We start from the raw sequence: 57,387 nt of genomic DNA, 5'->3' as shown, positions 1-57,387 counted from the left end.
CAGGAACAAAATTTTATTAAAGATAAAATAGATGCAACTAAAGAATTGATGCTGATTGCTACGATAGATGGTAATCATATAGGCAATTGTTCACTGATGACTATTGCACCATATAAGCGGTATGCACACAGGTGTGATGTGGCAATAGCATTGTATCAAGAATATTGTGGATGTGGCATAGGAAAAATCATGTTGCAAACAGTGTTAAAGGTTGCAAAGAATGTCGGATATGAACAGGCTGAACTTGAAGTTATTTCAGATAATTATAAAGCAATTTCTCTTTATAAAGAACTGGGGTTTGAGAAGTGTGGACATTTTCCGAATAACATGAAATATGCGGATGGTAAATATGCGGATGCGGACTGGATGATGAAGAAATTATAGTGAAAACGGTTTGCAGTTGAACGAGTACATGCAAGGAGATTGTTGAATCCTGAATTAGTAGAAATGGTCTATCTTGAACCGTAACGCAAATCGCTTTTCAATAAATAAAAAGGAGTTGATAAGTATGTTTGAGTGTACCGATGAAGAGATAATCGATGCAATAAAAGAGAGTGAATATGATTTAGGCCATGAAGCTGGGAAGGTAGAAGGAATAAAAGAAGGAATCGAAGAAGGTCATGAAATCGGTTTAAAAGAAGGAATCGAAGAAGGGCAGCTAATGACATTAGTAAAACTTGTTCAGACTGGAATAATAACAGAAGAGCAGGCCGCTAATAATCTATCAATTTCAAAGGAAGAATTTGAAAAGATTCTTAATGAAAAAATAGCTAGAAATATAAGTGAATAGTAGAATTGATATTGAAACAGGGTGGAGCTAAGCGTGTGCTTAGCTCCATTGCTTTACAATTATAAAAAGCAAGCCTTTTCTTTTATAATTTTATTCTTTCTTTATAATAATTTTTTGAAATATGTTATATAATAGATTTAGTCCAATTAAAATTCATTCAATCAATTAGGGAGGCTTTTATGGCAAGAAAGAATTTTGGCGCAAAGCCACTTACACTTCCACAGCCTGTGTGGATTATTGCAACTTATGATGAAAATGGAGTCCCAAACGCAATGAATGCTGCGTGGGGCGGAATCAGTGAATCTAATGAGATTACACTTTGCCTTTCAGTAGGACATAAGACTTGCAAGAACTTTGAAAAGACAGGCGCTTTCACAATCAGCATGGCTGATGCAGCTCACGTTGCCGGCTGTGATTACGTAGGTATTTCTTCAGGAAATAAGACTGAAGATAAATTTTCAAAAGCAGGCTTTACAGCTACAAAGAGTGAATTAGTAAATGCTCCAATTATCAATGAACTTGCAGTGTGCCTTGAATGCAAGCTCAAGAGCTTCGACCACGACAGTTGCATCCTCAAGGGTGAAATTGTAAATGTAAGCGTTGACGAAGCAGCACTTACAGAGGGCAAGGTCGATATCGCAAAGGTAGCACCAATCGCATTTGATCCATTTAACAATGCATATCACGTGTTAGGAGAAAAGGTGGGAGATGCCTGGGGTTCAGGTAAGGAATTACTTTAGAAACTAAATAAACAATACATACTTTTCCGGCGCTAGACTTACGAGCGAGTCTTGACTAAAAATGTCGTGTCTACATGATAAAATCAAGAGAAATTATCGTGTCTACACGACATTTTTTATGGAAATGATGTGCTTTTTCATATCTTTTATGCGATAACATCAACATTTTAGAAAGCTAAAATGTCCATACATCAACATTTTGGAAGGTTTAAGCTTAATTCATAAGCAAAAACTTATAAACTGGAATAACCTCTATCGTCTTATTCCCCTCGGTTATAGTGCCCTCTTCATCGTGAGTCACAATTATAAGTCGCGATACATTTTCAGATTTATCCATAAAATCAAAAAGGTTCTTAGTTTCTCGTTCGTAAGCAGATTCTAGGTTATAGCAAACCTGCACCCCGCACTGTTTTTGAGGAAGGTAAAAATCCACGTCAATGCCAGTTTTACTTGATTTAAAGTAATAGACATCCTCCCCGTAGAGGCGCTTTAAATGGCAAGCGACCACATTTTCAAGAAGGGCGGAAGCCTTGTCTACCAGGAAGAGATTGAGCAGGCCATTATCATAGAAGTAAAATCTTGGAGTGCTCTCCTTCTCTGAAAACTTATTCACATAATTTCTTGTTCTAAACAGTAAAAATGCGCTCTCTGCGTAACTTGTGTACTCAATCATGGAATCTGTCGAGGTCTTTACGCCAGTTGCCTTAATGTTGCCGGCAAGCTTGTTAAAGCTGATTTCGTGCATGACAGTTTCTGCAATTTTCTTAACCATAAGGCGGAGGGCAGTTTGATTCTTGATATTTTCACGTTCGGAAATGTCCCCAAGAAGCACCTTTTCGTAAACGCTCTTGATATATTCTCTTTTATCTAGCAAATGTTGTGCTTCTGCAAAGCCTCCGAAATTGATATAGTTACTAGTCGCATTCTTAATCTTGGCAAGTTTAGAACTAGTTAAAAGTGCCTTGTTAGAGTGGTCGATTTCTAAATAGTCAAGGACCTCAGCTAGGGAAAAAGGCATAATCATCTTAGATAAATAGCGGCCTCCAAGGACTTTTTCCATCTCAGAACTTAGCATCTTGGCGTTGCTGCCAGTAATGTAGACATGCTTTTTCTGGTCGGCCATTCGTCTTGCAAAATGTTCCCAGCCATCAACAATTTGTATCTCGTCAAAGAAGTAGTAGATTTCCTTGCCTTCGGCCAGTTCATAGGCTACTTCCACAATGTCGTTAAAATCTTCCTTTTGAAAACCGAACAATCTATCATCCTCGAAATTGACATAAATAATCTGAGACCAGTCAACACCTGATTTAACAAGATCCTTTGCAATCTTATAAAGTAAGGTAGACTTTCCAGCACGACGAAGTCCCACCAAAATATAATTCATATTTTTTTCGAAACGGTAGTTTCTGTCTATAATAGTGCTTTCTTCAATGACTTCTAGTTGCTCTAGAATCACTTGTTTAAGTATATTTTTATTCATATAACATCACCTCTTATATATTATTTTATCGTCTCTACACGACAAAATCAAGTAAAATTATCGTCTCTACACGACAAAATCAAGTAAAATTATCGTCTCTACACGATAAAAATAAAGAAAATTATCGTGCACACACGATGAAAATTTCTGCAATACTTTTTTAAAATCCAGTTTCTATTCTACCCTTTCTATGATATAATTTTAAATGTCCGCGACAGAAATACATTTGTCCGCAATATTTTTTAAAACATAACCAAAAGCTTTATGGCGGCTTTAGGAATGTAGGAAGGAAGAGAAGATGAGTGACATGAATATTGTTTGTTTAGACCTTGAGGGTGTACTTGTTCCTGAGATTTGGATCGCATTTGCAAAGGAAACAAATATCCCTGAACTAGAGAGAACAACAAGAGACGAACCAGATTATGATAAGCTAATGAAGTATAGAATTGGCATCTTAAAGGAGCATGGCCTTGGCCTTAAGGAAATTCAGGAAACAATCGCTAAGATTGATCCACTTCCAGGTGCTAAGAAGTTCCTCGATGACCTTAGAGAAATTACACAGGTTATTATTATTAGCGATACATTCACACAATTTGCAAAGCCACTTATGGAGAAGCTTGGCTTACCTACAATTTTCTGTAATACACTTGAAGTGGCAGAAAATGGTGAAATCACAGGCTTTAAGATGCGTTGCGAACAGTCAAAGCTCTCAACAGTTAAGGCGCTTCAGTCTGTTGGCTTTGAAACTATCGCTTCAGGAGATAGCCACAACGATTTAGGCATGATTAAGGCATCTAAGGCTGGTTTTCTTTTTAGATCTACAGATGCAATCAAGGCTGAATACCCAGAACTTCAGGCTTTCGAGGAGTATGATGATTTATTCAATGCTATTAAAAAAGCATTATAATAATTGTATTTCTTATAATTTTTAGTATAATAAAGATACAGCCACGGTACCATACAGCTCGTACCGTGGATTTTTTATTTCGGGAGGCTTTTATGAGTAAGGTAGGCATTATAGGTCTTGGTCATATGGGTAAAAGATATGCTAAGATGATTACTTCTAATCAGGTTGATAGCTTGGAATTGGTGTGCGTCTGTACAAGAAGTGAGATGTCAGAGAGTTGGCTTGATGAGAATTGCGGCGGTATTGTAAGTAGTGGTAAGGTTAAGATTTTTAAATCTGAGGATGAGATGTATGAGCAGTTTGGGGATGAATTTGACAGCATTATTATTACAACTCCTCACAGGTTACATCCAGATACTGCAATTAAAGGCATTCGAAAGGGAAAAAACGTGCTTTGCGAAAAGCCTGCGGGAATTGATGTTATAAGTGCTAGACAAATGTACTCAGAGAGTAAATTTGCTGGAGTTGTTTATGAACTTATTTTTCATCAAAGAAGCTATGAGAGATTTAGAAAATTAAAGGAATTTATAGACTCTGGAAAAATTGGAAAAATCAAGTGCGTAAGACAAGTTGATACTGGTTTTTATAGAACGAGATATTATCATTCGTCAGGTCAGTGGCGTAGTAGTTGGCATGGAGAAGGTGGCGGAGCCCTTATTAATCAGGGACAGCATCTTCTTGATATGTGGCAATGGCTTTTTGGTATGCCAAAAGAGATGATGGCTACTGTTTCCTTAGGAAAATATAATGATTTTATAGTAGATGATGAGGCAATGCTTCAGTTTAGCTATGAAAATGGGATGACAGGTTCATTTTTTATATCTACAGGTGAGGTTCATAAGGAAAGATATATGGAAATTAGCGGGACTAAGGGCCATATAAGAGTAGAAGATGGGAAAATTGGTCTTTACACATATTCAAGAGACCAAGAAGAGTACTCTAAGATGGCAAAATGTCAGTCAACCCAGGAAATATCTGAAGAATATACAGAATTCTTATTTGATGAAGAGGGTGGAGATGCCCCATACGTTGAAATTTTGGAGAATTTTGGAAGGGCTTGTAATGGAGAGGATGTAGAGACACTAACTAATGGTTCTGATGGAATTAAGACCTTAGAATTAACTTGTGGCGCCTATCTTTCTGCATATAAGGGAAAGAAAATTGAACTTCCAGTAAATGGCGAAGAATATAGAGATTTCCTAGATGAAATGAAACATATTGAGTCGGAAATGTAAATAAATTACTATACTAACTCTAAAAAATTTACACAAACTCTATTCAAAACTTTTTATTTATGTTATACTTAATTAAAGAGATTTTTGTAAAATTTAAGAATAGGGGGAGGTACATTTATGAAGGGTAATGTATTAGTTGGCCAATCAGGTGGCCCAACAGCCGTAATTAATTCTAGTCTTGCAGGTGTTTTTAAGACTGCCATGGATAGAGGCTTCAACAAAGTATATGGCATGCGCTATGGTATTCAAGGTTTCCTTGATGAGCAGTACGTTGATTTGTCTAAATACGTAAAGAACGAACTAGACTTAGAATTATTAAAGAGAACACCATCAGCATTCCTTGGAACTTGTCGTTATAAGTTACCAGCCATTCACGAAGATAAAGAAGTTTATGAAAAAATTTTTCATTTACTAGATAAAATGGACATTGAAGTTTTAATCTATATCGGCGGTAACGACTCAATGGATACAATTCAGAAGCTATCTGATTACGCAATCCTTACAGGAGCTAAGCAAAGATTCATTGGTTGTCCAAAGACAATTGATAATGATCTTGCACTTACAGATCACACTCCAGGTTACGGCAGTGCTGCTAAGTACATTGGCACATCTACAAAGGAAGTAATTCGCGACTGTCTTGGTTTCTCTTATAAGAAGAAAAATGTAACAGTTATTGAAGTTATGGGACGAAACGCAGGTTGGCTTACAGGTGCAACAGCACTTTCAAAGGCTGAAGATTGCGACGGCCCAGACTTGATTTACTTACCAGAGATTCCATTTGATATTGAAAAGTTTTCTAAGAAGGTAGAAACACTTTTGAAGAAAAAGGACATCGTAGTAGCGGCAGTATCAGAAGGTATCAAGAATAAAGAAGGAAAATATATTTGTGAGTTCTCAGCAGGCTCTTCAACTAAAGATGCATTTGGCCATATCCAAATGACAGGAACAGCTGCTTATCTTGCAAATTATATTCATGAAAAATTAGGCTGCAAGACACGTTCTGTAGAATTTTCTACATTACAGCGTTCAGCTTCACATCTTGCAAGCCGAATCGACATCAACGAAGCTTTCATGGTTGGTGGTGCAGCAATTAAGGCTGCAGATGAAGGTTTATCAGGAATGATGGTAGTTATTGATAGATTATCAGACGATCCATACCAGTCCACAACTGGTGTTTATGATGTTCATAGAATCGCCAACGGCGAAAAGGTTGTACCACGTGAGTGGATCAACAAGGATGGAGACTACGTTACAGATGAATTTGTAAGTTATCTAAAACCATTGATTCAGGGTGATTATACACCTATGATGGTAGATGGTCTTCCAAGACATTTAACAATGAATACTAAGGGCTACAAGGATCTATACAAGGTATTCAATGAATAAGCTAACTATCTATCTTTCTTAATTAATGAGGCGGTGGGAAATTTTCCTACTGCCTCATTTTTTTGTTAATTTGTGTTTGTATGGATTTTATGCAAAAATCGCCGAACTGACATCCCGATTTTATGTAAAAATCAGCAAAAGCATACTCCGATTTTGTTTTTATAAGCATAATGAAAAACTATTTGATTTTTGTTTCGTCAGATAAAATGTATCATCTATCTGACGAAACAAAAAAATAATATATAATTCTGCGACCTCAGATTCAATCGCAATCTTATTCTCTAGTACATTCACCATTACTAGCAATTACTTCTTTATACCAATCAAAAGACTTCTTAGGGAATCTAGCTAATTCGCCATTTCCCTCATCGTCCTTATCAACGTAGATAAAGCCGTAACGCTTGCTCATTTCACCAGTTGAAGCTGAAACTAAATCGATACAACCCCAAGGAGTGTAACCAAGAAGTTCAACGCCATCAATTTCTACAGCCTTCATAAGTTCCTGAATATGAGCCTTAAGGTATGCAATTCTGTAATCATCATTTACAGTTGCAAGACCAGCCTTAAGAGCTTCTTTGTATTCGTCAGTGCCAGGAGTAAGCTCCTTGCCAGTTTCCTTATTAATAACAGTATCCTTAGCACCAAGTCCATTTTCGACAATAAACATTGGTTTCTGGTATCTATCATAAATGCTATTAAGAGTGATACGAAGACCTACTGGGTCAATCTGCCAACCCCATTCAGAAGCCTTAAGATGTGGATTTTTTAGAGTTGCAAATACATTTCCAGCAGTCTTATCCTGCATTTCAGGATTAGTACTTGTAAGACGAGATGAATAGTAGCTAAAGGAAATGTAATCAACAGTATTCTCTCTTAAAAGCTTATCATCTTCAACTGTCATATCAAGGTTAATGCCCTCACGCTCAAAGAACTTAAGAGCGTAGCTTGGATAGTAACCACGAGACTGAACGTCGATGAAGAAATAATTTTCTCTATCCTTTAGAATTGAATCCATAACATCATCGGGATCACAGCTATATGGATAGTAATTTCCGGCAGCAAGCATACAACCAATCATGAAATCAGGGTTAATGCTATGTGCAAGCTTTGTAGCTGCAGCGGAAGCAACAAGCTCGTAATGAGCAGCTTGATACTTCAATAGAGTTTCATTTTCACCTTCTTTAAAGCAAATTCCGGCGCCCATAAATGGAAGGTGAAGAATCATGTTAATTTCATTAAAAGTAATCCAATATTTAACTTTATTCTTAAATCTAGTAAAAATAGCTTCGCAGTAAGCTAAGTATCTATCAATCATCTGACGACTCTTCCAGCCACCAAATTTTTCAATTAAACCAAGTGGTGCATCAAAATGGCAGATTGTAACTACAGGTTCAATTCCATTTTTAAGCATCTCATCAATAATTTCATCATAGAATTTAAGGCCTTCTTCGCAAGGAGTACTCTCGTCTCCATTAGGGAAAATTCTAGACCATGACATTGAAAAACGGTAGCACTTAAAGCCCATCTTAGCGAAAAGTCTAATATCTTCAAGGTAATGATCATACATTTCAATGGCCTCTCTGCCAGGGTAAAAACTATCAGCAGGTAAATCTTTATAAGATAATTTACCCATTGCAACTGGGAATCTGTTCTTGCCAGCAGGAACCACATCAACTAAAGCAAGGCCGCGGCCTCTTTTGTTATAACCACCTTCGCACTGATTTGCAGCTGTTGCGCCACCCCATAAAAAATCCTTTTGTAACATAAAAAACCTCCAAAATTCATTATTTATTTGTGATAACACCATATGTATTTAATTTAGCACATAAATATTAACATAATGTGAATTTTCGATAATATTTTAACATAAATGTCAAGACTCGCTCGCGAGTCTTGCGCGCCGGATTCGGGTCTGCTTCAGCAGACAAATTCCTGTCCGAATCCGTGCGCATCCTCGCGGAGCGTTTATCTCAGTCGGAGCTTGTACCCCGACTGAGTTAAATATATGTGTATCTTTGCCCATAGTCTCGGCACTAGGAATTCTTGCATTTATTTAATAATATTAGTATAATGTAGTTAGTAATATGTTTTTGTGAAAATGTATATAGTGCTCAAACTAATTTTATATAAAGGGGATAAATATGAATAATAATTGGTTTAAAAAGATGGCTTTTTATCAGATATGGATTCGTTCTTTTGCAGATGGCAACGGGGATGGAATCGGAGATTTGTATGGGGTTTATGACAAGCTAGAATATATCAAGTCTTTAGGAATTGATGGAATTTGGTTTTCGCCAATTTATCCATCGCCAAATGCAGATTATGGCTATGATGTTTCAGACTATAAGGACATTCATCCAGACTACGGGGATTTAGAGCAGTTTAAAAAAGTCTTAAATAAGGCTCATGAACTAGGCATGAAGGTCATAATGGATTTAGTAATTAATCACACATCTGATGAACATTTTTGGTTTAAGGAAAGTTGCAAGGGTGGGGATGACAACCCTTATAAGGATTATTATATTTGGCGTGATGGAAAAATTGATAAAAATGGACATAAAAAACTTCCTAATAATTGGAATTCGCTTTTTGAAGGCAAAGCATGGGAATATAACGAAGAAAGAGGACAGTACTATTTACATTTTTTTGCTAAGAAACAACCTGATTTAAATATGGATAACCCAAGGGTTCGTGAGGAAATCAAAGATATTATGCGCTTTTGGCTTGATTTAGGAGTTGATGGATTTAGAGAAGATTCCATTGCCTTTATATCTAAAGTGGAGGGACTTCCTAATGGATACCCTGAACTTCCAATGATTAATGGTCTTCGTTACACTCAGCATGGCCCACATATTCATGAGTATATGAAGGAATTTAGAGAAGTCTGCGAGGATTACGATTGCTTCCAGATGGGTGAGATGCCAATGACAGGCCCAGATAAGGCAATGCCTTATTTAACTGGGGATACGAAATCTTTAGATATGGTAATTACCTTTGATTACATGAATGCCGATAATTTCCTCTCGGATTTTATTAGGCGACCATTTAGCGTGATTAAATATAAGAAAGCATTCTCAAAGTGGCAGTACGCCATGAATGGCAAATCTTGGAATTGTGTGTATATTGAGAATCACGATCATCCAAGGGTTGTTAGTAGATATGGTAGTGAGAAGATGTGGAGGGAGAGTGCTACAAGTTTGGCAGCTAGTTACATTTTCCTTCAAGGATGCCCTTTTATTTACCAAGGACAGGAAATTGGTATGACTAACCTCCGCTTAAATTCTATCGATAAGTATGAGGATATTTCCTCTAAAAATGCATACATGACCTTTCATACTAAGAAGTCCAAATCCCAGCGTCTTTACTATATTGGCGAGGGTTCAAGGGATTCAGCTAGAACACCAATGCAGTGGTCTGATGAAAAATATGCTGGCTTCTCTACGGTGAAACCTTGGTTTTACTTAAATCCTAACTATAAGAAGGTAAATGTGAAAGCCCAGGAAGAGGATGAAAAGAGCATTTTAAATTTTTATAGAAAAGCCCTTAAATTAAGGAAAGATAACGACGCACTCATATGGGGTGACTATAAGGAATATTTTCCTAAGGATAAAAATGTATATACTTATGAAAGAACATTATCTTCAGAAAAGTTTTTAATAATCTGTAATTTAAAAGGGAAATATAGAAGCTATAAAATGCCAGAAGAATATGTAGGCCTAAAGGGCGAACTTAAACTTAGTAATTATGAGGATGGACATAGACTAGATATTCTAAGGCCTTACGAATGTAGAGTTTATAGGTATGAGTAATAAATTAACAGAGATGAAAATTGCATGTAAAACAATTTTCATCTCTTTATTTTAGTCTATATTTATTAATAATAATGAATCTTCTTCAATATTCTCAAAATCTTCGTTCATATAATTAACATTGGTCCATTTAAAGGAAATTGATTGGCAATTATCTGAAATCTCAATCTTAAAAATTTTTAGGTCAGATGAGGGACCTTCTGGGACAACCCCTTTAATGTAACATTCTTCTATGTCAGTATTTATGGCTTTATAGTCATTAGAGTCAGAGATTATCCAAGTGTTAATTGCGTACATGGTAGGTAAAACAACAGTAAGAGTGTTATTTTTAAGGCTTTCGCGGGAAATGTTAACTTCGTATTTTTTTTGATCAAAATAAGTTAAAGAGGTATCACCAATAGTGTAGACTGTTTTATTAATTATAAGACAGTTTGCTTTTGGATAGCCTTTTTCATCTCTTGGGATTATTGAGCTATATTTAACCGAAGTAGAACAAGCAGTTATACTTAATATAATTGTTATTATAGATAGCTTTAGAAGTATCTTGTGTAAATCCATGATTTTGAATGCCCTCCTAGCTCATATGAAAAATTACCATTATCATTTAATGAAACGCTACTGTGTCTACCACCATTTGGTTCTAGTAAAATAAGTATTTTATTAGAACTATTCCAATATTCATAACCGATTAATCCAACAGAATGATTTGTCAAACCTAAATGCATGGGTTTGTTATTATTAATATTGTTTTTTATTTGTGTAAAACTTATAGTTTCTGTTTGATTAGGATAAAGATTCCAATGGTTATATGCTTTTTCAATTACTGTCCATGTTCCTCTATTATTCCAATTATCGCCATAAACATATTTGGCAACATCTATGCATGATAAATTTGTATTTTTATAATAATTAATTAGAGCTGCACATGTAGCTGCCCAACAAGTGTCACCAACTTGACTTACCCCTTTAACATTAATGGTTTTATATGATGATGGACGATCTATACCTGTTAAATTGTAAAGTTGAGGTTGATAAGTAACATTTAATTTATTAAGCAGATCGTTATAATTAAGCAATGTAGTATTATTATAGTCGAACGATGAGTTTTTAACAGTGTTTATATCTAAAAAATTGATATTATCAAACATACTGTAAATTTTAATAAATTGTGTTTCATTATAAGCATATAAGTTAATACCATCTGAAATAAATGCATAATTTCCGCTGTAATTTGAAACGAATTGATTTAATTCCTTAGAAAAAGAAATAGACATTGATGCTGAAAAGGAAGTATCATAATTTATTTCCAATATAGCTTCAATCTTTTTATCTATATTAGAAATAATTGGATAACAAGCATTATAATTATCGTTGGTAACGTTGAAAACTGTAAATGGATGTCCAAGATAATAATTTGAAATAGAATGTTTTAAATCTCCAGTTTTTATTAATACATTTAAATGTTGTAAATAAACTTCTTTTGCATAATCGTCATAATCAGACGATATAGATAAGCTACTTACGTTCAAATTATTACAGGTTTCAGCTTTTGTTGTACGAGAATTAAAAAATACAATAATAATAACTAATAATGATAAAAAAGTAAAAAATTTATTTTTTTTCACAATATTCCCCCTTTTTTAAATTAAAATATATTATAATATATTTTAACATATATAATATCAGATGTAAATAAATTAAACGAAAAGTATAATATTTTTCAAATCTAAGGCCTTACGAATGTAGAGTTTATAAGTATAAGTAAATGTGCTATAATCATGGGGCAAAAACATTTATTTATATAAAGGCAGGAGAATATATGTCAGAAGTTATTGAGAAATTTTTAAGATATGTTAGTGTTCACACTACATCAGATGATGAAAGCCAGACAAGCCCTAGTACAGCTAGACAGTTTGATCTTGCTAGAATGTTACAAAAGGAAATGCTTGAGATGGGTATAGAGGATGCTTATCTTGATGAGAAGTATTGCTATGTTTATGGTCACATCCCAGCTAATGATCCAGAGAATACTAAGACTCTTGGTTTTATCTCACACATGGATACAGCACCAGATGCTAGTGGTAAGGATGTTAAGCCAAGAACAATTGAAAACTATGATGGAAGCGAAATCATTTTAAATAAGGAAAAGGACATTAAGATGAGTCCTGTTGATTTCCCAGAATTACTTGATTACAAGGGAAAGTCACTTATAGTTACAGATGGTACAACACTACTTGGTTCTGATGATAAGTCAGGTATTGCAGAAATCATGACAATGGCTAGCGAAATCATCAATCATCCAGAAAGAAAGCATGGTAGAATTGCTATTGCCTTTACACCAGATGAAGAAATCGGTGTTGGTACAGCACACTTTGACTTAGAAAGATTCGGTGCAGATTATGCATATACAGTTGATGGTGGTGCTCTTGGAGAAATCGAGTTTGAAAACTTCAACGCTGCAGCTGCAGTAATTAAGGTGGCTGGTAGAAATGTTCATCCAGGTGAAGCTAAGAATAAGATGGTTAACGCAGCTTCAATTGCTATGGAATTTGAGCATATGTTACCTCAGAATGAAAAGCCTGAATACACAGAAGGTTACGAAGGTTTCATTCATCTTATTAGCATGGAAGGTAACACAAGCGAAGCTAAGTTACAGTATATTGTAAGAGATCATGATAGAGCTAAGTTTGAAGCTAAGAAGGAATTACTTAAGTCAGTTGCAAGCTTCTTAAATCAGAAGTATGGTGAAGGTAGAGTAACAGCTGATATTTCAGATACATACTACAACATGAGAGAAAAGGTTGAGCCAGATTACATGTTCTTAGTAAATGGTGCAGTTGAAGCTTTCAAGAAGTTAGATGTAGTGCCTAAGGTAGTTCCAATTCGTGGTGGTACAGATGGTGCAGCACTTTCATATAAGGGCTTACCTTGTCCAAACCTTTGTGCAGGTGGACATAACTTCCATGGTATTTATGAATATGTATGCGTAGAATCTATGGAAAAGATTGCAGAGATGCTTACTTTACTTGCTTGTTGTAATTTTGCTAAATAAGAGACTCTTTTATAATAAATTTGTAAGATAGTAGAAATATAGAAACCGGATTTAGATTTGAAAATCTAAATTCGGTTTTTGTTTAAGTCACTTTCAGCTATAAATCATAGCTTTTATAATGGAATTTTGTTACAATGTCTATTAAAAAAGAATAAATGCTCTTTTATCTTTAAAATAATATGGTATGATATCATAATATATAAGGAGTGATATAATGGCAAAAGAAGCAAAGACAAACGCTATGCGTTTTTTGGAAAAAAATAAAATTGCATATACAGAAGAGACCTATGATGCTAAGGAATTTACAGATGGTGTACATTCAGCCGAAATCCTAGGTCATGACCCAGATAGAAGTTTTAAGACTTTAGTTGCTGTTGGAAAGTCAGGAGAACACTATGTCTATGTAATTCCTGTAGCTCTTGAAGTGGATTTTAAGAAGGCCGCTAAAGCTGTGGGTGAGAAGAATGTAGAATTAATTCATGTAAAGGATTTAACCAAACTTACAGGTTATATTAGAGGTGGCTGTAGCCCACTTGGTATGAAGAAAAATTTTAAAACTGTAATTCATAGTAGTTGCTTAGATTATGACAAAATCTATATTAGCGGGGGTCGAGTAGGCTTAACTCTTGAACTTGCCCCAAAAGATCTAATAAAAGTAACTAATGCTGATGTAGTTGATATTGTTATGTAATAAAAAAGACGGTTTTATGCCGTCTTTCTTTTATTTAAGATGATTTTAGGATATAATAAGAGAAATAAGAAACTATAACAGTGACTAAAGAAAGGTATATACAAATGACATATTTTGCTTGGTTTTTTCTAGATAAGGAAAAAGATATTATTGTAAATCTATATAAAGATTTAGATAGAATGTATTATTGTTTAAAAACACCAAATCATGCATCAGGAAATTTAATTCGAAATATAGCTAAGATTTGTGACTTAGAACTTACTAAAGATGAGAATGATATGCTTGTAATTAAGGGAGAAGTTCCTTGTTTTATAGACGGTAACAATAAAGAAAACTATATTTTTAAATTTCAGGACACTGAAATAGCAAGAATTTTCCCAGATGGAAGAGTCGAAGTAAAAGCCACAATTCCAGCTATAGCTAAGACTTTAATGAGTCAGTCAAAGGAGGCCCTACTTCCACTAGATAAGACACTTTTTGAGACTTTTATTCGTAAGGATTTAAAATTTCGAGCAGACCTTCATACTCATATGAACGGCAATTTAACAGGCGATGTGCTAATTGCCTTAGGTATTGCTCATCAGATTAGATACCCACTTTATTATGTGAAAAAATTGGACCTTAAATTGACTCAGAGTCAGTGGGATAAGTTAGAAGAGCAGAGAGAAAAAGTTGCAAGACAGTTTGTAACATCAGAACTTAAGGGCAAGTATCTTGATCGTAAAATCAACGATAACACCTTTATTAATTTTGCTGATTTAATTCTAAATAACTTGGATAATGCTGAAGAAAATATTGTCAAAATCAGAGGTTCTCTTGCAGTTATTAAGGATGGACAAGCTGTATTTACTAACTTAGAGAAGGTATACATTTATCGATATGTATTCTGTAAGGGTGTTGAAAGCGAAGAGAAGATAAGTTTAGCTAAGAAGGATATGATACCGGATTTAGATGTAAGAGCAGCACTTTCACAGATGATTCGTGATAGAGAAAATCCAGCTTATTGCCACAACACAATTTTCCAGGATAAGTTACTTTGGATTGCAAGAAGCTACAAAAGACAGGGAATTGTTTATGCAGAAATCAGTGATACAACTTTAGTTAAGAAATACGAGTCATTAGAAATGTTACGTCAGGTACATGAGGTTATGCCAAGTATCTATCAGGAAACAGGCGTAATGATTAGATTCCTTGCAGCTATGAGACGAATTCCACTTACAATTATTAAGGATGCCATAACACCTGATAATTACCTTGAGCAAAACTTAGAGGTTTTAAAGGCAACAGCTCTAGACCCATATGTGGCAGGTTGTGATTTTGTTGGTGAAGAGATCAATGATATTATTACTTTAAAGCCAGCATTTAAGGAATTAGTTAAGATTGCCGCTTCTGATCCAAGCTTTGTAATTAGAGTTCATGCTGGAGAGAATGATAGTCAGAAGGATAACATTGCACATTCAATTGAGTGTGTTAAGGATTCCCTTGAACCAGGCCAGAAGATGCCAAAGATGCGCCTTGGACATGGACTCTACACTTATAGTCTTACAAGTAAGAAGGGTAAGGATACACTAAAGCAGTTAATTGATAATAACGTAGTGCTAGAATTCCAGATTTCAAGTAATGTAAGACTTAATAATTTAAATACACTAGAAAAACATCCTCTAAAGCAGTATTTAAAGCATGGTATTGCCTGCGTTCAGGGAACTGATGGTGCAGCGCTTTACGGTACAGATGCTATTGAAGAAGAATTGTCTTTAAAGAAAATGCTTGGGCTAACCGATAAGGAAGTGCAGCTTATGAAGGATGCCGAAACGAAGATTATTGAAGAAAGTCAGCAGGCTTATTCTGATAAGAAGGCAGCCTTTGAAAGACTTGTTAAGAACAAGGATTTTGAGGAAGTTTTACTTGATAAGATGCAGACAGTTAAGATTAAATCTAATAAGTCAAAGCGTGAGCTTAAGTATGATTCTAATAAGGAGTTAAAGGAACAGATTCAAGAAATCACATGGGATAGATTCCCAATTGTCTTAGTTGGTGGAAGCTTTAATACAGAAAACAGAGCTACTAAGCTTAGTGCCAATGCTACAAAGCAGATTGACGAAATGCTAGAATACTTAAATCCAGAGGAAGTTTGCTTTGTGATAGGTCACAAGATTTCAGGTTATGAAAAGTATCTTCTAGAACATAATGAAAAGAATTTTAGAATTTATTCTTTCGTACCTGCAGTCCTTACAAAACATGAAGCTGAAAAAATCAAGAAGGCTGGTGTTAAGGTAAGGGTATCTACAGAAGCACAGGCAATGGGTATTTATAAGAGTTTCAACTATGAAATCTTTGAACGTCGTCCATCTATGGTAATTGCTTTTGATGGTAATAGTGCTGCAGCTAACCTTATTCAAGAAGCTAAAAATGGTAAGGGTAAATCAGCAATTTTAGTATGGGCTAATTCTAAAGCTTTAATGCAAAAAGCTAAGTCACTACATGGTTATGCATATTCTTTTGATGCTAAGAATAGAATTGTGGACTTAATGACAAGCCTAAAAAAGAAGTATTCTAAGGAATAGTAGAATAAATTCTAAGGAATAATAGAATAAATAGAAATTAGGAGATCAGATTTACATTACAAAAGAAGCTGTGGTATAAAAACCACAGCTTCTTATTACAATCCGTTATCAATTTTTATATAGCTGCCTCGTGTCGTAGTATCTTTAGTTACTATGACTTTTTTCTTAATTGCATCCTTTAGTTCAGCTCTATGACTTATGATTCCCACAAGTTTTCTATCAGAAGATAGTTCCTTTAGAAGTTCCATAGCATCTTTAAGGGAAGCCTCATCAAGAGTACCAAAGCCCTCATCAATAAACAGGGTATCAAGTTCAATTCCACCGGCTGACATACTAATACTATCTGATAAACCAATAGCAAGGCTAAGAGAAGCCTTAAAGCTTTCACCACCAGATAGGTTTCCAACAGGACGTTCTTTACCTGTAAGGTTGTCGTGCATATTAAGCTTTAAAAATTCTTTGTTGCCATCGGTATGTCTTCTAAATTCAAACTGCCTATTACTTAAAGTGTAGAGTCGTTTATTAGCAGCAAGTAAAATTTGTTCAAAGCCCTCTAGCTGAACGAAGGTTTCAAATGATAGTTTATCAGATCCAGGGATTTGACCGCTAAGTAGGTTATCAAGTCTTGTATATCTGCTTGCTTTAATGCTTAGTTCTTCGGACTCTTTATAGGTCTTATTAATAATAGCTTTTGTCTCGTTGTTATTAGTAATTTCGTTATTGGCAATTGTTATATCATGTCTGATTTTTTCAATTAAAGCTTTAGATTCATCAACTGCATTTTTAAGTTCTGTTATATCAACTTTTACTTTTCCTTCACACTGTTTTTTAGTAGTCTCTAATAAAGTGCTATTTGTGTTAACTTCAGTGTTATATTTATTTATTTCTTCGTTTAGATGATTAAGTGACTTTGCATCAATTAAATGAGTATGGTAGTCTAATTCATCTGCAAATCCTTGTGAGCGTAGAGCTTCATTAAAGTCTGTCTTAGTTACTTCTAAGTTAGCTTTATTAGTCTTTACTATCTTAGCTGCATTATCAAGGCTAGTCTTAGCCTTAGTAAGGTTATCCTTAGCAATATCAAATTCGTTCTTAGCTTTTTTGTAGTTTGCATCTAATTCTTTACAGTTATTAGTTAACTCCATACGCTTAAGTCTAGCTTCTGAAAGGTTAGCAAATTCAAGCTTAGGAATTGAATTTAATTGACCTTCTAAGTTACTAATCTTAGTTTTGGCTTCTTCTAGTTTAGTTGATAAGGATTCCTTAGATTCATTGTGTCTATTAAGTTCATCCTGATAGTTACTTAGCTCATCCTTTAATGTATTGTATTTATTATTAATATCCGTAAGCTTAGATATAGCAGCTTTGTAGACTTCCATATAATCAGCTACAGTACGTTGTGCTTTATTAAGCTTAATATCAAATTCTAATTCAGTAGAAAAATCCTCAATTTCAAGTATAGCTAGAGCTTGTTCTAAATTATTGCTTAATAAATCTGTATTGTCATTATTATAATAAGGCTTAATTGTTGCCATATTAATATCCGTAAAGTTCTTAGCTATTCGTGTGTAATTAAGGACAATGTTATTACAAATAGAAGATAATTCCTGCTCTTTAGCGGCTATCTTAGCTTTATAATTATTAATTTTATCTAGGAGTTGATTATTGTCATTGTTTAATTTATCAAGCTCCTCTTCACTAACTACAGCTACATTAATTGTGGCAATCTTTGGATGGTTAGTAGAACCACATACAGGGCAACATTCATTATCCTTTAAATCCTTAGCAAGAATTCCAGCTAAGTTAAGCTTATAATTGTATAGCTTATCTGCGTAGTCCTTACAATGCTTATCATATTCCTCAAGTTTGCCGGCAAGGACCTTATTAGAACCTTCTATAGTGTTTCTTAGTCCGAATACTTTATCTATATCTTTATGTATTAAATCGTCGATTTCCCCTTTGCACATAGCTAACTTTTCAAAGTCTGTTGTGGCTTCTTTAAGAGTTAAACCAATTTGTTCATTGGCAGTAATAAATTCACTACGAGTCTTAATTTCTTCTTCAAGTTTAAGTCTTTTTTTATCAAAGCCATCAAGTTCTTGACTAATCTTACTGGCAAGTGCTTTTTCACTGTTTAAGGCTTGATTTATATTATTAACGTCTTCATAATAATGTTCCTTTTCAAGTAAAGAGTTAATCCTTAAATTTAAATTGTTGATTTGCTCTTCACTGTCCTTTAATTTAATAACTGCTTCATTCTTATTGTTATAATTAATAGTAGCTGCATTAAGATTGTCACTAGCTAATGTGTAATCCTTGCTTGCTTCATCACATAATTTCTTGGCTTCTAGATATTTATCCTCTGCTGGCTTAACGTAGATTAAAGCCTTATGACCTATGTTATATTGCTCTTTTTTATGATTAATAGAATCAGTCATAGCTTTTAATTCTATGTCTTTTTTATTCAATTCGTCTAATTTATCAAGGAGAGCATTATTTTCACCAGCTGTTATATAACTTGCATTAATCTGGTTATATTCTTTAGTTAGTGAATCTAATTCGATTTCCTTCTTGCTTGCAAATTCTTTATTAGAAGCATTAATCTTATCTATAAAATCAAGAAGATATAGGGCATCTACACCATTAGTATTAGCTTTAAGTTCGTCCTTTATTGCATCTAGGCTATTAGATAGCTCTTCATTAAAGTTAGCTTTAACGCTTTCAAAATAGCTAACAATCTGCTTATTAGCGTCAGCTATTTTGGAGTTGGCATTATCTTTACGTTCCTTCATCTTTTGTCGCATTATTTCATATTTCTTAGTTTGAAAAATAGTCTGCATAATTGCCTTACGAGAATTAGAATCAGCATTAAGTAATTTATAGAATTCCCCCTGAGCAATCATTACAGTTTGTCTAAATTGTTCAAAAGAAAGATGAAGTATTTCATCAACTATATAGTTATTGGTTTCCTTTAATCTTTCCATGGTATTATGGTCTTTTGGATCACCAATTGTAAGTATTATTGATTCCTTTGCAGGTATTAGACCAGAACCTCTCTTATTAGCACGTTTCTGTTCTGGTTCACGATGAATATTATAGATCGTACCATTGTGGGAGAAGGTAAAATCTACATAGGAGATTATCTGTGGGTCTGCAAGTTCATTACGGAAGGCCTTTTTGTCCTTATCTTTAAGGCTTCCTTCTCCATAAAGAGCAAAGGTAATAGCATCAAAAATTGTGGATTTACCAGCACCAGTATCACCGCAAATAAGGTATAATCCCTTGTCTCCCAAGTCTTTACTATAATCTATGTTTGTCTCATTGATATATGGGCCAAAGGCACACATTGTAAGTTTAATTGGTTTCATTGATTATTCCGGCCTCCTTTGCAACTTCTTTAAGACATAGTAAATCTTCTTCACTTATTTCATCACCCATTATTTGTTTGTAAAAATCGGATATAAGTTCCGTAAAGGATTTGTTAGTTGAAATGTCTGTAATCTTTGCGTTAGCTAGAGCTTTAGTCTTACTGTTCTCTATAGTTAAGCCCATTAGATTAGGATAGATACTCTTTAATTTGTCATAAGCGTTAGTATCTTCCTCTTCATCTGTAATTGTGGCAAAAATATAGTCATTTAAAGGTCCATTTTGTCCAAATTCTAAAGATCTGTCATTAGGATCGAGATTCCTTGCAGCCTCTATTAATTTCCTTAATTCTCCCTTAATTTTTCTCATTTTTCTAAGGGGTCTTAAAGTCACAAAATCAATATTTACCTGATTCTTATTGTTAATTTCTACAATCGGTACACTCTTGTCCCTAGTTGTTTCACTAGCTGAGTAGGCAAGGGGAGAACCGCTATAACGAATGGACTCACGACCTACTTGTTGAGGAATATGGATGTGTCCAAGGGCAACATAGTCAAAACTATCAAAAAGGTCGGCACCAATCTTCTCAACAGTACCCACATCCTTAGTGGCATCTTCAGAATCAGCTAAGACTGGATCATGACTACCAGCTACAAATTGATGGGCAAGAAGTATATTACGTGCATCCTTATCAATGTTAGAGTGTTTAATTGCCACATCTATTGCATGATGATAGTTATTGTTATCATTGTTAAAATCCTCAGGATAGTAAGATTTAACAGTAGAGGCTTTAATAAAAGGCATCATATAAAAATTAATCTTGCCGTATTCATCCTCTAGTGTAACAGATGGAATTTCTCCATTATAGATTCCTGTAATATGTATATTATTATTAGAAAAAATACGACTTCCGAAGTTAAGTCTTTCATCAGAGTCATGATTTCCACTAATTGCTATTATTCTAATATTATTATGGGTACATTTAGTTAAGAATTCATCAAAAAGTGATACAGCTCTTTCACTAGGCTGCTTTTTATCGTAGATATCACCAGAAATAAGGATAGTATTGATATCATTATCCCTTGCAATATTAATTATTTCATTAAGAATATATTGTTGATCTTCGATTAAATCAAAGGCATTAACAGTCTTTCCAAGATGAAGATCAGCAAGATGTATAAATTTCATAACTACCTCCGTGATAGAATATTCATTAAAGCTTACATTGCGTTCAAAATATATTCTATCACAGAAGTAATTTAATTACAAACACTTGTTCTAATTAGCTTAATTAAAACCAATACAACAGTAGTATAATCCGTCGCTACCAGCTACCATTGCAATGCCACAAGCCTTATGTGGATAGTTAGCATCAATAATGATATCTCTGTGGTTTGGTGAATTTAACCATGCTTCAACAATACGAGTTGCATCAGTAGAATTACCACGGTAGAGTATTTCCGCTGTGTAGTATCCCTTATCTACATAAAAACACTCATTTCCATCTGGTCTTGTGTGATTTAATTCCTGGTCGTTGGCTTCTTCATTAGCGCGAATCACAGCATCACTTGTAAGTCTTGAATCTAGATAAAGAGCTGAAAGTCCATAGCTAGCTCTAGCTGAATTAATAGCTTCTAGTAATGCCTGATTGTATTGTGGTAGAGAGGTGTAATTTACCTTAGCTTCAGCTGGTGCAACTTCAATATGAGTATCTGTTGCAGGAGCATTAGCTTCTGGTTCGACAACGTTATTTGAATTAGTGGCAGGTACATAACTTGCTTGTGTTGTCTCGTCAATGTTAGTGGTTTCACTTTGCATAGTTGTTTCTATTGTGTCAGTTGTTTGGTATTCAGTGCTAGCAGTCTCTTGTTCATTAACTAAATTCTCAGTAATGTTAACTCGCTCCTGCTTAACTGAAGAAGCATGCATTGTAATAAGTAAATTCTTACTAAACAAAGTTGCAAGACTTACCACAACTATAAGGCCCAATATAACTAAAGCGTGTCTGTCATTTTTTGTCATTTTATATTTACCCTATCTTTTTATAATAGTATCTATGCTTTCAAAGCAATAAAAAAGTATGTTTAAAAGTATCTTTTTTTCCTAAAAAATTAATTGAAAATAAAAGACGAGTTTCTTTTCTAAACATACGTATACTGTGTTTGTTGCATAGACACGTATTATATTATCTCATAGAAACGGAAATTTTAAAATAGTTTTTTGTAAATTTATGATATTTTTTACAAAAAGTTTATACTTTTAGTTAAGCTATATTAGTAATTGCAATTCTCTTCACATAGTTTAGGGCTGATGCAACACTAGGAATTAATAGTAGTACAATTGTGATTGCACCTTCTAATCCAATGTATGTAATATTATAAATAAGAGAATATACTAGGGCATTAAATGCACCTAAACCATAATCTGTAGCATAAGCTCCAAAGAAGATTACACCTGATAGTACAGCAAAGAAGTATCTACCAACAATTCCCACAATGTAACCCTTTATTAGGCCATATTTTTTGTTAGAGAAAAATCCGCTCATTCCAAGGGCACCATAGGCAAAAATGTAATCAACAAAAACTTGAGGGATGCTAATAATATATGGATCAATTATAAATTGTAAAAGTCCATAAGCTGCGCCACCAAGAATTCCAATTACAGGTCCATACCAGTAACCAATAATAGCAACAAAAAGCATTGAGAATATTGTAACTGAACCTCCCATTGGCAATTTAATAGGATTAAAAAGTGAGCAAACTGTTCCAATAGCAATTGCTACAGCACAAAAAGTAAGAACCTTTGGACTAAATTTCTTGTTGTTGCCTGCAATAAAGGCAATAAGCACAAGAACAATAAATAAAATAAAAGCGATTAAGGCGTATCCATTAGAAGTTAAACTATAACTTCCATCACCATTGTTTAAGAAAAACATAAGTTTTACCTCCTCCTAATTATAAAATATCTATAGTTTCGCCAGCTAAAGCCTTATTAATACTTCTAACGGCACAGAATTTACCACACATACTACAAGCTTCAGAGTGGTCATCTTCTGGAAGACGACTGTCTCTAATAGCCTTAGCAGTCTTAGGGTCAAGGGCTTCTAGCCACTGTGCATCCCAATCAAGAGCTCTACGAGCCTTTGCCATTCTATCATCCTGATCCCTTGCACCAGGAATTCCCTTTGCAATATCAGCTGCATGAGCTGCGATTTTACTTGCAATTATTCCCTGTTTTACATCTTCTATATTAGGAAGGGCAAGATGTTCTGCTGGTGTTACATAGCAAAGAAATGCTGCACCTGAACTTGCGGCAATTGCACCACCAATAGCTGCTGTAATATGGTCATAGCCTGGGGCAATATCAGTAACTAAAGGTCCAAGTACATAGAAAGGTGCTCCCTTACAAATTGTTTCCTGAATCTTCATATTGGCTGCAATCTGGTCAATAGGCATATGTCCAGGACCTTCAACCATAACCTGAACGTCCTTATCCCATGCTCTTTGTGTTAGTTCTCCAAGTCTTGTTAATTCATCTATTTGAACCATATCTGATGCATCAGCAAGACAACCAGGTCTACATGCATCTCCTAAGCTTACAGTCACATCATATTCACGGCAGATATCAAGAATTTCGTCGTAGTATTCGTAGAATGGGTTTTCATTACCAGTCATACTCATCCATGCAAAAATAAGACTTCCGCCACGGCTAACAATATTCATTATTCTTTTGTTAGCTTTGATTTGTTCAACTGTTTTTTTAGTAATGCCACAGTGGATTGTAATAAAATCAACACCATTTTGTGCATGAAGTCTTACAACATCAATAAAATCCTTGGCAGTTAAGGTATTTAAGTCTCTTTGATAGTGAATAACTGCATCATAAACAGGAACAGTTCCTATCATTGCAGGACATTCGCTACAAAGCTTTTTTCTAAAAGGTTCAGTGTCACCATGACTTGAAAGGTCCATAATTGATTCTGCACCCATGTTAACGGCATTCATGACCTTTTCCATCTCTATATCGTAGTCTTTGCAGTCTCTACTTACACCTAAGTTTACATTAATCTTAGTCTTTAATTTCTTGCCGATACCATTAGGGTCTAGGCTTTTGTGGTTTACGTTTGCTGGAATAACAATAGTACCATTTGCAAGACCTGCTCTAATAAATTCAGGTGTTCTATTTTCCTTTAGGGCAACGGCCTCCATTTCTTTAGTAATAATGCCTTTTCTAGCAGCATCCATCTGTGTTTGGAACACTCTCTTCTTCATAATAATAACTCCTTTAAGTCTTTCTTTTTAGTATGTCTTTTGTTTCTAGTATCTTTTGTATCTTGATTAATTTGTCTAGAAAAAATATATGGGGAGTTAAACTGAGATTGATTATATATAGTACTAATAATCATGATAATAACTTGAAATAAAAAAAGTCATCCTAAGGATGACGCTTATGGTAATTCCCTACGTTGGCATTATCCAAATCAGGTTATCGGTCGAAGTGTCTACACTTCCTCTCAGCCGAATGATTTATCAGCTCCCATGTGTATTCTTTTTTGCTTGAAATATAAGGTTTAATCAACGTTTTGATTATATTGCAGTTATATAAAAAAAGAAATAGTTCGAAAGTACTAAAGTGCTTGCGAAAAAATTGACGAGAGAATAAAATAGATAGGTAATAATAAGTTTATATCGGAAAGGTGTTTTATATGAAGATCGGATTTGATAATGACAAGTATCTTAAGATGCAATCAGAACACATCAAGGAACGTATCAGCCATTTTGGTGGAAAGCTTTATCTAGAATTTGGTGGTAAGCTTTTTGATGATTACCATGCTATGAGAGTTTTACCAGGATTCGAGGCTGATTCTAAAATTAGAATGTTAACTCAGATTAAAGACGACGTTGAAATTGTAATTGTAATTAATGCTAACGATATTGAGAAGAATAAAGTAAGAGGAGACTTAGGAATTACTTATGATATGGATGTTCTCCGTCTTATTGATGCATTTAGAGGTTATGGACTTTATGTTGGATCTGTAGTTCTTACAAGATTTGCAGGACAGGAAAGCGCTGTTGCTTACCAGAGAAGACTTGAAGGCCTTGGAATTAAGGTTTATAGACATTATCCAATAGCTGGTTATCCAGGTAATGTACCACATATTCTTAGTGATGAAGGTTTTGGTAAGAATGATTATATTGAAACAAAGCGTTCATTAGTAGTAGTTACAGCTCCTGGTCCTGGTTCAGGAAAGATGGCTACATGTCTTTCACAGCTTTATCACGAACATAAGAGAGGAATTGAAGCAGGTTATGCTAAGTACGAGACATTCCCAATTTGGAATATTCCACTTAACCACCCTGTTAACCTTGCATATGAGGCTGCTACAGCTGACTTAAATGATGTTAACATGATTGATCCATGGCATTTAGAAGCTTATGGTGTTACAACAGTTAACTACAACCGTGATGTAGAGGTATTCCCAGTACTTAACGGTATATTTAAGAAGATTTATGGTGAATCACCATATAAGTCACCTACAGATATGGGTGTTAACATGGCAGGTTACTGCATTGTTAATGATGAGAATACTAAGGCAGCATCTAATCAGGAAATAATTAGACGTTACTTTACAGCTCTTTGTGATTTAAGAAAGGGCAATGGAAGTCAGGAAATCGTAGATAAGATTGAACTTCTTATGGAGAAGAGTGGAATTACAGTAGCTGATCGCCCTGTAGTAGCAGCCGCTAATACTAAGGCTGAAATAACTGGTGAACCAGCAGCCGCAATCGAACTTGAGAGTGGTGAAATCATTACAGGTAAGACATCAACACTTCTTGGTGCTTCATCTGCAATGTTACTTAATGCTTTAAAGAAGCTTGCAGGCCTTGATGATGCAATTAAGCTTATTTCACCTGACGTAATTGAACCATTACAGCAGTTAAAGGTTGAAAGACTTGGAAATCACAATCCAAGAATGCATATTGAAGAAATCTTAATTGCTCTTACAATTTGTGCAAGAAATGATGATAATGCTAAGAAGGCTCTCGACCAGCTTTCTAAGTTAAAGGGATTAGAAGTACACTCATCAGTAATTCTTTCACCTGTTGATGTAAGCACATTTAAAAAGCTTGGTATTAACTTAACTTGCGAACCAGTTTATCAGACAAAGAAGCTTTTCCATAAATAAGATGTGATAGAGTATAAACGCTCAGTTATAAATTCCTTAGGAAATTTAACTGAGCGTTTTTTATGTCATCACTTCTCCCGCTGGCTTTGCTGGCAGGATTGCTTAAGGAAAAAGAAAAATCCCTGAAAAATTAGCTTAATCAGCTATTTTTCAGGGATTTATATACATAAGACTGCTTTAAGCAGCTTCTTCAGTTCTAGCGTTATTTTTACCAAGTTCCATAATTGGTAAACAAATTCTCTTAAATACTAATCTTACGAATGGGCCAGCATACATAAACTGCCAGAAGAATGCCATTGGTAAGTTATGTGCAACAAGACCAATCCATGTTGTGAAGAATGTTGAAACAGTTACACCCTTAAAGAGGATAGTTGCAAAAGCACTCATTATTGGGCACATCATAGCAATTGTAACACCTGAGATAAAGAAAGTAATGAAAATAGGCTTATCCTGTGGTGTCATATGTCTAAATACTACCATCTTAGAAAGGTTACCAACAACAAAGAATTCTAAAATAAATCCGATTGGAACCATGATTGGTAATTCGAATAATGCAAGCTTAAAGCATTCAAGAGTTAAACCACCCTTATCACCTGCAATGTTATATACTACCATGGCATAAACCATGACAAGTACCATAATTAATGTAAAAATAAAATCTTGAAATTTAGTCTTTGGCATAAAAAAATGATCTCCTTTCAAAAACAACATTTGATTAAAATATATAAAATATCCAAACAAGTGTTGTTCCTGCAAGAAGATGCATAGTTTCCAATAATACCTTATTATCGAATTGCGTCAATTAAACAATTGTAGGCGCGTTTAACGGACAGCGATTATAATATCACAAAAGTTTTTGTTATGTCAAGCAAAATTTTTTATAGCTTAAGTATATATTGTTTATTTCTGGTTCATGTGTTGTTGTCTCTTCATATTGTACATTAGTTGGTCTGCTGTCATATATACAGAATGAGGAGATGGATTTTCTAAGTTATTCTTAAAGGCATATCCGTAGGCAAAGCTATGTTCATAGTTTTGACCTGGCTTAGTTAATGATTTAAAGCTTATTTTTAGAAGTTGTAATCTTTTCTCTAAATCTTCTTGCTTGATGGATTCAATGAAAATAATAAATTCATCACCACCAACTCTAGCACTTACCCCAATATCATCAAAAAAGCTAACTAGACATGTGGAAAAATCGCTAATTAACACATCACCTTGGGCATGTCCATAGGTATCATTTACTTCTTTAAGATTGTTAATATCAATACTTACAATACAGTAGTTTTTATTAGAGTTAGCAAGCTTTTTCATAATAGAATCACTTGCTGCTCGATTTGGTAATTTAGTTAAACTATCAGCGTATGCAAGTTCTGAAAGCTTTTTGTATTGCTGATTTCTTGCAAGCCCTTCTGTAGAATAGATTATGTAGTTAAAAATAACTGAAATCAGGTAAACTAGTGTACCTAGTGGTATAAGTAAATCTTTACCAATATTACGTATTGGTAGAGGTGCTTTTAATATATATTCAACTACAAATTCTAAGGTACCACATGCTCCAAAAATTATTATTCCGTAAAGTTGTAATCTATTGGATGAACTGCTGATTCTTCGATCATGGTTCATATTAATAAGGTCTCTAATAAAATAAGAGAAGAAACATATAAATGTAATTACAACAGTCACAAAATAAACAGTACGCGTTTCATTTAGATAAACTGTATCAGACATATGTAATACCAACAATTCTATTGGTACGAATACATTTATGAAACTTATTATTGTGAATATAGTCTTATTCTTTGATGGATGAATCTCATTAATAATTGTGTAACTAATTGGCATAATTAGAATTAAAGCTATATATGAGATTAATGTCATATTATCTGATTCAAAGAATATATTATATAGGTTATAGTAAGTCATAAGCCAGATTCCAATATCTATACATAGTATTCCATTTAATATCTGAACTTTAGCCGTTGGCGATTCCTTTGCAAACATTACAGATATAAAGAGGAAAGAAATGCCAAAAATCAGGAAAAAAATACTAACACTTAATGCAAGGTTATAGTTAGAGATGAACATATAGGTATTGTCTATAGTATCCCCGGCAGTAGGTGTTGTTAGAGGAAATTCTTTTGTTGTTGTATTGATATAACAGTTTATTATTAGTTCGTACTGATAGTAATTATCAGGTAAATTAATGATGTGATAATCACAACCTACGAATTTTCTCTGATTATATCTATCCATTTGATATGTATAAATCTGTTTTTTGATACCTGTATTTAAATCTAGTAGTTCAATTGTAAAGGCACAATAATCACTTTTAAAAAATAGACTTGGAAAGTCCACATTTAATTTAGGCAACATTGTGCTAATAGTTACTAAATCCCCTTTTCTAAAGGTACCATAATCAATTGTTGATAAATCTTTAAAGTTGATATTGGTATATAATTTATCATTAAAAGAGGCATCCCACTCATCGGTAAGTAAGCATGTTTGTTTTTTAGGTGTCACAGAAGTGGAAAATGCTAGTGCTGGTATAAGTATTAGTACAACAACTAGTGTTACAAGAATTATTGTACGAATCTTTTCTTTAGTCATTTTATTCTCCTTCTTTATTTGCTTTGTGATGCTCCTGTTTCATAGTATACATATTTCTATCTGCTAGCATATATATTTCGTGAGTCGATAAATTATTGTCAAATCCATGTATTGCATAGCCGTAAGAAGTCTGGTAATTAAATTCATTGCTAGTGTTGCTTTCAAGTTTAAGAACCGCATCAAAGGTCTTTAGAGTATTAATGCAGTCTTCTTCATTTGAGTGATCTAAGATTACGATAAATTCATCTCCGCCAATGCGAGCTCTTAGTAATGCATCAGAAAAAACCTCTTTAATAATTTTGGCAAAATTAGCAATATATCTATCACCAGACATATGTCCATAGGTATCATTTATTGTTTTTAAGTGATCAAGATCAATACTAATTATTGTGTAATTAGATTGATGACTATTTAATTTTTCCATTTCAATTTCTGAGTAAGCTCTGTTAGATAAACCAGTAAGTTCGTCTGTATAGGCGATGTTCTCGAGCTTATTAAACAAGTTCTTAGAATTGATATGGTCAATATTGTGAAAAAAGAAATTTATAAATAAAGCTATCACAAAGGTTAGCGCACCTATTGTTAGAGTTGAAATTGAAATCTGATCTCCAATATTAGATGCAAATTTTAGAAAATTATAGGAAATAATATCAAAAGAAGCTGTTCCTATAAACACAAGTAAACCAATAGCTACAACATCAGATGAATAATTATGTATATAAATTTTTTCGTCATTGATATCTATTGTTTTAGATTTGTATTTTCTCTTTTTATTAAGTTGGACTAAAAATAATGTTATACATATTATACTCTGAATAAATATAAGTAGGTGAAAACTTTCTAAAAATTGGCAAAGATGTGAGTATTGTATTAAATCAAGCAATAAAAAGCTTATGCCAAGAATTAAGTCAATAAAAAATATCAATTTTATAATAGGCTTATTTAGTCCAATATTATCTGTAATTATAAAACCAAGTATAGCTACAGGCGCAAGATAAAGTGCCATATATTCCATGTTTGCAGCAAAAACATTATTATAGTTTATAAGTATGAGAATATCATTGTAACTAAGGATATATAATCCAAGTACAAGTGATATTAATGAACTAAAGAAAATACTATAATCACGTCTTTTATCTAGTATTAAATATAAAAATAGTATGAATAAAATTACAAAAAATGTTATTAGAAAAATACCGACAAAAAATGGTAAAATTCTTTCCTGTATATAAATATTATATACATCATTTATGTTTCCAAAGTATACTAGGGAAACACTTGAAAATGCATTGTGTTCAGTGGCTGTATAAGTTATAGTTATCTTTTTTCCTGAATCAGATTGCTTTAAAGGAATGTAATGTATAGCCTTTGCTACCATTTCATTCTTGTTATATTCATCATAGCCATAAGAATATACAGGTTTATCATCAATATATACGTTGACACATGATAGTACACTCTTAAAGGATACACATGGTGAAATAATACCGTTTAAATCCGGTATTGTATTACTTATTGAAATCTGTTTTCCTGTATTAACCACTCCCAAGTTTGAATGGGATAAATCGTCTATTACACGTTCATTATTATTAATCGAAAGTGTCCAGTTATTCTTAAGATTATAGTAGTTATAATCATTTTTTTTGTTGTATTTATTATTAAGAAATTTATAAATACAAATCATGTATAATACTATTAAAACGATAATAAAACTAATTCGTTTAATTCTATTTATGTTCATATTCACAATCCCCAATTATATTCGATATAAAGTCTTATAAAATATATCACAAAATGACATATTATAACAATAAAATTTAAGCTAATGCTTTTAAAATAATAAATATAGTGATAATATTATTACATAAGATATTTTTAATTATTTTAAGATGGTGGGGATAAGGTAAATGAAAAAAATACTTTTAGTGGATGATGATGATGACGATATTGAATACTTAACAGATATTTTACAACAGGAGTTCGAAATTATCATAGCACAAACAAGTTATGATGCAGTTAGAATGGTGGAAGAGGAACACTTCGACCTTTTATTAATTGACGCCTATTTACCTGGAATTGATGGTTTTGATACTATAAGAATTATGCAGGCTAGCTTAGGAAAAATAGAATGCCCTTATCTCTTTATTACTGGGGAAAGAGATGCATCAATTGAACTTGAATGTATAGAGACTGGTGCTGATGAAATAATTAATAAGCCATTTAATAAGAATCTAATTATAAGCAAGATTCGAAAGGTGGTAGAAGAATATACCTATAAAAATAGCCTTGAAAAAAAGGTGGAGATTAATGAAAGCGAGATTGAACAAGCAGTAACTTTATCTAAAACAGACAGTTTAACCGGTCTTTATAATCGAACAGGTGGAATGGAAAAATGGAGAAAACTCATATTAGAATACGATAGTATGACAATTTTTATGCTGGATATGGATAATTTTAAGCGTATTAATGATACCTTTGGACATGTGGCAGGAGATGAAGCATTAAAGGCACTAGCTGATGTGTTTAATGGGATGATTGACGAGGATGACATAGTAATTAGACTTGGTGGAGATGAGTTTATATTGGTTTTTGCTAAGTCTCTTACGGAGTCTCATATTCAGGAAGTGGCTAATAACATAAGAAGAAAATGTGCTAAAAAGCTAGATGAAATTGGTTATGGCGATATTGCAACGGTTTCAGCTGGTGTTGTTAGATATCCTGTTGATGGAAAGACAGTTGAGGAGTTATATAGTAAAGCAGATAAGGCTTTATATACTGTTAAGGTAAATGGTAAGGATAATTATCACATTTATGACGAATTTATTGATGAAAATGCAAGAGAAACTAATGTGGAAATGAAAAATATCATATATACTGTAGAAGGACATCTTGATACAAGAGATGGAGCATATCAGGTTGAATATAATGATTTTAAAAAGCTCTATAATTTTGTAAAAAGATATATTAGACGTTATAGGATAGATGTTAAACTGGTAGTTTTCACACTTAGTAAAAACACAATTGTAACAATGGATGAATTAAAAAGAGAAATGACGGCCTTAGAAAGTGCAATTAATTATTCTCTTAGAAGTTCGGATGTTTTTACTAAATATAATAGCTCTCAATGTATGGTTTTACTTATGAATTTAAAAGAAAAGGATACGCAAAAAGTAATTGATAGAGTTATTAATGAATATAATAAGTATTTAGGAGACGAGAGTGTAGATCTAACTTATGACGTCAAATCTATAAATATAGATGAGGATTAAGATGAGAAGTTATAGATACGAAGTTGAAGTTGATTATTGCACATATACTTATGAATGTTTATATGAATACGTTAATACTAAAGATTTTTCTAAGATTATCTTAGATGAAGCTAATATATGGGATTATATGAGGGATAATAAGCTTACTAAAGGGGATGTAGGTGTAAGGATACTACGCTTCTTTGGTGAGCTTAATTTCGTTTATATGCCAGATGTAATAGATGAACTTGATGTGGTAGAACTTGGCAAGTATTGTTTTGCTCCTAATTCTAGGGAAATAGATGGAGATTATGAAACTGATCTTAGTTTGCTAGCAGGTGAAGTTATAACTAAGGTTTATTTATCTAAGAATGTTGTTAAATTAGCAAGTTATACCTTTTATAATTGTAAAAATCTAGAGACCTTAAGTATAGGGAAAAACTTAAAAGTAGTAGACGGTGATGCCTTTATGAATGCTAGTAAATTAAATAATATAGAGATTAATGCCACACCACAAGAAAAAACTGCTTTAAGAAAAATCTTATCTCAGCTTAAATTAGGCCTACTTGTAAGCTTTAAGGATGAAAAGGGTATTTTGGCAAGATTTTATTATCCAGAATACAGTGAATCCTATGAAGAAATTGGACCTGCTCATATTTTTGCTCTTAATATGGAAGGCGAGGGCTATAGGGCAAGACAGCAGTTTAGTGAAGAAATAATAAATATTGCAGGATATGATGAAACTTTCCATAAGGCAATACCATTAGAATCCGTTGATACGCTAGCTTTAATGGCGGTTTATAGATTAATGTATCCTATAGGACTTATCAAAGATAAAGAAGATATGTATAATACTTTTGTTGAAGAAAATTGTCTAGAAATTACAAAAGAAATTATTAGAAAAAAAGATATGCAAGGCCTTGAATTTATGTTAAAAAAAGACATATTATCAGCAACTGTTAAAATGGAAGTTGTATCCTTTGCTACTAGTTGTAAATGGTTAGTTGGTGTAGCAAAGATCCTTGGAGCTTAAAGGAGTTAGAAAATGGATGTAATTAATAACAAACATATAGAAACTCAGACAGAATGGGAAGGTAGGATGGGAAGAAAGATTTTTTCCTATCTAAGGGATGAGATTTATAAGGATTTAAGATTTATGGATGTGGCGCTAACAGGCCTAAACACTGTGGATAGACAGGGATTAGTAATGTTTGGCACAGATGGAAGAAATTTGTATTTCGGGCCTGAACATACAATAGAGCTATTTAGAAAAAACGAGCAGTTTTTAAAACGAGCTTACCTACATAGTATATTGCATTGCATTTATGGACATTTGTGGATTGGAGGAGATAGGGACAAAAGAATCTACAATATTTCATGTGACATTGCAATTGAGAAGGTGCTTGATAGCATAAATAAGCCTTGCACCAAAAGAATCTTAACTCTTCAAAGAAAAAGCCTTTATGAGGAATTGAATAAAAAGGACATAGTTTCTGCTGGGCAAATTTATGAATATATTGTAGAAAAAAGACATGAAATGTCAGAAATGGACTTTGAGAGCCTACTTATTAAGCTTAATAAGGAATTTATAGTTGATGATCATCATTTTTGGCCAGAGAAAAAGGATAAATCCATTAGCCAAAGAGATGAGCAAACTAGTAAAGAATGGCAATCAAAGGCAAGACAAATTCTTCATAATAAGTCCTTTGGTAACAATAATGATGAAGAGGAAATAAACAGTCTTAATATTAATGTTGAAGCTAGTAATAGACACAACTATAGGGATTTTTTATTGAAATTTACTAATAAAAGTGAAGTCCTTGGTATAAATACTGATGAGTTTGATATGGGCTTTTATAACTATGGATTTAGTTTATATAAGAACATGCCTTTAATTGAACCCCTAGAAACAAAGCAGGATAATAGAATTAAAGACTTTATTATTGCTGTGGATACTAGTTATTCAACATCAGGTCAATTAGTTAAGAATTTTTTGGAACAGACTTTAGAAATATTAAAGGAAAATGGAGATTTCCTAAAGAATTCAAGAGTGAGAATATTACAGTGTGACGACGGCATCAGAGATGATATAATAGTTAGTGAAAATTCTAACATAGATGAAATTTTTAGAGAGTTTAATCTAAAAGGTGGCGGAAATACAGATTTTAGACCTGTATTTAGCTATGTTAATGAATTGATTAATTCAGGAACAATAAGCGAAGTTGACGGTCTTGTTTATTTTACTGATGGTAAGGGAATATATCCAAAGGCAGTACCACAGTATAAGACGGCTTTTGTTTTTCTTGAAGGATATGAGGGAGATAAAGAATTTAAGGTACCTTCCTGGTGTTATAGAGAAGTTATCTATAAATCAAGTTTGGAAAGGTATGAAAGATAGGAGAAGTTATGAATATTTATTTAGCTAAACAGGAAGTTATTAATACAGTAAAGGCATACTTATTAAAGGATACTAATGGAAATTATAAGATACCAGAGATTAGACAAAGACCAATTCTTTTAATGGGGCCTCCAGGAATTGGTAAGACTCAGATTATGGAGCAGATTAGTAATGAGTTATCTGTTGGGCTTGTTTCATATACAATCACTCATCATACAAGACAGAGTGCTATTGGCTTACCTATTGTTTCTAAGAAGGTTTATGATGGTAAGGAAGTTAATGTAACAGAATATACTATGTCAGAAATTATCGCAGGTATTTATGATTACATTGAAAAAACTGGACATAAAGAGGGAATTCTCTTTATTGATGAAATTAATTGCGTCTCAGAAACACTTATGCCAATGATGTTACAGTTCCTTCAGGTTAAGACTTTTGGTAATCAGAAATTGCCTAAAGGATGGATAATTGTGGCTGCTGGTAATCCTGCTCAGTATAATAAACAGGTTAGAGAATTTGACGTTGTTACCCTTGATAGAGTTCGCTTAATTAATATTGAACCAGATCTAGATGCGTGGAAGATTTATGGCGTTCAAAGACATATTCACAGAAGCATATTAAGCTATTTAGATGTGAAGGTCGATAATTTCTATAAAGTATATAGAGATGTGGATGGCTTAAGATTTTGCACTGCTAGAGGATGGGAAGATTTAAGTACTTTATTATACACTTATGAAGAGCTTGAAGTTCCAATTACTAAGGATATTATCTATGAATATATTAGAGATGATGATGTGGCTAGTGATTTCCTTAGTTTCTATGATTTATATAAAAAATACGAAAAGGAATATGAAATTGAACTTATTATTAAGGGCAATGCAGATGCAGCACTTTATGCAAGAGTAAGTAATGCAGAATATGATGAAAAACTAATTCTTATTAACTTACTTTTAGAGCGCCTTGATAGAGATTTTCTTGATGCCAATAATAATACTAAAGAGCTTGAAGATGCAAAGCAAAGAAACACAGATTATGATGTGAGTTTAGAACTTAAGTCAGGTGTTGCAATTGAAATGGCTAATTCTAATTTAGATAATACCATTGATTTTATTAAGGATGGACTAGATGAAAGCAGCATGCTTATATTTATAACCAATCTTACACTTAGTGAGAATGCAGCTTTATTCCTTCTAAAAAATCCTAATCAAAAATATCTAAATTATGCAAATAAATTGTTAATAAACTCTAATAGAAATAAGATTTTAGAGGAGTTAAATAAATAGAATGGGGTGGATTAATGACATTTACTCGATTTTGGAAGAATTTTTACGGACATTTACATACGGTTAATGCCCACAGAAGATTAGTTAGAAGGGAAATGTTTAAACTTGGTTTATATTATCAAGGAATAACACACGACCTTTCTAAATATTCTCCTGTGGAATTTATTCCTGGTGTTATTTATTTTCAGGGAAATCGTAGCCCTAATAATGCTCAAAGAGAAAAGGAAGGCGTATCTAGTGCTTGGTTACATCACAAGGGACGCAATAGACATCACTATGAATATTGGATTGATTATTCACTTAAAGATGGAGATGTACTATTAGAGGGTATGCCAATGCCTAAAAAATACGTAATAGAAATGTTCTGCGATAGAGTCGCAGCAAGTAAAATATATAATAAAGAAAAATACACTGATGCTGATGCATTAAATTACTATCTTCGTGGAAGAGGTCATAACCTGATGCATCCAGAAACCGATGCTCTTTTGCATAAGCTTTTAAAAATGTTAGCTTTAAAGGGTGAAGATTATACATACTCATACATAAGAAAAAAACTACTACACCGTAGAAAGTAGGATAGTAAGTGAAATAGTTGCTCTTTTGTATTTATTGCTGTACAATAATAATAATAGTTATTGTGTAATTTAAGTTATTAATATTGAGGGACAGCTATGAGAGGGTATAAAAAAGCTTTATTAGTAATCCTTGTGGGGGAATTGGTATGTTTGATGGCCAATTTTTTTACCTACCAGGTTAAAGATATTTATGAATTTGATAAAACAAATATGCCTTTTACATCCATTGCTAGTATGGCTAGTTTTGTTTGTGATCTTTTGATTTTACTTACTTTTTTGATTTCATGGGGTATTGCTGTCATTAAACGGTATGTAACCGGCAGCAATACTGGATTGGAATACCTTAGCATATTTAATTTGCTAGCAACTTTTTATTTCTTTTTAGAGAGCAAATGTTTAAACGGATATAACGTAGGCAGTGTATATGAAGTAAGTTTGTTCACTATTCTAATGACTTTTCCTATATTGCTATTGCTTTATTACGAATATGATTACGGAGATGACCACAGAAGATTGTTTGATATCTTTACCATAGGCTTATTTTTGGCATTTTTTATTCAGCTAGGCTTATACATAACCAAAACAGTTGAAGTAGGGTATCTGATTATTTTTACATATGCATATTCAATTGTGGCATATGCCATGTTTTTTGCTTGCACTATTGCAAAACATTACATTAATAAAAAGCTTAGTTACTTAGCAGAAGCGCTAGGTTTGTTTATTGTGCTTACTTGTTGCGTAATTGATATTTTTATTGGCACAAGCGACATAAATAAGTTAAAGGAAACCTACCTTAGATATGGATTTACGGCATATTGTATTATTATGGTTTTTGTAATTATAGTTCGTCTTGTGGATGACATAGTCAAAAAAGCACGAGTTTCATCGGAAATGCTTAAAAAACAAGTGGATATAATGGAATCCCAAAATAAAAAATTAAGGGATGCAAAGAAGGAGGCCGATGAGGCAAAAAAGCAGGCACAGGTTGCTAATAAAGCAAAGTCTGACTTCTTAGCTAGAATGTCCCATGAGATTAGGACGCCGATTAATGCAATTATTGGTATGGATGCTATGATTTTAAGGGACAGTAAGGAAGCAGAGACTCTTTCTTATGCCAAAGATATTGAAAGAGCAAGTAATAATTTATATGCCATTATTAATGATATTCTTGATTTTTCAAAAATTGAATCAGGAAAAATGGATATTGTAGAGGCGCCATATAACCTAAAAAGCATGATTCATGACTGTATTGGCATGGTTATGATGAGGGCTAAAAGTAAGAGGCTATCCATTGATCTAAAAAATGACACTAATGTGCCAGCTAATTTAATTGGTGATGCCATAAGAATTAGACAGATAATTAATAATATTCTTACAAATGCTATTAAATACACAGATTATGGCAGCGTTACATTATTTGTGGGATATGCTCCTGTGGAGGTATTTGAAAGAGAAGAAGAAAATGGATTTATAGGTGGAAGCCTTGATGATAGAAAAGTAATTAACTTGATTATTCAGGTAACAGATACTGGACAGGGTATGAAAAAAGAAGACTTATCTAATCTTTTTCATATTTTCCAAAGAATCAATATTGAGAGAAATTATGCTATTGAAGGAACGGGACTTGGCCTATCAATTTCTAAGCAGTTAATTGATTTAATGGGTGGAAGCATAGAAGTTGAAAGTGAATACGGCGTTGGTTCTACATTTACAGTTACAATACCGCAGAAAGTAGACGGAGATGAAATAATAGGGGATATTGCCTCATTAAAGAATGAAGACATTTATGAAGAAAACAGACATATTAGTTTTGCAGTAAATGAAGAAGTTAGAATACTAATAGTTGATGATATTCAATCTAATATTAAGGTATTAGAAGGACTGTTAAAAAACACAGGCATTATGATTGATTATTGTGATAATGGTAATACAGCTATTGCTCTTACAAGAAATGCTAATTACGACATAATATTTTTAGATCATATGATGCCAGGTAAAGATGGGGTAGAAACATTTAAGGAAATTAAGGCGGATAAGGATAATCTTAACAGAGAAACTCCGATTATTATGCTGACGGCTAATGCAGTAAATGGAGCTAAGAAAGAGTATCTTAATATGGGTTTTGATGACTATCTAGCAAAACCAATTATAGAAATGCAATTAGAAGCCATGATTAGAAAATATATACCGAGTGAATGTATTGAGGATGTTAGTCATGACAATTCATGGCATGATAATTACAAGTGGTATGACAAGCCTAAGATTTCAGATAATTTTGATAAAATCATTAATGAAAAAAATATCGCTAATGAAAATCTAGTAGAGGATTCTAATAACAGTAACAATAACGATAACAATAACAATAACAATAACAGTAACAACAATATCAATAACAATAACAATAACAATAACAATAACACAGAAGAAATTGACTATATAGATGAAGCTGTAGGATTGCAATATTGCGGTGGAATTAAGGAATTATATGAAGAATTAAAAGGGGATTTTGTAAAGGAGAATAAATTAGATAATCTTATAAAAACTTATAAGGCTCTGGATTTTGATAACTATAGAATTATAGTTCATAGTCTTAAAAGCACGTCTCTTACCATAGGTGCAGTTAATTTTAGTGCATTATGTAAGGAAATAGAGAGAGGTGTTAAGGAAGGTAATACTGATATTGCCATACAAAAAAATGATTATCTAGTGGAAAGCTACAAAAAATTACTGACACGTTTAGGTTGGAGGTGAGGCTTTGAACCTTTGCTATAACATTGATTTTGAAATTGCAGCTGCGATTTTTGATATGGTCTTGTGGATTTGTATGAATTATTTTTTTACAACAAATTCAAGTGTAAGCAGAAGCTTTAGAGATATGGTTATGTGGACAATGATAACCATTGTTTTTGACATAATTTCAGCTCTAACAATTTCCTATGGAGTGATTGTGCCACTTGGAATAAATAAGATTTTGACTACGGTATTTTTCCTATGTTCAGTGGCTTTTGGATATTCTTTTTATAGATATATTGGAGCGTACATTACTGATAATAGGAGAAAGGCATGGACAGCGATTTTTAGTCGTGTGGCCTTAAGTATAGTAGGAATTTTACTTGTGGCAAATTTAAGACTTGGGCTTGTATTTAGCTTTAATAAAGAAGATGGCTATGTAAGGGGACCATTATATATCATTATGGTGATTTTTCCCATTTGTTTTATTGCAATAGCTGTTGTTGTCGCTTTATTGAATAAAGAATTTTTTGCATTAAGACAAATTGTATCCATTGGTATTTTTTCCTTACTTGTAATAATTGGAGATGTAGTACAGGTATTTGTTATGCCTAGTACATTAATTGTATTCTTCTTTATTTCAGTAGGAATATGGGTGCTATTTCTTACTATGGAGAATCCAGACTATATCATATTTATTGATGCAGTTAATTCACTTAAAAGTGATAATTTAAAATCAAGAGAATTAACAAAGAATGCTCTTAGCGTCTATGAAGCTAATAAGGCATTAGTTAAGACGATTATTAATGAATTAAAAAAACCAATAAACAAAATAAATGCCCACAGTCAAAGGATTCTTGCAAAGACAGCTAATCAGGACATTCTAAATGATGCAGATAAAATCATAGATAATGTTAAGAAAATAAAAGACACATTAAATGAAATTGATGATTATATTGGACTAAGCGATGATGAGATAAAACTTGATATAAAGGAATATTCGCCAAAGGAAATGCTTAGGGAATGTGCAGATAATGTTAGATATGATTTGGCAGGAAAAAACGTGGATTTCCAGTGCGATATTGATGATAAGCTACCTAAAAAGCTTTTTGGAGATAGGGATAGAATATCACAAATCATAAGCTCTATATTATTTAATGCGATTAAGTTTACTCAGGCTGGTAGCATAAAACTTAAGGCTTTATGGAAACAGCTAGATGCAGATAAGGGTAAGATGTCAGTGGAAGTTACAGATACAGGCGTTGGCATGAGGCCTGAAGAAGTTGATTATCTAGAAAAGAGCATAAATAGTGGAGTAGCTGGAGCTAATAAAATGGCTAAAGGAAGAGGGCTTGGACTTAACATCGCTTCAAGGTTATTAGCACTTATGGGCAGTAAATTGCATTTGAAAAGTGAATATGGCAAAGGCTCTAGTTTTTCCTTTGATATTGAACAGGGCATAAATAAGCCTATTGAGGTAAAGGCAATAAACTTAGGAAAAATTAGTGATGAAGATTCACTTTCTAAAACAGAAGATAAGGTGGAAAAAATTCTTAGTAGACCAAATCTTAATCAGGATATTTTAAAGGAAAAACTTGAAGAAGTTAGGCTTAGTAAGGAGAAAAAGGAACGTACACCTATTGTAATTAAAGAAAAAGAAAATAAGTATGAGAAAGCAAAAGCAACGAAAAAAATTCTTCCTAAGGAAGTTGGTTTGCAAAAACAAAAGGAAGCAAAACTTGTGCATGGCGACATCATCAAGTTCCAAAATGGACTGCATAATTTTGATGTGGAAGTTGGACTTAAGTATTGTATGAACGATGCTAAGTTTTACAGGGATATGCTAAATACATATGTAGAAAATGAAAAGCTTGGGGATTTACTAACCTACCTAAAATTGGAAGACTGGGAATCATTTATGATAACACTTAGGTCTATTAGTAATACTTCTCAAACCATTGGCGCCCTTGAGCTTTCAAGAGAGGCAAAAAGCCTGGAATTAAGCTATAAAAAGGAAGATAAGAAGGATTACACAGAAAAAGCAAAGCATTTTATTGATAGCTATAGGAAAAATATTAATATCATAAGAAATTTTAATGAGGAGGATGAGAAAAATGGATAAGAAAGTTTTAATTATTGACGATGACAAAATGATACTTAAACTATCAGACTATGTGCTAAAGGATGAGTATGAAGTAAAATGCGCAATTTCTGGTTTTGATGGAATTGATTTAGCAGAAAGCTTTTTACCAGATTTAATTTTACTTGATATTGAAATGCCACAGATGAATGGCTTTGAAGTTATGCAGGCATTAAATAAGAGTGATAAGTGCAAAAATATACCAATATTAATGTTTACATCTTCAGCAGATAGAGAAACAGTGTTAAAAGCTAAGAATTACGGGGTGAATGACTATATTGTGAAACCATTTTTGCCTGAAAAACTCCTTGAAAGCGTTGAAAAAACTTTGGGCCGAAACGCTCACAAATAAGCATAAACACTCAATTTAAGACAAAATTAAATAAATGGAATTGTGCAGAATTAACAAATTATACCATGTGATTATATAAAAAATAGCGATTTACAACAAAATTTCACATGTTATAATTTTACTAAAGACTGTAAACGTTTTCACATTTGAATAATTAATAAGTGGGGGCTTGTTAAGAACAATGTAGCTTTCAGTTTTTAAAACACATTAATTTAGTATAGGAATTTTGGAGGTTTTAAAATGAAATCATTTGAGTACGTAATTAAAGATGAAGTAGGTATCCATGCTAGACCAGCTGGTCTTTTAGTTAAGGAAGCTAAGAAATATGATAGCAAGATCACAGTTGTTAAGGGCGAGAAGTCAGCAGAAGCTACAAAGCTTATGGCACTTATGGCAATGGGCGTTAAGTGTGGCGATACAGTAACTGTTAACGTAGAAGGTGGAGACGAAGATGCTACATTAGCTAGCATTAAGGATTTCTTCGAGAATAATCTATAATTTTTAAAGTGAGGTTAATTATGGATAAGTATACAGGTAAGTCAGTATTTAAGGGTGTTGCCATGGGCAATGTAATTGTATTGGATAAAAAAGACAAGGCAGTAGTTCGTGAAAAAATTAGTGATACAGCAGCTGAAGTAGCTAGAGTAGAAGCTGCAGTGGCTGAAGGTGTTAAGCAGCTTGGTGCTTTATATGATAAGGCACTTAAGGAAGTTGGTGAAGCTTCAGCAGCTATTTTTGAAGCACATCAGATGATGATTGAAGATATGGATTATAATGATTCGATTAAGAATATCATCAATACAGAAAGCGTTAATGCAGAATTTGCTGTAGCTGTTACAGGTGATAATTTTGCTGAAATGTTTGCTGCTATGGATGATGACTATATGAAGGCAAGAGCTGCAGATATTAGAGATGTATCTAACCGTCTTATTAATATCTTACAGGGTAATGAAACTGTTGATTTTTCAACAATGGAACCATCAATCATTGTGGCTGATGATTTAACACCAAGTGAAACTGTTCAGATGGATAAAGAGAAGATTTTAGCATTTGTTACAGTTCATGGTTCAACAAATTCTCATACAGCTATCTTAGCTAGAATGATGAATATTCCTGCTTTAGTATCTGTACCAATGGATATTTCAAAGATTAAGAACAACACATTAGCAGTAGTAGACGGTGTTAATGGTGAAGTTATATTTGAACCATCTGTTGAGACACAGACAGAAGTTAAGAAGAGAATGCAGGTTCAGAAGGAACAGGCTGAATTACTTAACCAGTTAAAGGGTAAGGAGAATGTAACTAAGAGCGGTAAGAAGATTAATATCTATGCTAATATTGGTGCAGTTGGTGATGTTGCTCATGTACTTGAGAACGATGCATCAGGTATTGGTTTATTTAGATCTGAATTCTTATATCTTGGTAGAGAAGATTTCCCAAGTGAAGAAGAACAGTTTAGAGCATACAAGCAGGTAGCTCAGAACATGGCAGATAAGAAGGTTATTATTAGAACTCTTGATCTTGGTGCTGATAAGCAGGTAGATTATTTTAACCTCGGTAATGAAGATAACCCAGCTCTTGGTTATAGAGCTATTAGAATTTGTTTAAAGCAGCCTGATATCTTTAAGACTCAGCTTAGAGCCTTACTTAGAGCTGCAGTATATGGCAACATTTCTATCATGTATCCAATGATTATTTCAGTGGATGAAGTTAGAAAGATTAAGGAAATTGTTAAGGAAGTTGCTGATGAACTTCAGTCACTTGGTATTGAATATAGAATTCCAGAACAGGGTATTATGATTGAAACTCCAGCTTCTGTAATTATGAGTGAAGAGCTTGCACATGAAGTCGATTTCTTTAGTATCGGTACTAATGATTTAACTCAGTATACTCTTGCAATAGACAGACAGAATTCTAAGTTAGATGACTTCTATGATTCACATCATCCAGCTGTTTTAAGAATGATTAAGATGGCTACAGATAATGCTCATAAGGCTGGTATCTGGTGTGGTATTTGTGGTGAATTAGGCGCAGATACAGAGCTTACTGAAGAATTCGTTAAGATGGGTCTTGATGAACTTTCAGTATCTCCTTCTATGGTACTTAAATTAAGAAAGATAGTTAGAGAGATGGATTAATATGACAATCAATGAAATAGCTAAACTAGCAGGTGTATCTAACGCCGCTGTTTCTAGGTATTTTAATAATGGCTATGTTTCGGAAGAGAAGAAAGAAGCAATAAGAAGAGTTGTTGAGGAGACTGGCTATAGCCCGTCTCCTCAAGCTCAAACTTTGAGAACTAAGAAGACGAAACTTATTGGCGTTATTATTCCAAGGCTTAACTCAATAGCTACTAATTTAGTAGTTAACGGAATATCTGATAGATTAGAAACAGAAGGGTATCAGATTTTACTTGGTAATACTGGAGATGACGTTTCTAAGGAATTAAATTATCTTCGTATTTTTAATGAGAATAGAGTAGATGGCGTGATTTTACTAAGTTCCATGGTTTCTATTAAACATAGATTGGCCATGGATAAATTAAAATGTCCTGTAGTTATAATAGGACAAAAATGTGAAGGCTGTAATTGCGTATATTACAATGATTATCAGGCTACTTACATGGTTACTAATTATTTAATTGAGAAGGGCTGTAAGAAGCTTGTTTTTATTGGATTTAGCGATACAGAGATTTCTAATGGTAAACAGCGAAGAAAGGGCTTTGTAAAAGCTTTAAAGGACGCTAAATTGCCATGTGAAGAAGAACAGATAAATACAGGGGATATTCGTAAACAATCTGGATATTTAATAATGGAAAGCTTATATAATAAATACAATGATTTAGATGGAGTTGTATGTGCAAGTGATAAGGTTGCTGTGGGAGCAATTAAGTATTTACAGGATAGGGGGCTTAATGTACCAAGGGATGTAAAGGTAGTAGGCCACGATTATTCTGATTTTTCACAGGCAATAACTCCAACCTTAACCACTGTTAAATATTCATATGAGGAGGCTGGAGCTAAAGGTGCAGCCATGCTTTTAAATTTAATACGCGAAATACCTCTTTTAGCTAAAGAGATTATGTTGGGATATGAAATAATCGAGAATGATTCCACAAGATAAATTAGTTTGTTAATGATAAAGGAGATTATATGGCAGCTAATATTAAACAAGGAGACATAATTGAGGTAGCGGGTATAGATTTTGTTCCGCTTGTAATTAATAATAACGAAAGATCAATGACAGATACTAAGGTGATGGTTTGTCCTATAATACAAGAAGAGACCAATAATAAAAAGCATATCTATGTTGAAGGTGAACATATTAAGGGATATGCTTGTTGTGATCAGGTTAGAAGAATTAACTTATTAGCTAAGCAATATAAGGCTATTGACCATATTAGTTATGAGCAAATAGCTGAAGTTTCTAGCACCATTAATAGTAGTATGAATTTTATCTAGTACCTTTTCACTAATTTAATAATTTTATGAGCTATATTACCTAGTTAACTAGTCTGCTTTAAAAATGAATATATTACGAATGAATTTAAGAGATGATTGTTAAAATCATCTCTTTTTTTTGATATTTTTAGTTTTTATGCTATTTCGCGAGAATGTAAAAAATATATTTATAGTAAAATACAAAGTAAAATTAAAACAATAAAAAATTGTACTAGTACTACAGGGGGATGTAAAAATAGAGGAATATCCCCCTATTACCCCCAAAACACCTTTCTACATAGGGGGTATTTTTAGAAATTATATTATTAGTATATAACTAAAAAATTCAGTATTTATCAGTAATTCAACAATATTTTGAAAGACTAAAAATTCACCCTAAAAATCCCCCTTGATTCTTTAAATACAGTAAATTATACTGTAAACAGTGTTAACGAACACATTTACTACTGCAATACGGGTAATAAAGGGGTGGGATCCTTTAGAACTTAAGTATAAATAATTGGGAGATAACACTGCTGGGGAACCTTCGGGATAAGTAGACGGGAGAAAGAAAGAGTTTCATCACTAAGATATATAGGGTGAGTTTTTTAGTCATGAGATTCTGAGGTTTGGGCTACGCCAAACCAAACGTCCTTAAAGACGTATGTATTTAGGGAAATAGAAATATAGTCGTAGTACAGATGGAGGCAAGATGCCGAAATTAACTAAAGAGATTCGAGATTTAGTCGTGGCTAATGCCAAACTCGAGTTTCTAGAGAACGGTTTTGAGCATACATCTATGCGTAGTATTGCAAGCAACGTAGGGATAAGCGTTGCAGGGCTATACAAATTATTTGCAAATAAAGAGGCGTTGTTTGACGAAGTTGTAAAGCCTGCAATCGTTGAGTTTGATACTTACTATGAGAGCGTGAAGAAAGATAGTGTCAAGAAGTTAGAGTGTGAAGAATTTGATGCTATTTGGAGTGGTAGAAGTATTGAAAGCATACTCAATTTATTATACGCAGATTTTGATGCTTTTAAACTTATTATCTGTTGTTCGACAGGAACAAAATATGAGAACTTTCTGCATGACCTTGTTGTGCGTGAACAAAAGGATACAGAGAAATTTGTTCAGAGGTTAGAAGAAAGTGGAGTTTCTGTCAGACCTGTGAGATCCGAATATGTGCATATTCTTATGCGATCATATTACGGGGCATTGTTCGATGTTGTCAGACATGATTTTACAAGAAATCAAGCAGAACAATTCCTAATTGTGTTAAATAAGTTTTTCGAGCCAGGTTGGCGAGAGATCTTTCGGGTGTAACAAATTAAATAAATAAACGTGATGAAAAGAGCTTGACTGGGGAGTCAAGCTCTTTTCTTTTTATATAATAAATGATATAATTAATATACATTGATGCGTAGAATTAAATTATAGAGGTTATTTATGGGCGAAATAAAAGATAACAAATCACCAGAAGAGTCAGATTTATTGTTTGATAAAAAGTGTAATTGTCCAGTATGTGATTCTGATTTTACATATAAACAGGTTAGAACTGGAAAAGCTCGTTTTATTGGAACAGATGACGACTTAAGACCAAGATATGCTAACATTGATACGGTGAAATATGATGTAATAATGTGTCCAATTTGCGGTTACTCTGCGGTTTCAAGAGAGTTTGAAAGAATAACAGAAAAACAGAGAATACACATTAGAGAAGTTATTTCAAGTAAGTTTGTTGGAATGGACATGTCAAAAAAGCCGCATTATACGTATAATGACGCTATAATTAGATATAAAATGGCTTTGTTGACTGCAATTAATAAATTGCCAGCAAAGTTAAGTGAGTGTGCCTTTTTATGCTTAAAGCTCTCATGGTTATATGAAGGAGAAGTAGAAGAGATATTAGCGGGCAGAGATAAGAATGATATTTCAGATCGCGAATTTAGCCGTTATGTTGTTTTTGAGCAAGGTTTATTACAGTATAGAGAAGAAGCCTATAAAGGTTTTTCGGAGGCCCTTTTAAAGGAATATCCGCCTATATGTGGTATGGATGAGGAGTCAGTGGAGTTTTTAATTGGGGTTCTTGCTTTTAATTGCGGAGAATTTAATGAAGCTCTTACATACCTATCAAAGGCAGCCTTATCTAAAAAAATAAATCCTAAGATGAAAGATAAAGCCATAGATTTAATGGAAGAATGTCGAAAGAAAAATAAGAGCGATAGCGCTTGACATCAGAGCTTATCTAGGATAACATAATCTAGTAATTAAAACTACATATCGTGTTTTTTGAAATTATATGTAACATATTGGGAGGAAGAATAATGGCCTATAGAATTGTAGTCGATAGTTGTTGTGATTTACCAGAGGATTATAGAAGAGATGAGCATTTTAAAGTGGTTCCATTGACATTAATTGTTGATGACACAGAAATTATAGATGATGAAACTTTTGACCAGTTAGATTTTTTAAGAAGAGTTAAGGAATCTAAGAAGGGAATTCATTCGGCATGTCCTTCTCCTCAGAGATATATGGATGAATATGAGACTGATGAAGCAACTGATATCTATGTAATTACATTATCATCTAAGCTAAGTGGTAGTTATAATGCTGCCATAGTAGCAAAGGATATGTATGAAGATGAAGGCGGTACTAATAAGGTTCATGTATTTGACTCTAGATCAGCAGCTGCAGGTGAAGTCTTAATCGCATTTATGATTGAAAGGGCAATTAATGAGGGACTTAAGTTTGAAGAAGTAGTTGAGAAGGTTGAAGACTTTAGAGCTAAGATGGGAACTTATTTTGTTCTTGAGACTTTAGAAGTATTAAGAAAAAATGGTCGTTTATCAAACCTTAAGGCTGCATTAGTATCTGCACTAAATATTAAGCCTGTTATGGCAGGTGATGATGGTTCAATTGTCAAGCTAGGACAGACTAGAGGTATGGATAAGGCACTTATTCAGATGGTTGACCATATTAAGAAGGATACAGCTAATCCAGAGACTAAGACATTAGTTATTGCACATTGCAATGCACCTGCTAGAGCTAACAAGGTAAAGGAATTAGTTGAAAGCATTATGCCAATTAAAGATGTTGTTATTGTTGATACAGCTGGTGTAAGTTCAATGTATGCATATGATGGTGGAATCGTTGTCTCAGTTTAATTTTGATTTAAAGCTAATTTCTTATTGATAAATATTATCGTTAATAATTTGACAAAAGCCCTTCAACGTATTGTTGAAGGGCTTTTTGGATGTTAGAATAGACTTATGTTGGTTAGACATAACTAATAATTAAATAGGAGGCTATGACAATGAATTATTTAGAAATTGAAAAAGTAGTTGGTAGAGAAATTCTTGATTCAAGAGGTAATCCTACAGTTGAAGCTGAAGTATATTTAGTAGATGGAACAGTAGGACGTGGTACAGCTCCTTCAGGCGCTTCAACAGGCGTTTTTGAGGCACTTGAATTAAGAGATGGTGATAAGTCTAGATATTTAGGAAAGGGCGTTACTAAGGCTGTAGAGAACATTAATACAATTATTAACGACGCATTAATCGGTTTAGATGCATCAGATACATATGCTGTTGATAAGGCTATGATTGATGCTGATGGTACAGAGAATAAGGATAAGTTAGGTGCTAACGCTATTCTTGCTGTTTCAATTGCAGCTGCAAGAGCAGCTTCTATTTCCCTTGATATTCCTCTTTATAGATTCCTTGGTGGTGTGCAGGCTACAACACTTCCAGTTCCTATGATGAATATCTTAAATGGTGGCGCACATGCAACTAATACAGTTGATACTCAGGAATTTATGATTATGCCAGTAGGTGCTCCTTCATTTAAGGAAGCTCTTAGATGGTGTGCAGAAGTATTCCATGCACTTGCTAAGATATTAAAGAGCAAGGGTCTTGCTACATCAGTAGGTGATGAAGGTGGTTTCGCTCCTAACCTTTCTTCTGATGAAGAGACAATTGAGACAATTCTTGAGGCTGTTAAGGCTGCTGGTTATGAACCAGGTAAGGACTTTATGATTGCTATGGATGCTGCTTCTTCTGAATGGAAGGATGAAGAAAAGGGCGTTGGCTTCTATAAGCAGCCTAAGTCAGGTAAGACATTTACATCTGATGAACTTATTGCTCATTGGGAAAGCTTAGTTGATAAGTATCCAATCATCTCTATTGAAGATGGTCTTGATGAAGAGGACTGGGAAGGCTGGAAGGCAATGACAGAGAAGCTTGGTAAGAAGGTTCAGTTAGTTGGTGATGATTTATTTGTTACTAACACTAAGAGACTTTCTAAGGGTATTGAAAAGGGCGCTGCTAACTCAGTACTTATTAAGCTTAACCAGATTGGTTCTGTTTCAGAGACTCTTGAAGCTATTAAGATGGCTCATAAGGCAGGTTATACAGCTATTTCATCTCATAGATCAGGTGAAACAGCAGATACAACTATTGCTGATTTAGCTGTAGCTCTTAACACATGCCAGATTAAGACTGGTGCACCTTCAAGATCTGAAAGAGTTGCTAAGTATAACCAGTTACTTCGCATTGAAGAAGAACTTGGAAGTGCAGCTGTTTACCCAGGTATGAAGGCTTTTAATGTATCAAAGTAAATTGTTTTTCTAAAAAACATTCTAGAAAAAGTTTGACAAATAATCAAATAGAGTTTAGAATCTGTAAACATAAAGGCAAAGGCGTCTTGAAGAATCTACTTCAAGACGCCTTTTTTCTTTATAAAGCAAAACTTATTAACGAATCAACTATAATATTTGATTTGATTAATCTTAATCCTAGGCAAAAGAGACAATTAAATACAATATAACAAAGACAAGGGCGTCTACTGTACTATTTATTAGTTATTAGTAGGCTTCCCCTGTCTTTTTTAGTTAATAGGGAAATCATGAGGAAGGAGACTTTAATGATGGAGGATATAATTAAAGTTTTAGATGGCGAAGTGTTTTCAGTATGGTTTTTAATTGGCGCGGCTTTTGTTTTCTGGATGCAAGCTGGTTTTGCAATGTGTGAAGCAGGCTTTACTAGAGCTAAGAACGCTGGAAATATCATTATGAAAAATCTTATGGATTTTTGTATTGGTACTGTTATGTGGTTTATCTGCGGTGCTTCTTTGATGTTAGGAGATAATGTATTAAACGGATTTAGCGGTGGATTTACATTTGATGTATTTACAAACTACGGAAATTTTAACTATTCAGCATTTGTATTTAACCTTGTATTCTGTGCTACAACAGCAACTATAGTTTCAGGTGCAATGGCTGAAAGAACTAAATTTTCAAGCTACTGTATTTATTCAGCTGTAATTTCAGCAATTATCTATCCTATAGAAGCTCATTGGACTTGGGGCGGAGGATTCTTAAGTCAATGGGGATTCCACGATTACGCAGGATCTAACTGTATTCATATGGTTGGTGGTATTTGTGCTTTGATTGGTGCATGGATGCTTGGACCAAGAATTGGTAAATTTGAAAGAGATAAAAAAGGTAAGGTCACTAAAGTTAAGGCTTTTCCTGGTCATAACTTAGTTATTGCTGCTCTTGGTGTATTTATCTTATGGTTTGGCTGGTATGGATTTAACGGAGCTGCAGCTACTGACGTTCCTACTCTTGGATCTATATTCCTTACAACTACTGTAGCACCTGCTGTTGCAACTGTAGTGTGCTTAGTATTTACTTGGGCAAAATATGGTAAACCTGATGTGTCTATGTGTTTAAACGCTTCTTTAGCAGGTCTTGTAGCTATTACAGCCGCATGTGATGTTACAGACTGTACTGGTGCAGCAATAATCGGTGTTGTAGCTGGTTTATTAGTTGTATTTGGTATTTGGTTTAACGATTATGTTATTCATGTAGATGATCCTGTTGGTGCTGTTGCAGTTCATATGTTAAACGGTATTTGGGGAACTGTTGCAGTAGGTTTATTTGCAACAAAGAGTGCTCCTGGTTTTGCAGTAGCTGGAATTGATGAAGGTCTATTTTATGGCGGTGGATTTACACAGTTAATTAAGCAGCTCGGTGGTATGGGAATTACAGCTCTTTGGGCAATGGTTACAATTACAATAACATTCGCAATAATTAAAAAGACAATCGGCCTTAGAGTTTCAGAGGAAGAAGAAATTGAGGGCTTAGATGTTATGGAACACGGTCTCACATCTGCATATGCTGGTTTTTCAATTGTTGATGCAACAGAGTCATATATGGATGCTAATGAAAATACAAGCCTTGGTGTTGATGAATATGATTTAGCAAGCAAAGCAGCTAAGGATGCAGCCGTTCCAGTAGTAAATGTAAGTAGTAATCTTGCTGGTACAAGTCTAGAAACTGGCATGAACAAGATTGTTATTGTAACTAAGTTATCAAGATACGACAAGATTAAGCGTGCACTTAATGAGCTTGGAGTAACAGGAATTACAGTAACTCAGGTAACAGGTTGTGGTATTCAAAAGGGTGCCGGCCAGATGTACAGAGGTGTTGAAATGGATATGACACTTCTCCCAAAGATTAAGCTTGAGGTTGTTGTTTCTAAAATACCAGTTGAAAGCGTTGTTGAAGCGGCTAAGAAAGCTCTCTACACAGGAAAAATTGGTGATGGCAAGATCTTTGTATACCCAGTAAGTAAGGTAATTAAGATTCGTACTGGTGAAGAAGACTTTGATGCATTACAAGATGTAGAATAATAGATATGTTCTAGTTATTCACGAAATTTAATATTATATGGGTAAGCGTCCTTAGGTTATCTAGGGGCGCTTAATGGAGGATTATAATGAATGATTTATTAAGACAAGTTGAGGAAAAAGGCCTATATAGGTCGTCTTTTGAACATGATAACTGCGGTATCGGTGCAGTAATTGATGTTAAAGGTAGAAAAAATCACAAATTAGTCAGTGATGCATTATCTATAGTGGAGAAACTAGAACATCGTGCTGGTAAAGATGCAGAGGGTAAGACTGGTGATGGCGTTGGTATTTTAACTCAAATTCCACACGAATTTTTTGTAAAAAAGCTAAAAGAAGAGGGCATTGAACTTCCTAGTGAGAGAAACTACGGTGTTGGTATGTTTTTCTTCTCTCAAAATGAACTTGATATGCGTAGAGAAAAATCTATGTTTGAAATTATCGTTAGAAAAAGCGGTTTAAAGATTATTGCATGGAGAAAGGTTGACTCAAATCCTGATGTTCTTGGTAGTAAGGCAAAGGAATGTATGCCTTCAATTTATCAAGTTTTTATTCAAAGATCAAAGGAATGTGCTAGTGATTTAGATTTTGATAGAATGCTTTACATTATTCGTAGAGAATTTGAGCAAAGTAGTACAGATACTTACGTTGTTTCATTGTCATGTAGAACTATAGTTTATAAGGGTATGTTTTTAGTTGGTCAGTTAAGAACATTTTTTACAGATTTAGAAGATGAAAGTTATAAGTCTGCAATTTCAATGGTTCACTCACGTTTCTCAACTAATACACAGCCTAGCTGGATGAGAGCTCATCCAAACAGATTAATTGTACACAATGGTGAGATTAATACAATTAAAGGTAACGTAGATAAGATGCTTGCTAGAGAGGAAACTATGCATTCTGATGCCTTTAGTTTAGAGGATATGACTAAGGTATTTCCTGTCATTTCACAAAATGGTTCAGATTCAGCAATGCTTGATAATGCTCTAGAATTCCTTGTAATGAGCGGCATGCCACTTCCACTTGCTGCTTCAATTATGATTCCTGAACCTTGGTCTCATAATGAAACACTTTCTTATGAAGAAAGAGATTTTTATCAATATTACGCAACAATGATGGAACCTTGGGATGGCCCAGCTTCTATCCTATTCTCAGATGGTGATGTATTTGGTGCAATTCTTGATAGAAACGGTCTTAGACCATCTAGATACTATGTAATGGATGATGGAAGACTTATTCTTTCATCTGAGGTTGGTGTTCTTGATTTAGACGAAAGCCATATTGTAAAAAAAGAGAGACTTCATCCAGGTAAGCTTCTTATTGTAGATACTAAGGAAGGCAAGATTATTTACGATGAAGAAATCAAAGAAATGTATGCTAAAAGTAAGCCATATGGCGAATGGTTAGATAGTAACCTTCTTCCACTAAGTGCATTAAAAATTCCAAATAAGAAGGTAACTAGCTATTCATTTAAAGAAAGACAAAGACTTCAAAAGGCCTTTGGTTATACTTGGGAAAATTACCATGATAGTATTCTTTCAATGGCTTTAAATGGAACAGAGGCAATTGGATCAATGGGTATTGATACACCTATCGCAGCTTTATCTAAGGAATATCAGCCATTATTTTATTATTTTAAGCAGTTATTTGCTCAGGTTACAAATCCACCAATAGATTCAATTCGTGAGGAAATTGTAACATCAAGAACAGTATATCTTGGTACTAATGGTAATTTATTAGAGGAAAAACCAGAGAACTGTCAGGTTCTAAAAATAAATAATCCTATCCTTACAGATCTTGACTTGCTTAAAATTGAAAATTTACACAAGGACGGATTTAGAGTAGCTAAGGTTCCTATTTTGTTCTATAAGAGAACTCCAATGAAGAGAGTATTAGACCACTTATTTGTTGAGGTTGATAAGGCTTATCGAGAAGGCGCTAATATTCTTATTCTTTCAGATAGGGGCGTTGATGAGAACCACGTTGCAATTCCATCATTACTTGCTGTTGCTGCAGTTCATAAGCATTTAGTTGATACTAAGAAATGTACTGCTATGTCAATTGTTGTTGAGTCTGGTGAACCAAGAGAAGTACACCATTTTGCCACACTTTTAGGCTATGGTGCTTCTGCTGTAAATCCATATCTTGCACATGCAACAATAGGTCAGTTAGTTGATGAGGGCTTATTAGATAAGGATTATTATGCAGCTGTTGAAGATTATGACAATGCTGTGCTTTTTGGTATTGTAAAAATTGCTTCAAAGATGGGTATTTCTACAATTCAGTCATATCAGGGTAGTAAGATGTTTGAAGCTATTGGTGTTTCTAAGGAAGTTATTGATGAATACTTTACAGGAACAGTAAGTAGAGTAGGTGGTATTAGCTTATCAGACATTGAAAAAGCTTGTGATGAGCAGCATAGTAAGGCTTTTGACCCACTTGGTCTTGATACTAACTATGAGTTATCTGCTATGGGTAGACATAAGAGCAGATCACAGGGTGAACATCATAGATACAATCCTAAGACAATTCATATGTTACAGACTGCAACAAGAGAAGGTAATTATGATAAGTTCGTGGAATACACTAAGATGGTAGATGAAGAAAAAACAGGTTATCTAAGAAGTTTACTTGATTTTAATTTACCTAAGAAGGGTATTGATATTGATAAGGTTGAAAGTGAAGAAAGTATTGTAAGAAGATTTAAGACAGGTGCTATGTCCTATGGTTCTATTTCAGAGGAAGCACACCAAACTCTTGCAATTGCTATGAATCACTTACATGGAAAGAGTAACAGTGGTGAAGGTGGAGAAAGTGATGAAAGATTATTATCTGCAGGCACTACACATGATAGAAGCTCTGCTATTAAGCAGGTTGCCAGTGGTAGATTTGGTGTTACAAGTAAGTATTTAGTTAGTGCTAAGGAAATCCAGATTAAGATGGCACAGGGTGCTAAGCCAGGTGAAGGTGGACACTTGCCAGGTAAGAAGGTTTATCCTTGGGTTGCAAAAACTAGACATTCAACACCTGGAGTTAGCCTTATTTCTCCACCACCTCATCACGATATTTATTCAATTGAAGATTTAGCTCAGCTTATTTATGATTTAAAATGCTCAAATAAAGATGCAAGAATATCAGTTAAGTTGGTATCAGAGGCAGGTGTTGGTACTATTGCTGCAGGTGTTGCAAAAGCTGGTGCAACTGTCGTATTAATTTCAGGATATGATGGTGGTACAGGTGCTGCTCCACTTTCATCAATTCATAATGCAGGCCTTCCTTGGGAACTTGGACTAGCCGAAGCTCATCAAACATTACTTGCTAATGGACTTAGAAATAGGGTAATCGTTGAAACTGATGGAAAGCTTATGAGTGGTAGAGATGTAGCTATTGCTGCAATGCTTGGTGCAGAAGAGTTCGGTTTTGCTACAGCTCCACTTATAACACTTGGTTGTGTTATGATGCGCCAGTGCCAGTCTGATACATGTCCAATGGGTGTTGCAACACAGAATCCTGAGCTTCGTAAGCGTTTTGCTGGTAAGCCAGAATATGTAGAGAATTTTATGATTTTTATTGCAAGACAGTTAAGAGAAATAATGGCAAGTCTTGGAATTAGAACAGTTGAGGAGCTTGTTGGTAGAACAGACCTTTTAAAGGTTAAGGATAATTTAACAGATAAAGAAAAGAAGATTGATTTATCAGAAATTCTTCTATTCACAGGAAAGAATAAGATTGTTCATGATGAAAAGAATGCATTTAAATTTGAACTTGAGAAGACTAAGGACGAAAGTATTGTATTAAAATCTGCAGAAGTAAAGAAGGCTCTTGAAAATGGTCAAAAGGTAAGCATAGATGTTAATTTATCAAGTGTTGATAGAACTTTTGGTACATTACTTGGTTCTTGCATTACAAAAAAATATCCGGATGGCTTAGAGGATGGAAGCATTACTATAAACTGTCATGGCTCTGGTGGACAAAGTTTTGGTGCATTTATTCCAAAGGGACTTACTTTAAATTTAACAGGAGATAGTAATGATTACATGGGTAAGGGACTATCTGGTGGTAAATTAATTGTTTCTACACCAAGCAATGCAAAATATGATCCAAGCAAGAACATAATTGTTGGTAATGTGGCTCTTTATGGTGCAACATCAGGTCAGGTATTTATTTCAGGTATGGCAGGAGAGAGATTTGCGGTACGTAACTCAGGTGCAATAGCTGTTGTAGAAGGCATTGGTGAGCATGGTTGTGAATATATGACTGGTGGTGTTGTAGTTGTACTCGGTAGTGTAGGTAAGAATTTCGCAGCTGGTATGAGCGGTGGTGTAGCTTACGTACTTGATGAAGAAAGCAAGCTATATAAAAACGTTAATAAGCAATTAGTTAGTATGGAATCATTGACTTATAAAGAAGATAAGGATGAATTAAGACGCTTAATTACTGAACATTACAAGGCAACAAATTCAGCTAAAGCAAAACTAATTCTTGATGATTTTGATAAATATGTTTATAAATTTAAGAAAATAATTCCTGTTGACTATAAGGAAATGTTACGTCTTATTGCTAAGGAAATGGAAACAGGTACAGATCCAGAGACAGCAAAAATAGAAGCATTTAGAGAATTCGTGAATGGAGGCATTGCATAATGGGACAGATGTCAGCTTTTTTAAAAATTGAAAGAGAAGTGGGAAAGGTTAGATCTGAAATTGAAAGAATCAATGATTTTGGTGAATTTCATGAAAGACTTTCTTTAAATAAACAAAGAAATCAAGCAGCAAGATGTATGGATTGTGGTGTTGCTTTTTGCCAAAATGGTAATATGATATCTGGCATGATGTCTGGATGTCCATTGCATAACTTAATTCCTGAAATGAACGATTTAGTTTATAGAGGAAGAATGGGAGAGGCTTATTATAGACTTTCCATGACACATAGTTTTCCTGAATTTACAAGTAGAGTTTGTCCAGCATTATGTGAAGCAGCTTGTACTTGTGGCTTGCATGATGAAGCAATTAGTATTAAGGAAAATGAGAAGGCAGTTATCGAATATGCTTTTGAAAATGGTTTGGTTGAGGAGAAGACTCCACATGTAAGAACAGGTAAAAGGGTAGCTGTAGTTGGTAGTGGCCCTTCTGGCTTAGCAGTTTGTCAGCTCCTTAATAGAAGAGGCCATGATGTAACTGTGTATGAAAGAAACGACAGAGTAGGTGGTTTACTTAGATATGGTATTCCTAATATGAAACTTGATAAGTCTGTTATTGATAGAAGAGTTAAGTTATTAGAGAATGCGGGGGTTAAATTTATTTGCAATGTAAATGTAGGCAAGGATATTCATATGTCTGAATTAAAGAAGCAATATGATGCAGTTGTTCTTGCATGTGGCGCTTCAAAAGCAAGAGATATTAACGCTCCTGGTAGAGATGCAACTGGAATTTATTTTGCAGTAGATTTTCTTACAAATGTAACTAAAAAGCTTCTGGACAGTAATTTTAAAAATGTGCCATATGAGCTTGTTAAGGATAAAAATGTAGTTATTATTGGTGGTGGCGATACAGGTAATGACTGTGTTGCTACAAGTATTAGACTTAAGGCAAAAAGCGTTACTCAGCTTGAGATGATGCCACAGCCACCAAAGACTAGACTAGAGTCAAATGCTTGGCCTGAGTGGCCAAAAGTATTAAAGGTAGATTATGGACAGGAAGAATCTATCTATAAG

At 33.8% G+C, this 57,387-nt stretch carries 42 protein-coding genes and 1 riboswitch (1 of these 43 cut by a window edge); of the genes, 30 read left to right on the top strand and 12 right to left on the bottom strand.

Annotated features, from left to right (window positions below):
* From T537_RS0106630 to T537_RS0106620, 3 genes are all read left to right on the top strand, one after another.
* A partial coding sequence (locus T537_RS0106630; RefSeq protein ID WP_031556802.1) for a GNAT family N-acetyltransferase occupies positions 1 to 384 on the top strand: 384 nt, incomplete at its 5' end.
* 124 nt (positions 385 to 508) lie between these two features.
* Positions 509 to 790 (top strand): FliH/SctL family protein, encoded by a 282-nt coding sequence (locus T537_RS0106625; RefSeq protein WP_031556801.1) that lies wholly within the window; start codon positions 509 to 511, stop codon positions 788 to 790.
* Positions 791 to 969: 179 nt separating this feature from the next.
* Positions 970 to 1,530: a flavin reductase family protein gene (locus T537_RS0106620; protein ID WP_031556798.1), complete on the top strand. Its 561-nt coding sequence runs from the start codon at positions 970 to 972 to the stop codon at positions 1,528 to 1,530.
* A 214-nt stretch (positions 1,531 to 1,744) separates the two neighbouring features.
* On the opposite strand, the gene T537_RS0106615 is transcribed toward T537_RS0106620, so the two are convergent.
* A complete protein-coding gene (locus T537_RS0106615) occupies positions 1,745 to 3,010 on the bottom strand; it encodes an ATP-binding protein (protein ID WP_031556796.1) in 1,266 nt (421 codons plus the stop codon).
* A 307-nt stretch (positions 3,011 to 3,317) separates the two neighbouring features.
* Here T537_RS0106615 and thrH point away from each other — a divergent pair, with 307 nt between their 5' ends.
* The 3 genes from thrH (at position 3,318) to T537_RS0106600 (ending at position 6,538) form a co-directional block, all read left to right on the top strand.
* On the top strand, positions 3,318 to 3,917 hold the full coding sequence (thrH, locus tag T537_RS0106610; RefSeq protein ID WP_031556794.1) for a bifunctional phosphoserine phosphatase/homoserine phosphotransferase ThrH: 600 nt from the start codon (positions 3,318 to 3,320) through the stop codon (positions 3,915 to 3,917).
* 92 nt (positions 3,918 to 4,009) lie between these two features.
* Positions 4,010 to 5,152, top strand: coding sequence for a Gfo/Idh/MocA family protein (locus T537_RS0106605; RefSeq protein ID WP_031556792.1), 1,143 nt, complete (start codon positions 4,010 to 4,012; stop codon positions 5,150 to 5,152).
* 117 nt (positions 5,153 to 5,269) lie between these two features.
* The gene (locus T537_RS0106600) at positions 5,270 to 6,538 is read left to right on the top strand and encodes a 6-phosphofructokinase (protein ID WP_031556791.1); all 1,269 of its coding nucleotides are present in this window, start codon (positions 5,270 to 5,272) and stop codon (positions 6,536 to 6,538) included.
* Positions 6,539 to 6,812: 274 nt separating this feature from the next.
* On the opposite strand, the gene T537_RS0106595 is transcribed toward T537_RS0106600, so the two are convergent.
* Complete coding sequence (locus T537_RS0106595; protein ID WP_031556789.1) at positions 6,813 to 8,303, bottom strand: 6-phospho-beta-glucosidase; 1,491 nt, start codon at positions 8,301 to 8,303, stop codon at positions 6,813 to 6,815.
* Positions 8,304 to 8,679: 376 nt separating this feature from the next.
* Here T537_RS0106595 and T537_RS0106590 point away from each other — a divergent pair, with 376 nt between their 5' ends.
* Positions 8,680 to 10,347, top strand: coding sequence for an alpha-glucosidase (locus T537_RS0106590; protein WP_027437711.1), 1,668 nt, complete (start codon positions 8,680 to 8,682; stop codon positions 10,345 to 10,347).
* Between the two features lie 51 nt (positions 10,348 to 10,398).
* On the opposite strand, the gene T537_RS0106585 is transcribed toward T537_RS0106590, so the two are convergent.
* Both T537_RS0106585 and T537_RS0106580 read right to left on the bottom strand, forming a co-directional pair.
* Entirely contained in the window at positions 10,399 to 10,905 is a 507-nt protein-coding gene (locus T537_RS0106585; RefSeq protein WP_027437712.1) for a hypothetical protein, read from the bottom strand.
* Positions 10,881 to 11,972, bottom strand: coding sequence for a papain-like cysteine protease family protein (locus T537_RS0106580; RefSeq protein WP_027437713.1), 1,092 nt, complete (start codon positions 11,970 to 11,972; stop codon positions 10,881 to 10,883). The genes T537_RS0106585 and T537_RS0106580 overlap by 25 nt, the downstream gene beginning before the upstream one ends.
* Before the next feature lie 194 nt (positions 11,973 to 12,166).
* On the opposite strand from T537_RS0106580, the gene pepT reads away from it, so the two are divergent.
* From pepT to T537_RS0106565, 3 genes are all read left to right on the top strand, one after another.
* The gene (gene pepT / locus T537_RS0106575; RefSeq protein WP_027437714.1) at positions 12,167 to 13,399 is read left to right on the top strand and encodes a peptidase T; all 1,233 of its coding nucleotides are present in this window, start codon (positions 12,167 to 12,169) and stop codon (positions 13,397 to 13,399) included.
* Between the two features lie 214 nt (positions 13,400 to 13,613).
* Positions 13,614 to 14,090: a Cys-tRNA(Pro) deacylase gene (gene ybaK / locus T537_RS0106570; RefSeq protein ID WP_027437715.1), complete on the top strand. Its 477-nt coding sequence runs from the start codon at positions 13,614 to 13,616 to the stop codon at positions 14,088 to 14,090.
* Between the two features lie 104 nt (positions 14,091 to 14,194).
* Complete coding sequence (locus tag T537_RS0106565; RefSeq protein ID WP_027437716.1) at positions 14,195 to 16,654, top strand: amidohydrolase family protein; 2,460 nt, start codon at positions 14,195 to 14,197, stop codon at positions 16,652 to 16,654.
* A 95-nt stretch (positions 16,655 to 16,749) separates the two neighbouring features.
* Here the strand turns inward: T537_RS0106565 and T537_RS0106560 are convergent, their stop codons facing one another.
* The 5 genes from T537_RS0106560 to thiC all read right to left on the bottom strand — a co-directional run bounded on the left by T537_RS0106560 (position 16,750) and on the right by thiC (position 24,291).
* A complete protein-coding gene (locus tag T537_RS0106560; RefSeq protein ID WP_031556787.1) occupies positions 16,750 to 20,022 on the bottom strand; it encodes an AAA family ATPase in 3,273 nt (1,090 codons plus the stop codon).
* Entirely contained in the window at positions 20,009 to 21,208 is a 1,200-nt protein-coding gene (locus T537_RS0106555; RefSeq protein WP_031556785.1) for an exonuclease SbcCD subunit D, read from the bottom strand. The genes T537_RS0106560 and T537_RS0106555 overlap by 14 nt, the downstream gene beginning before the upstream one ends.
* Positions 21,209 to 21,307: 99 nt before the next feature.
* Complete coding sequence (locus T537_RS0106550; RefSeq protein WP_031556784.1) at positions 21,308 to 22,042, bottom strand: CAP domain-containing protein; 735 nt, start codon at positions 22,040 to 22,042, stop codon at positions 21,308 to 21,310.
* Positions 22,043 to 22,283: 241 nt separating this feature from the next.
* Positions 22,284 to 22,955: an energy-coupled thiamine transporter ThiT gene (locus tag T537_RS0106545; RefSeq protein ID WP_031556782.1), complete on the bottom strand. Its 672-nt coding sequence runs from the start codon at positions 22,953 to 22,955 to the stop codon at positions 22,284 to 22,286.
* A 19-nt stretch (positions 22,956 to 22,974) separates the two neighbouring features.
* Complete coding sequence (gene thiC / locus T537_RS0106540) at positions 22,975 to 24,291, bottom strand: phosphomethylpyrimidine synthase ThiC (RefSeq protein WP_031556781.1); 1,317 nt, start codon at positions 24,289 to 24,291, stop codon at positions 22,975 to 22,977.
* Between the two features lie 169 nt (positions 24,292 to 24,460).
* Positions 24,461 to 24,570, bottom strand: a riboswitch (TPP riboswitch).
* A 155-nt stretch (positions 24,571 to 24,725) separates the two neighbouring features.
* Between thiC and T537_RS0106535 the strand changes: the two genes are divergently transcribed.
* Positions 24,726 to 26,207: a DUF1846 domain-containing protein gene (locus T537_RS0106535; protein ID WP_027437722.1), complete on the top strand. Its 1,482-nt coding sequence runs from the start codon at positions 24,726 to 24,728 to the stop codon at positions 26,205 to 26,207.
* Positions 26,208 to 26,384: 177 nt separating this feature from the next.
* Here the strand turns inward: T537_RS0106535 and T537_RS0106530 are convergent, their stop codons facing one another.
* The 3 genes from T537_RS0106530 to T537_RS12405 form a co-directional block, all read right to left on the bottom strand.
* The gene (locus tag T537_RS0106530; protein WP_027437723.1) at positions 26,385 to 26,888 is read right to left on the bottom strand and encodes a DUF2798 domain-containing protein; all 504 of its coding nucleotides are present in this window, start codon (positions 26,886 to 26,888) and stop codon (positions 26,385 to 26,387) included.
* A 219-nt stretch (positions 26,889 to 27,107) separates the two neighbouring features.
* Entirely contained in the window at positions 27,108 to 28,817 is a 1,710-nt protein-coding gene (locus T537_RS0106525; protein WP_031556777.1) for a GGDEF domain-containing protein, read from the bottom strand.
* Position 28,818: 1 nt separating this feature from the next.
* Positions 28,819 to 30,558, bottom strand: a complete 1,740-nt coding sequence (locus T537_RS12405; RefSeq protein WP_051637178.1) for a GGDEF domain-containing protein — start codon at positions 30,556 to 30,558, stop codon at positions 28,819 to 28,821.
* A 166-nt stretch (positions 30,559 to 30,724) separates the two neighbouring features.
* On the opposite strand from T537_RS12405, the gene T537_RS0106515 reads away from it, so the two are divergent.
* From T537_RS0106515 to T537_RS0106425, 19 genes are all read left to right on the top strand, one after another.
* Positions 30,725 to 32,086: a GGDEF domain-containing protein gene (locus T537_RS0106515; RefSeq protein ID WP_031556767.1), complete on the top strand. Its 1,362-nt coding sequence runs from the start codon at positions 30,725 to 30,727 to the stop codon at positions 32,084 to 32,086.
* A gap of 1 nt (position 32,087) precedes the next feature.
* Entirely contained in the window at positions 32,088 to 33,098 is a 1,011-nt protein-coding gene (locus T537_RS0106510) for a leucine-rich repeat protein (protein ID WP_031556765.1), read from the top strand.
* Positions 33,099 to 33,110: 12 nt separating this feature from the next.
* On the top strand, positions 33,111 to 34,463 hold the full coding sequence (locus T537_RS0106505; RefSeq protein ID WP_031556764.1) for a vWA domain-containing protein: 1,353 nt from the start codon (positions 33,111 to 33,113) through the stop codon (positions 34,461 to 34,463).
* An 8-nt stretch (positions 34,464 to 34,471) separates the two neighbouring features.
* On the top strand, positions 34,472 to 35,746 hold the full coding sequence (locus T537_RS0106500; RefSeq protein WP_027437728.1) for an ATP-binding protein: 1,275 nt from the start codon (positions 34,472 to 34,474) through the stop codon (positions 35,744 to 35,746).
* A 14-nt stretch (positions 35,747 to 35,760) separates the two neighbouring features.
* A complete protein-coding gene (locus T537_RS0106495; protein WP_027437729.1) occupies positions 35,761 to 36,321 on the top strand; it encodes a DUF5662 family protein in 561 nt (186 codons plus the stop codon).
* A gap of 96 nt (positions 36,322 to 36,417) precedes the next feature.
* Positions 36,418 to 39,072 (top strand): hybrid sensor histidine kinase/response regulator, encoded by a 2,655-nt coding sequence (locus tag T537_RS12025; protein ID WP_034244359.1) that lies wholly within the window; start codon positions 36,418 to 36,420, stop codon positions 39,070 to 39,072.
* 4 nt (positions 39,073 to 39,076) lie between these two features.
* Positions 39,077 to 41,173: an ATP-binding protein gene (locus tag T537_RS0106485; protein ID WP_031556761.1), complete on the top strand. Its 2,097-nt coding sequence runs from the start codon at positions 39,077 to 39,079 to the stop codon at positions 41,171 to 41,173.
* A complete protein-coding gene (locus T537_RS0106480; protein ID WP_027437732.1) occupies positions 41,166 to 41,543 on the top strand; it encodes a response regulator in 378 nt (125 codons plus the stop codon). Before T537_RS0106485 ends, T537_RS0106480 begins: the two co-directional genes overlap by 8 nt.
* A 240-nt stretch (positions 41,544 to 41,783) precedes the next feature.
* The gene (locus T537_RS0106475; RefSeq protein WP_027437733.1) at positions 41,784 to 42,041 is read left to right on the top strand and encodes an HPr family phosphocarrier protein; all 258 of its coding nucleotides are present in this window, start codon (positions 41,784 to 41,786) and stop codon (positions 42,039 to 42,041) included.
* A gap of 20 nt (positions 42,042 to 42,061) precedes the next feature.
* Positions 42,062 to 43,681: a phosphoenolpyruvate--protein phosphotransferase gene (gene ptsP, locus T537_RS0106470; RefSeq protein WP_027437734.1), complete on the top strand. Its 1,620-nt coding sequence runs from the start codon at positions 42,062 to 42,064 to the stop codon at positions 43,679 to 43,681.
* Between the two features lies 1 nt (position 43,682).
* Positions 43,683 to 44,666, top strand: coding sequence for a LacI family DNA-binding transcriptional regulator (locus T537_RS0106465; RefSeq protein ID WP_031556759.1), 984 nt, complete (start codon positions 43,683 to 43,685; stop codon positions 44,664 to 44,666).
* A 29-nt stretch (positions 44,667 to 44,695) separates the two neighbouring features.
* Positions 44,696 to 45,004, top strand: a complete 309-nt coding sequence (locus T537_RS0106460; RefSeq protein WP_027437736.1) for a type II toxin-antitoxin system PemK/MazF family toxin — start codon at positions 44,696 to 44,698, stop codon at positions 45,002 to 45,004.
* Between the two features lie 691 nt (positions 45,005 to 45,695).
* Complete coding sequence (locus T537_RS0106455; protein WP_031556758.1) at positions 45,696 to 46,307, top strand: TetR/AcrR family transcriptional regulator; 612 nt, start codon at positions 45,696 to 45,698, stop codon at positions 46,305 to 46,307.
* Between the two features lie 123 nt (positions 46,308 to 46,430).
* On the top strand, positions 46,431 to 47,216 hold the full coding sequence (locus T537_RS0106450) for a DUF2225 domain-containing protein (RefSeq protein ID WP_051554942.1): 786 nt from the start codon (positions 46,431 to 46,433) through the stop codon (positions 47,214 to 47,216).
* Positions 47,217 to 47,308: 92 nt separating this feature from the next.
* Entirely contained in the window at positions 47,309 to 48,148 is an 840-nt protein-coding gene (locus tag T537_RS0106445; RefSeq protein ID WP_031556756.1) for a DegV family protein, read from the top strand.
* Between the two features lie 149 nt (positions 48,149 to 48,297).
* Positions 48,298 to 49,599, top strand: a complete 1,302-nt coding sequence (gene eno / locus T537_RS0106440) for a phosphopyruvate hydratase (RefSeq protein WP_027437739.1) — start codon at positions 48,298 to 48,300, stop codon at positions 49,597 to 49,599.
* Positions 49,600 to 49,904: 305 nt separating this feature from the next.
* A complete protein-coding gene (locus tag T537_RS0106435) occupies positions 49,905 to 51,677 on the top strand; it encodes an ammonium transporter (RefSeq protein ID WP_031556755.1) in 1,773 nt (590 codons plus the stop codon).
* 86 nt (positions 51,678 to 51,763) lie between these two features.
* Complete coding sequence (gene gltB, locus T537_RS0106430; protein ID WP_031556754.1) at positions 51,764 to 56,317, top strand: glutamate synthase large subunit; 4,554 nt, start codon at positions 51,764 to 51,766, stop codon at positions 56,315 to 56,317.
* Positions 56,317 to 57,387, top strand: partial view of a glutamate synthase subunit beta gene (locus tag T537_RS0106425; protein ID WP_031556753.1) — the 5' portion only. Its footprint extends 414 nt past the window's final position; 1,071 of the gene's 1,485 nt are visible here — the first part of the coding sequence; the start codon lies at positions 56,317 to 56,319; its stop codon lies beyond the right edge, outside the window. The genes gltB and T537_RS0106425 overlap by 1 nt, the downstream gene beginning before the upstream one ends.

Source organism: Lachnospira multipara LB2003, assembly GCF_000702205.1.
In the GTDB taxonomy this organism is placed as follows: domain Bacteria; phylum Bacillota; class Clostridia; order Lachnospirales; family Lachnospiraceae; genus Lachnospira; species Lachnospira multipara_A.
The sequence above is the reverse complement of the archived record's forward strand: the minus strand, read 5'-3'. Positions and strand labels throughout refer to the sequence as shown.

Coding starts and splice junctions, on each gene's coding strand:
- T537_RS0106625 (WP_031556801.1), top strand. CDS start 509: ATGTTTGAGTGTACCGATGAAGAGATAATCGATGCAATAAAAGAGAGT.
- T537_RS0106620 (WP_031556798.1), top strand. CDS start 970: ATGGCAAGAAAGAATTTTGGCGCAAAGCCACTTACACTTCCACAGCCT.
- T537_RS0106615 (WP_031556796.1), bottom strand. CDS start 3,010: ATGAATAAAAATATACTTAAACAAGTGATTCTAGAGCAACTAGAAGTC.
- thrH (WP_031556794.1), top strand. CDS start 3,318: ATGAATATTGTTTGTTTAGACCTTGAGGGTGTACTTGTTCCTGAGATT.
- T537_RS0106605 (WP_031556792.1), top strand. CDS start 4,010: ATGAGTAAGGTAGGCATTATAGGTCTTGGTCATATGGGTAAAAGATAT.
- T537_RS0106600 (WP_031556791.1), top strand. CDS start 5,270: ATGAAGGGTAATGTATTAGTTGGCCAATCAGGTGGCCCAACAGCCGTA.
- T537_RS0106595 (WP_031556789.1), bottom strand. CDS start 8,303: ATGTTACAAAAGGATTTTTTATGGGGTGGCGCAACAGCTGCAAATCAG.
- T537_RS0106590 (WP_027437711.1), top strand. CDS start 8,680: ATGAATAATAATTGGTTTAAAAAGATGGCTTTTTATCAGATATGGATT.
- T537_RS0106585 (WP_027437712.1), bottom strand. CDS start 10,905: ATGGATTTACACAAGATACTTCTAAAGCTATCTATAATAACAATTATA.
- pepT (WP_027437714.1), top strand. CDS start 12,167: ATGTCAGAAGTTATTGAGAAATTTTTAAGATATGTTAGTGTTCACACT.
- ybaK (WP_027437715.1), top strand. CDS start 13,614: ATGGCAAAAGAAGCAAAGACAAACGCTATGCGTTTTTTGGAAAAAAAT.
- T537_RS0106565 (WP_027437716.1), top strand. CDS start 14,195: ATGACATATTTTGCTTGGTTTTTTCTAGATAAGGAAAAAGATATTATT.
- T537_RS0106560 (WP_031556787.1), bottom strand. CDS start 20,022: ATGAAACCAATTAAACTTACAATGTGTGCCTTTGGCCCATATATCAAT.
- T537_RS0106555 (WP_031556785.1), bottom strand. CDS start 21,208: ATGAAATTTATACATCTTGCTGATCTTCATCTTGGAAAGACTGTTAAT.
- T537_RS0106550 (WP_031556784.1), bottom strand. CDS start 22,042: ATGACAAAAAATGACAGACACGCTTTAGTTATATTGGGCCTTATAGTT.
- T537_RS0106545 (WP_031556782.1), bottom strand. CDS start 22,955: ATGTTTTTCTTAAACAATGGTGATGGAAGTTATAGTTTAACTTCTAAT.
- thiC (WP_031556781.1), bottom strand. CDS start 24,291: ATGAAGAAGAGAGTGTTCCAAACACAGATGGATGCTGCTAGAAAAGGC.
- T537_RS0106535 (WP_027437722.1), top strand. CDS start 24,726: ATGAAGATCGGATTTGATAATGACAAGTATCTTAAGATGCAATCAGAA.
- T537_RS0106530 (WP_027437723.1), bottom strand. CDS start 26,888: ATGCCAAAGACTAAATTTCAAGATTTTATTTTTACATTAATTATGGTA.
- T537_RS0106525 (WP_031556777.1), bottom strand. CDS start 28,817: ATGACTAAAGAAAAGATTCGTACAATAATTCTTGTAACACTAGTTGTT.
- T537_RS12405 (WP_051637178.1), bottom strand. CDS start 30,558: ATGAACATAAATAGAATTAAACGAATTAGTTTTATTATCGTTTTAATA.
- T537_RS0106515 (WP_031556767.1), top strand. CDS start 30,725: ATGAAAAAAATACTTTTAGTGGATGATGATGATGACGATATTGAATAC.
- T537_RS0106510 (WP_031556765.1), top strand. CDS start 32,088: ATGAGAAGTTATAGATACGAAGTTGAAGTTGATTATTGCACATATACT.
- T537_RS0106505 (WP_031556764.1), top strand. CDS start 33,111: ATGGATGTAATTAATAACAAACATATAGAAACTCAGACAGAATGGGAA.
- T537_RS0106500 (WP_027437728.1), top strand. CDS start 34,472: ATGAATATTTATTTAGCTAAACAGGAAGTTATTAATACAGTAAAGGCA.
- T537_RS0106495 (WP_027437729.1), top strand. CDS start 35,761: ATGACATTTACTCGATTTTGGAAGAATTTTTACGGACATTTACATACG.
- T537_RS12025 (WP_034244359.1), top strand. CDS start 36,418: ATGAGAGGGTATAAAAAAGCTTTATTAGTAATCCTTGTGGGGGAATTG.
- T537_RS0106480 (WP_027437732.1), top strand. CDS start 41,166: ATGGATAAGAAAGTTTTAATTATTGACGATGACAAAATGATACTTAAA.
- T537_RS0106475 (WP_027437733.1), top strand. CDS start 41,784: ATGAAATCATTTGAGTACGTAATTAAAGATGAAGTAGGTATCCATGCT.
- ptsP (WP_027437734.1), top strand. CDS start 42,062: ATGGATAAGTATACAGGTAAGTCAGTATTTAAGGGTGTTGCCATGGGC.
- T537_RS0106465 (WP_031556759.1), top strand. CDS start 43,683: ATGACAATCAATGAAATAGCTAAACTAGCAGGTGTATCTAACGCCGCT.
- T537_RS0106460 (WP_027437736.1), top strand. CDS start 44,696: ATGGCAGCTAATATTAAACAAGGAGACATAATTGAGGTAGCGGGTATA.
- T537_RS0106455 (WP_031556758.1), top strand. CDS start 45,696: ATGCCGAAATTAACTAAAGAGATTCGAGATTTAGTCGTGGCTAATGCC.
- T537_RS0106450 (WP_051554942.1), top strand. CDS start 46,431: ATGGGCGAAATAAAAGATAACAAATCACCAGAAGAGTCAGATTTATTG.
- T537_RS0106445 (WP_031556756.1), top strand. CDS start 47,309: ATGGCCTATAGAATTGTAGTCGATAGTTGTTGTGATTTACCAGAGGAT.
- eno (WP_027437739.1), top strand. CDS start 48,298: ATGAATTATTTAGAAATTGAAAAAGTAGTTGGTAGAGAAATTCTTGAT.
- T537_RS0106435 (WP_031556755.1), top strand. CDS start 49,905: ATGATGGAGGATATAATTAAAGTTTTAGATGGCGAAGTGTTTTCAGTA.
- gltB (WP_031556754.1), top strand. CDS start 51,764: ATGAATGATTTATTAAGACAAGTTGAGGAAAAAGGCCTATATAGGTCG.